This is a genomic window from Streptomyces sp. NPDC111606 (assembly GCF_055656945.1).
In genome coordinates, this window is sequence record NZ_JBVKBY010000002.1 from 395,005 (window position 1) to 452,675 (window position 57,671).

The window sequence follows — 57,671 nt, forward strand, 5'->3', positions numbered from 1 at the left end:
CACCTTGAGGAACGTCCGCCCGTCGGCCTCGAAGGTGGTGACACCCTCGGAGGTCACCAGCCGGTACGGGGTGGTGTCCTCTCCCATGGGGAGCAGATCGGTGTACGCGAACTCAGGCATGTCGCCCATTCCTCACTCGACAGACAGCGGCTGGCCTCCATTGGCAGCGTCCACCAGCGTAGAACCTGCCTCCGACAGCGAGCTTGTGAGGTAAGGCTCAGTTCGATGCCCGGTGACCGGGCATCGAACGGGGTCTATCGCGATCTATCGTGTTTGGGTACGCTGCTGCCGTGGACCTTCAGAAGCAGACCGCACCCGCTGCCGCCGGCGAGCTCCGTGCCTCCGACGCGGACCGCGACCGGATCGCCGACATCCTGCGCGACGCCCTGGCCGAGGGCCGACTCACCGCCGACGAGCACGCCGAGCGCGTCGAGGGCGTGCTGGCCGCCAAGACGGTCGGTGAACTGGACGTCTTCATCCGCGACCTGCCCGCCGCCCACCAGCGCCGCGCACCCAATGTGCCCGCCCCCGGCCGCCCCGCCCCGGGCGCGATCCCGGCCGAGCCCGACGACAACGTGGTCGCGGTGTTCAGCAGCGCCGTCCGCAAGGGCCGCTGGCGCGCGGGCCGCCGCATCCACGCGTACGCGATCTTCGGCAGCGTGGAGATAGACCTCAGCGAGGCCCTCTTCGAGTACCAGCAGGTGATGATCCGGGCGATCTCGGTCTTCGGCAACGTCGAGGTCCGCGTCCCGGAGAACGTCTCGCTGCGCGGCACCGGCGGCGGCGTCCTCGGCAACTTCGAGGTGGATCACCTCGACTCGGAGGACCCGCATGCGCCGGTCGTCCATGTCGACGGCTGGGCCGTGCTCGGCAACATCGAGGGCAGGGCGAAGCGGGGGAAGCTCGTCGCGGACATACTCGACCGCGTGCAGCGCAAGCTCGACAAGGGTTTGCGCAAGCATCTGGATCATTGACGGTTGTGAAGCGGACCGGTTCCTTCCTGGCTCCCGGGCCCTTCCGGGGGCCGCGCAACGCCGCGCAGGACCCCCCGAAATCCAGCGGTTCGGAACTGACTGCATAGGCGCGCGTACAGCGGGTAGACCTTGCTGCATCGTCTCTCGCTCGCGAAGCCGTCGTCAGGAGTAGACCGTGCTGCAACCGCCGCATTCGTCCCTGCAGGTAGCCGCCGTTCCGGCCCAGCGGGTGCCAGCGCGAGACAGGGATCAAGACGCCCCATGGCATACGGAGGCCGTGTGCCGGCGTGACGAGGCGGGCCTCTTCTTCGCCCCCTCCAAGGAGCCCACCGCGGCCCGCCTCTCCCGTGAAGAGGCCGCCAAGCGGGTCTGCGCCCGCTGTCCGGTCATGGTCGAGTGCCGCGAGCACGCCCTGCTCCAGCCAGAGCCGTACGGCGTCTGGGGCGGCCTCACCGCAGCCGAACGCCGAGTGGTCCTGGCAAGGCGCAGGCGCCGCGAGATGGAACTGCAGAAGACGGCGAGGACGACCAACCGCATAGCGCAGGCGGGCTGAGAAGCAAGAAACAGGGCGCCCCCTCCGCACCGGGGGCGCCCTGTTCGGCTGTGAGCTGGGCTCAGGGGGCGTGGCGCAGCCGCCGACGTTCCGCGGTCCCGAGCCCCTGGGCGCTACTTCGCGCGGTCGAAATCGATCGCGCTGTACGCCCGCAGCTTGCTGAGCCGGTGCTCGGAATCAATCCGCCGCACCGTGCCCGACTTCGACCGCATCACGATCGAGTCGGTCGTCGCGTTCTCCGACCGGTACCGCACACCCCGCAGCAGCTCACCGTCGGTGATCCCGGTGGCGACGAAGAACACGTTGTCCCCGGCGACCAGGTCATCGGTCATCAGGACGCGGTCCAGGTCGTGCCCGGCGTCGATCGCCCGCTGCCGCTCCTCGTCGTCCTTCGGCCACAGCTTGCCCTGGATGGTCCCGCCGAGACACTTCACGGCACAGGCCGAGATGATCCCCTCCGGCGTACCGCCGACGCCGAGCAGCATGTCGACGCCGGTGCCCTCGCGCAGCGCGTAGATCGACCCGGCGACATCGCCGTCGGAGATCAGCTTGATCCGCGCACCGGCGTCCCGGATCTCCTTGATGATGCCCTCGTGCCGGGGCCGGTCCAGGATGACGACGGTGACGTCCTCGGGCGTGGACCGCTTCGCCTTCGCGACCCGTCGGATGTTGACGGCCACGGGCGCGTCGATGTCGACGAAGTCGGCGGCCTCGGGGCCGGTGACCAGCTTGTCCATGTAGAAGACGGCGGACGGGTCGAACATGGACCCTCGGTCCGCCGCGGCGAGCACGGAGATCGCGTTGGGCATGCCCTTCGCGGTCAGCGTGGTCCCGTCGATCGGGTCGACGGCGATGTCGACCTCGGCTCCGGTGCCGTCGCCGACCCGCTCCCCGTTGAAGAGCATCGGCGCTTCGTCCTTCTCGCCCTCACCGATGACGACGACGCCGTTCATAGACACGGTGTGGACGAGGGTCCGCATGGCGCGCACCGCGGCGCCGTCGGCGCCGTTCTTGTCGCCCCGGCCGACCCAACGGCCCGCGGCCATCGCCGCTGCCTCGGTCACACGGACCAGTTCCAGGGCGAGGTTGCGGTCGGGGGCTTCGCTGGGTACTTCGAGCTCGGACGGCAGATGATGATGATTCTCGGTCATCGAGGCGCACCTTTCTGATACGACGACGGCCGGATGAGGGTGACCGCCCTGACTCTATCCTCGGGCGCGCAGGATGAGCAGGGGGCCCCACGGATGAGCAGCCGGGGCACCTGCGACGATAGGGGGCGTGGCAGGTTCGAACGGCAAGCAGAAGTCGGTCCGCAACATGGTGCTCTCGCTCGGAGTGACCGTGCTCGCGGCGGGAGTCATCTATCTCTTCGTCCCGCATGACGACGGCGATCCCGACCTCCCCCGGGTCGACTACCGCGTCGAGCTGCTCACCGCCCGCCGCGCGGCGTCGTACCCGGTGGTCGCGCCCCAGGGGCTGCCCGACACCTGGAAGGCGACGTCCGTCCGCTTCAAGGGCGACGACTACGACGCCTGGCATCTCGGCTTCCACCTCTCCGGCGGGCAGTACGTACAGGTCGAGCAGTCGACCGAGAAGCCGGCGACGTTCCTGGAGGAGGCCACCCAGGGCGGACAGGCGACCAAGGACACCGAGGAGATCGGCGACCGGACGTGGACGCGGTACTCGGGTGGCCGGTACGAGGCGCTGGTGCACCAGGACAAGGGCGCGACGACCGTGGTGGCGGGCACCGGCTCGTTCGAGCAGCTGACGCAGATGGCGAAGGCCCTGAAGGCGGAGTGACCGCGCGGGCGGAGTGACCACCCGAACATGACGAAGGCCCCCGGCGTTGCAGCCGGGGGCCTTCGTCATGCGCTTGGTTCAAGCGGCGCCAGGTCGGAGTCAGACCGTCGTGATGACCTGGTCGTACTCCAGGCGCGGGGAGCGCGGGTACCAGGCGTCGGCGCCCGGCTTGCCGATGTTCACGACCATCAGCGGGGTGTGGTCGTCGTCCAGGAACTCCTTGCGGACACCCTCGAAGTCGAAGCCGGTCATCGGGCCGGCGGCCAGCCCAGCGGCGCGGACGCCGACGATGAAGTACGCGGCCTGCAGGGCGGCGTTCAGCCCGGCGGCGTTCTCGCGGGCCGGGCGCTCGCTGAAGAAGACGTCCTTGGCCTGCGGGAACGCCGGGAAGAGGGCCGGCAGCTCCTCGTGGAACTCGTTGTCCGCGGACAGGATGGCGACCAGCGGGGCGGCGGCGGTCTTGGCCTGGTTGCCCTCGGCCATGTGCTGCACCAGGCGCTCACGGGCTTCGGCGGAGCGGACCAGGGTGATGCGCAGCGGGGTCTGGTTGAAGGCGGTGGGACCGTACTTGACCAGGTCGTAGATGGCCTGGACCTGCTCCTCGGTCACCGGCTCGTCGGCGAAGGTGTTCGCGGTGCGGGCCTCGCGGAAAAGCAGGTCCTGGGCGGCGGGGTCAAGAACGAGAGACATGCGTGAACCTTCTCGGGTAGTGCGTGCGTCGTGCGCGTAAACGGACCGGGGACCGGTTTCAGGATCGACGGTACGCGAGATAAGTTCAAGCTTCAACAAAGAGCGGGGTCTGGTGATCCGCTTCACAGCCCCGCTGATGCGTTACCGGTCGTCCGAGCCGTCCGCCCCGTCGCCGCCCTCCTGCTCGGCCTCGGCCTCCTCGGCGAGGGCCGCGTCCAGCCGTGCTCGCGCCCCGTCCAGCCAGCGCCGGCACACCTTGGCCAGCTCCTCGCCCCGCTCCCAGAGCGCGAGGGACTCCTCCAGCGTCGTGCCGCCCGCCTCCAGCCGCCGTACGACCTCGATCAGCTCGTCCCGGGCCTGCTCGTACCCGAGTGCCTCTTCCACCTTGCTGGTCATTCGCCCACCCTATGCATCGGTTCGTGCGTCGCTTCCTGCGTCGACCCGTACGGAGAACTCGCCCTCGGCGACCCGCGCCCGCAGCGCCTCGTCAGCCGTCACCTCGTCCGGGTCCCGGACCACATGCCCGTCGGCCTTCTGCAGCACCGCGTACCCCCGCTTCAGGGTCGCCGCGGGGGAGAGGGCCACCACGCGCGCGTGGGTGTGCGTCAGCTCGGAGGCGGCGCGGTCGAGGAGGTGGCCGACGCAGCGGCGGCTCCGGTCGAGGAGCGAGGCCACGTGGTCGGCGCGCTCGTCGATCATCCGGTGCGGATCCTCCATCGAGGGCCGCGCGAGCGCATGGGCGAGCCCCCGCTCCTCGCGCTCCACGAGCGCCTCGACACAACGCCGGGCCCGGCCGCGCAGCATCCGCACCCGCTCGTACTCCTCACCCACGTCCGGAACGACCTTCTTGGCGGCGTCGGTGGGGGTGGAGGCGCGCAGGTCGGCGACGTGGTCGAGGAGGGGGTTGTCGGGCTCGTGCCCGATGGCGGACACGACCGGCGTCCGGCATGAGGCGACCGCCCGCACCAGCTGCTCGTCGGAGAAGGGCAGCAGATCCTCGACGCTGCCACCGCCCCGGGCGACGATGATCACATCCACGTCGTCGATCGCGTCGAGCTCCTTGACCGCCTGTACGACCTGCGGCACGGCGTGCACGCCCTGCACGGGGACGTTGCGCACCTCGAAGCGGACCGCGGGCCAGCGGTGGCGGGCATTCTCCAATACGTCCCGCTCGGCCGCGGAGGCCCGGCCGCAGACCAGGCCGATCAGCTGGGGGAGGAAGGGCAGCGGCTTCTTGCGCTCCGGTGCGAACAGTCCCTCGGCGGCGAGGGACTTCTTCAGCATCTCCAACCGGGCGAGGAGCTCGCCGACACCGACGGGCTTTATCTCCGTGGCGCGCAGGGAGAGCTGGCCGCGGGGCGTGTACCACTCAGGCTTGGCGAGCACGACGACGCGGGCGCCCTCGCTCACCACGTCCGAGACGGCGTCGAACACCTGCCGGTACGCCGTCACGCTCACGGAGATGTCGTACGACGGGTCCCGCAACGTCAGGAACACGACGCCGGCGCCGGGGCGGCGCGACAGCTGGGTGATCTGGCCCTCGACCCAGATCGCCCCGAGCCGGTCGATCCAGCCCCCGATGAGCCGGGACACCTCGCCGACGGGCAGGGGGGACTCGGGAGTTGTGTTCACAGCCATGCGCCGAGCGTAACGGGGAGGGCTGACAACGCGGTCCAGTCGGTCGGAGCGGGGTCGACGGGGCGCAGCCCCTTCAAGGACGGCGGAGCCCCTTCAAGGACGGGACGGGTAGGGGCGGCGGGGGCGAAGAACCAGGACGACAACCCCCACCCCCAACCAAACGGCCCCCACCGCCTGCGCAACCCCCGCCGCCTCCACGATCACCGCAATGGTGATCGCCGCCCCCACCACCGGCACCACGCCATGCCGCCACCAACTCACCGACCCCCCGCTCTCAACCCCATCCCCACCCCCACGCCGCACCACGAAGCACCCCACCACGCTCGCGTGCAGCAACGTGAACGCCGTCAGCGCCCCGACGTTGACCACCGACGCCAAGTGATCCAACCCGTCGTCCCGCCGGGCCGCCCACACGGCAGCGACCAGCGTGACGGCGCCCGCGCACAGCAGAGCGACCCGCGGCACACCGGAGTCCGTCCTGGACAGCACCCGCGGCAGCCCCCGCGCCCGCCCCATCGCGAACAGCAACCGCCCCGCCGCGGCCTGCCCCGCCAGCGCGGCGAACGCCGCGCCGATCGCCTTGCTCACGGCCACAAGATCGTGCAGCCACGTCCCCACCGACGCGTCCACGGCGTCGTAGAACGCAGCCCCCTGCCGCTCCGGCTCGGCCGCCAGCTGAGCGGACGACACCGGCTCCAGCAGCGCCACCAGATAGGTCTGGGCGATGAACAGCACCCCGGCCAGGGCAAGGCAGAGGAGCACCGCCCGAGCCACCTTCTCCGACCCGCCGGTCACCTCCTCCGCGAAGGAGACGATCGCGTCGAAGCCCAGATACGACAGCACAGCGATCGACACCGCGCCGATCACAGCCGCCACCTCGAACGAACCCTGCGTACCGTCCCCCGACAGCGGCGACAGCCACCCCCGCTCGGCCCCGTCCCGCGCGAGCACGATCACCGCCGCCACCACGAACACCAGCAGGACCACGATCTCCATGGCGAGCACCAGGAAACCGACCCGGGCCGCCACCCGCACGCCCCACAGGTTCAGCAGCGTCGTGATCACCACCGCCAGCGCGGTCCACACCCATCGCGAGACCTCCGGAACCAGCGCGTTCATCGCGATGCCGGAGAAGAGATAGGCGACGGCGGGGATCAGGAGGTAGTCCAGCATCGCCATCCAGCCGGCGATGAATCCGGCCCGCTCACCGAGCCCCACGCGCGCGTAGGCGAACACCGACCCCGCCTGGGGGACCACCCGCACCATCTGCGCGTAGCTGAATGCCGTGAACGCCATGGCGACCGTCGCGACGAGGTACACCAGCGCGACCGCCCCGTGCGATCGCGCGTCCAGCGTGCCGAACACGCCGACGGGCGCCATGGGCGCGATGAACAGCAGCCCGTAGACGACCAGGTCACGGAAGCCGAGGCTCCGGCGTAGCTCGTGTCCCGCGTCGGGCGTACGTTCCGCCGTGCCGGTCCCGGACATCACGCCTCCGCCAGTGCCTCGTCCGTCGCTCGGTTTCCCACCCCTCACAGCCCACGGCCAGTGTCCCCACCAACCTGACACCCATGCGATCTTCGACCCGCCGAACGCACCCTTACGATGGGACGCATGACTGCTTCGCCTGGCCGCCGTGTCCTGCTCGCCGCCCCCCGTGGCTACTGCGCGGGTGTGGACCGCGCCGTGATCGCCGTCGAGAAAGCCCTGGAGCAGTACGGCGCTCCGGTGTACGTCCGGCACGAGATCGTCCACAACAAGTACGTCGTGCAGACCCTGGAGAAGAAGGGCGCCATCTTCGTCGAGCGCACGGAGGAGGTGCCGCCGGGGAACATCGTGATGTTCTCCGCGCACGGCGTCGCCCCCGTCGTCCACGAAGAGGCCAAGCGCGGCCAACTCGCCACCATCGACGCCACCTGCCCGCTGGTCACCAAGGTCCACAAGGAAGCCGTCCGCTTCGCGGGCGAGGACTACGACATCCTCCTGATCGGACACGAGGGCCACGAAGAGGTCATCGGTACGTCCGGCGAGGCCCCCGAGCACATCCAGCTCGTCGACGGCCCGGGCGACGTCGCCAAGGTCGAGGTCCGCGACGAGTCGAAGGTCGTCTGGCTCTCCCAGACCACCCTGTCCGTCGACGAGACCATGGAGACCGTCGACGCGCTGAAGGAGAAGTTCCCGCAGCTCATCTCCCCGCCCAGCGACGACATCTGCTACGCCACGCAGAACCGCCAGCTCGCCGTGAAGCAGATGGGCGCCGAGGCCGAGCTGGTCATCGTGGTCGGCTCCCGCAACTCCTCCAACTCCAAGCGGCTGGTCGAGGTCGCCAAGCTGGCCGGCTCCCGCGAGGCCTACCTCGTGGACTTCGCCAGCGAGATCGAGGAGGCCTGGCTGGAGGGTGTCACCACGGTGGGCGTCACCTCCGGCGCGTCCGTCCCGGAGGTGCTGGTCGAGGAGGTCCTGGAGTGGCTGGCCCAGCGTGGCTACGGCGACGTCGAGCTGGTCAGGGCGGCCGAGGAGTCGATCACCTTCTCGCTGCCGAAGGAACTGCGCCGCGACCTGCGCGATGAGGCGGCGGCGCTGATCGCCGAGCGCACGGGGGCCGGCGGTTCCGGCGACTCCGGGGAGTGACTGTCAGTCCTTCGTCGTAACGTAGGGCCATGCAGATCTTCGGCTTGGACATCGGCGGATCCGGGATCAAGGGTGCCCCGGTGGACCTGGACAGGGGCGACCTGGCGGAGGAGCGCTTCAAGGTGCTCACTCCGCACCCGGCCACGCCGGACGGGGTGGCGGACGGTGTGAAGCAGGTCGTCGAGCACTACGGCTGGACAGGGCCGGTCGGGCTCACCTTCCCCGGCGTGGTCACCGGCGGCTCCACGATCCGTACGGCGGCCAACGTCGACAAGAGCTGGATCGACACGGACGCGCGCGCGTTGTTCAGCGAGCGCCTCGGCGGCCACTCGGTGACGGTGGTCAACGACGCGGACGCGGCCGGCGTCGCCGAGATGCGTTTCGGGGCGGGCCGCGACCGCCGGGGCACCGTGATCCTCCTCACTTTCGGCACGGGCATCGGCAGCGCGCTGTTCACCGACGGCGCCCTGGTCCCCAACACCGAGCTGGGCCACCTCGAACTCCACGGCCACGACGCCGAGAAGCGTGCCTCCAGCAAGGCCAAGGAGGACGAGGACCTGTCCTGGGAGCACTGGGCCCACCGCGTCCAGAAGTACCTCGCCCATGTCGAGATGCTGTTCTCCCCGGAGCTGTTCATCATCGGCGGCGGGGTGAGCAGGAAGGCCCACAAGTTCCTGCCGCACATCGAGGGCATCAAGGCGGAGATCGTCCCGGCGCAGCTGCAGAACAACGCAGGCATCGTGGGTGCGGCGATGCACGCGGCGGAGCAGGCCCGCTAGCCGACCGTCCGACCGTGGGGTCGGCGCTCACGCCTGCCGGCGCCGGGCCGCCTCCCTGCGCGCCACCAGGCGCACTCTGCGTACGACCGCGATGAGACCGGCGATCAGCGTCCCCGCGTACAGCCACCCGGCCTGAGTGGCGAGGCCGGTGAAGAGGCCCATCAGGTGCCCGCTGATCCCTCCACCGTGGTCGGACACCGGAAGCAGCCCCACGGCGAACGCGATCGGCAGGACCACCGGCGGGGTCATCAGGTCGCCCCCGCGCACCCAGACCGCCGTCAGCACACACACCGGCACGAACAGCACGCCGTACAGCGTGAGCGACGTCCCGAACAGCAGCGAGTCGAGGTACCCGAGCACGACCATCACGGCACCGCAGAACAGACCGCTGCCCAGCCCGGTGAGCCGGGGGTTGGGGAACCGGCGCAGAGCCTGCGGCGCCGGGGGCGACACGGGTTGCGGTACCGCCGCTGCCGCCTGGACCGAACTCGGGCGGCGCTGGGAGACGGGGCGGGTGGCGCGCGGGGGCGAGGCGGGTTGCGCGGTCCGGGAGGGCCGGCCGGCACGGGCAGCCGCTGCGTCCCGTCTGGCCTCCGGGGTCCCCGCGGCCTCGGCCTCCGGTGCCTCTACGGCCCCTGCGGACCGGGCGGACCGAGCAGGCCAGGCTGACCGTGTGGGCCAGGCCGACCGAGCCGCGCCGCTCCCACCTCGCGAGAATCCGCCCTCGCCCCGCCTCATACGACCCTCACCCCGCACCACTCGGTCTTCACCCCGCGCCGGTCCCCTCGCGCCGTCTTCACTTCGCTGCCGCCCCGCACTGTTTCGCCCGCGCCCCGCACTGCGCCGTTCGCGCCGCGCTCCAAGCTGTCCTCTCCCCGCACTGCTCCGCCCACACCTCGCGCCAGTCCCTCCGCACCGCGCTTCACGGTGTCCGCACCCCGCATTGGTCCGCCCGAGGCCCGCGTCGGCCCGTCCCTTCCCCGTACCGCGCCGCCTGCGCCCCTCACCGGCCGGCCCCCGCTTCCCACGGCCCCGCCCCCTCCCCGCACCTTCTCGACCTTCCTTCGCGTGCCGCGTGGCGGTCCGTGCCCGGCAGGTCCCGCCCTGTATTGCTCCACTGCTCCAACCTAGGTCGGCTTATGTGGTGAATCGGGGATCGGACACGCCCAGGGGCGGACCTTGGCCAGGTGTTCGACAGGGCGCAGGGGCCCGGGCCGGTACGCCGTAGACTGGTGGATCGGCCCGTGCATCTGCATCGAAGATCGATCTGCATCGAAGATCGAAGAAGGACCGGGCCCCAGCCAAGCCCCTGAAGTCCTCTCACGTACGGGAAGTCGCAACGTGTCGCTCACGATCGGAATCGTCGGTCTGCCGAATGTCGGCAAGTCGACCCTGTTCAACGCCCTGACCAAGAACGACGTGCTGGCGGCCAACTACCCGTTCGCCACGATCGAGCCGAACGTCGGCGTGGTCGGCGTCCCGGACCCGCGCCTCACCAAGCTGGCCGAGATCTTCTCCTCCCAGCGTGTCCTGCCGGCCACCGTCGACTTCGTCGACATCGCGGGCATCGTGCGCGGCGCCTCCGAGGGCGAGGGCCTGGGCAACAAGTTCCTCGCGAACATCCGTGAGTCCGACGCCATCTGCCAGGTCATCCGCGCCTTCAAGGACGAGAACGTCGTACACGTCGACGGCAAGGTCTCGCCCAAGGACGACATCGAGACGATCAACACCGAGCTGATCCTCGCCGACCTCCAGACCATCGAGAAGGTCCTGCCCCGGCTCCAGAAGGAGTCGCGGATCAAGAAGGACATCGCGCCGAAGGTGAAGGCCGTCGAGGAGGCCCAGGAGATCCTGGAGAAGGGCGACACGCTCTTCGCGCACGGCATCGTCCAGGGCACCGAGCGCAACGAGCTCCTGCACGACCTGCACCTGCTGACCACGAAGCCCTTCCTGTACGTCTTCAACGTCGACGAGGACGAGCTGATCGACGAGGACTTCAAGAACGAGCAGCGCGCCCTCGTCGCCCCCGCCGAGGCGATCTTCCTCAACGCCAAGCTGGAGGCGGACCTCGCCGAGCTCGACGAGGACGAGGCCCTCGAACTCCTCCAGTCCGTCGGCCAGGAGGAGCCCGGCCTCGCCACCCTCGCCCACGTCGGTTTCAACACCCTCGGCCTGCAGACCTACCTGACGGCCGGCCCCAAGGAATCCCGCGCCTGGACCATCAAGAAGGGCGCCACCGCCCCCGAGGCCGCCGGGGTCATCCACACCGACTTCCAGAAGGGCTTCATCAAGGCCGAGGTCATCTCCTTCGCCGACCTGGTGGAAACCGGCTCGGTCGCCGAGGCCCGCGCCAAGGGCAAGGCGCGCATGGAGGGCAAGGACTACGTGATGCAGGACGGGGATGTCGTGGAGTTCCGCTTCAACGTGTAGCGGGTGCCATGCCACCACGTCGCTGATCTGGCAAACATGCAGATCGGAAGGGGTCCGACCTTGGAGGTCGGGCCCCTAGTTCTTTCCGTTCACGTGTAGGCCCCGTTCCGATCATTCGCAGGCCCCGATTCATACCGGTCTGGGGGCCTGAGGTGAGGGGAGCGCTGCGTGCCGCACCGTCCGAGGGGTGCGGGTTCGCGACTCGTGACCGTGAGAGATCACCGACTAGGTTTGATACTGATGTCAATGTTAGTAACATCGTCGTTAGTGACATGGGCGGAGGTCGGTAGACGTGGTGGATTTCGTAGGCCGTCACCAGGAGCTGGCGACGCTGGAGCGAGAGCTGCAGAAGGTGGCGGCAGGGGTTGGCGGGGAGCGGCCCGGTCGGTGCGTGATGCTGCGTGGGCGGCGCCGGGTGGGCAAGTCGCGATTGGTCGAGCGGTTTGCTGAGCGCTCCGGAGCTCCGTTCTTGTTCTACGCGGCGACCGGTGCGTCCCCCAGGGATGATCTGGCACGGCTGGCCCGGGACGCCCAAGCGTCGACGCTGCCGTTGGCGGGGCTGGTGGCCGCCGCGCGGCCGGAGAACTGGGATGCCGCGTTCGATGTGCTGGCCGCGGCACTGCCCTCCGACCGGGCGAGTGTGCTGGTCATCGACGAGGTGCCGTACCTCATGGATGTCGATGGCGCCTTTGAAGGGATGCTGCAGCGGGCCTGGGACCGGGTGCTGGAGACCAAGCCGGTGCTGCTGGTCCTCATCGGCTCCGATCTGTCGATGATGGAGGCTCTGAACAGCTACGGACGCCCCTTCCATCAGCGTGGCCGGGAGATGGTGCTGGGACCGCTCAACCCCGCCGAGGTGGGGCAGATGCTTGGGCTGGATCCGGCGGATGCATTCGACGCCGCGCTGGTCACCGGCGGGCTGCCGCTGATTTGCGCGGAGTGGTCGCGCGGCGCGGGGCTGTGGGATTTCCTCGGCGAGGCGCTGAGTGATCCGGTCTCAGCCCTGCTGGTGTCGGCCGAGCGCTCGCTGGCGGCCGAGTTCCCTCCGCAGGCCCAAGCCCGTACGGTGCTGGCGGCCATCGGAAGTGGCGAGCGGACCTTCACCAACATCGCCCGGGCCGCCGGCGGGATCGGCGCCACGCCGCTGCAGCGAGCTCTGGAACTGCTCACGGACAAACGGATCGTCGCTGGGGAGCTGCCTGTATCACTGCGCCCGTCGAAGGACCGTCGCTACCGGGTGACAGATCCCTACCTGCGGTTCTGGCTGCATCTGCTCGGCCCGTCCATGGAGGAGATCGAGCGAGGGCGGGGCGATCTGACCCTGGCGCGTATCCGGGAGAACTGGACCAGCTGGCGCGGCCGGGCCGTCGAGCCCCTTGTCCGTGAGGCCATGGCGCGGATACTGCCCGATGACCGGCTGCCCGCGGCCCCCGCAGTGGGCGGCTACTGGACCCGCACCAACGACGTCGAGATCGATATCGTCGGGGCGGATCGCGCCCCGATTGCCAAGGAGCTGCTCTTCGTCGGTTCCATCAAGTGGCTGGAGCAGTCGCCCTTCGACCGGCACGACCTGGCAGCTCTCCACCGCCACCGCGCCGCCCTCACCGACGAACCTGTTCCCGTCGTGGCGGTCTCGCGCAGCGGAGTCGACTGTCAGGGCCTCGATGCTGCCTACGGCCCCGACGAATTGCTGACCGCTTGGACGCTGTGAGCGGCGGATGGAAAGGTGAGGCACGGGAGTCGGTGAGATCTCGGCCCTTTGCCGGTGCCGGTGCCGTTGCGTGGCGTTGGCTCTTCCCGTGCCGGGCCGAGCGACCGTTCGTTTCAGCCCCGGCGGTTCAACCTGCTCCGCCGTCGAGCAGCCGGCTGTAGCGCAGCCGCAGTGCCCGCTCGGTGCTGGCTGCCACCGTGGCGAGGCCGAGCGCGGTGTTGCCCCATCTCGGCAGATCGATGGGCGAATTGAAGGTCCCGGTGTACTGGGCGATGCCCTCGGCCTGGGTGAGCTGTTCGGCGATCTGTGGGAGCAGGATGGCCAGGGTGGCGAACAGCACGCCCAGCGAGAGGAGACCGATCGCGCGGCTCAGCACGGGACGCTCGCGTTCGAGGCGCGCGCGACGCCCCTCAGCGGAGTGGGGGTCCGGGACGAGCTGGTACTCGGGTCCTTGGTCGGTCACGTAGTGGCAGCGCTTGAGCCCGAAGCCGCTCATCCTCACCTCGACGGTGCCGCCCGGGACGGGGAAGGCGGCGGGGAGTCCGGACATGGCGTGCTGCCTGCCGTCGCGGTACAGGTGAGCCCTGAGGTTGTCGGACGCGTGGTTCTGCCAGTGCCTGACGTCGACGGTGTAGACCGTGTGCCTGCCGTCGTCGCTCGCCAGCCGAAGATGGAACAGCGCGCGGAAAGGCAATTGCCACCAGCGGAAACGCTTCAGCGTCCGTCCGTCCCCGGGCTTGACCCGCTGCATCGCCCGACGCCGCCGCCACTCTTCGATCATGCTCCAGGTCCCCGTTCCTCGCTCGGCCCGGCCGCGCAAGCGAGATCCTGTGACAGGCTCTGTCCGGTGGTGAGCAACACTTTCGTGCCTCGCGGCTGTGGTCGCCACCCATCACATTCCGTGCCCCAAGGGCATGGTCAAGTCCGTCTCGCTGGGGTGCCGGTGACGTGGAGCACAAGTCAGCTGGCCGAACTCGCCGGTACGACACTGAAGACCGTCCGGCACTATCACAAGATCGGCTTGCTGGATGAGCCGGAACGAGCGGTCAACGGCTACAAGCGGTACGGCATCAGGCACCTGGTCCGCCTGCTGCGCATCCGCAGGCTGGTCGCCCTCGGCGTGCCGTTGTCGGACATCCCCTCGGTCGAAGCCGCCGATGAGAGCGCGCAGCAGATCCTGCGTGCCCTGGACGAGGAACTCGCGGCGAGCATCGAACGCCAGCAGCGGATGCGACGGGACCTGGCGGCGATCCTGGACAACCGGGGCTCGATCGATCTGCCGGCGGAGTTCAAGGCACTCCCCGACGATCTGCCGGAAGCGCAGCGATCCCTCCTGACGGCGTACTCCAGCATTCTCACCCCCGCGGCGATGTCCGCGATCCAGGAGCAGCTCTCCGCGCCTCGCAGCGACGTCGCGGCGCAGTTCGAGGCCCTGACCGCGGACGCGCCCGAGGACGTTCGCCGGCAGGTCGCGCAAGGTCTCGCGCCCGAAGCCCGCAAACAGCAGCAGGACCACCCGTTCCTCGCTGACCTGGAAGCCTCCTCCCGCCGGGCGGGAGCGACCGCCAAGTCCGTCGTCGCGCAGGCGTTGGTCGAGTTCTGCAACGAGGCTCAGCTCGACGTCCTGCGACGCGTGCACGCGTTGCTTTCGCAGGACGACTCTTCCGAGGGTTGACGACGAGGCGTGGTCGGGGTCAGGGGCCTGTGACCCCTGGTCTGCTCGCGTGGCTTGACCCGGCCCCAAGGGCATGGTTCGCAATGGTGCAAGTCAGTTTGACCGGCCGACGCGACCAGGCTCGAAGACCAGGAGATCCATGCGAACACCTCGACGACTGCGGGCAGTAGCTGTCGCCGCCGTCGTGCCCCTGACGTTGCTCGCCGCCTGTGGGCCGGGAGGAGAGGCGGAGGTCGGCGCCGCTCCTGCGCTCGACCGGTTCTACGACCAGAGGATGACGTTCGAAGCCTGCGAACCACCGCCAACGCCCGGCGTGGCGGAACCCAAGAAGCCTTGGCCCCGGGCCACGTACGAGTGCGCTCGCCTGGAAGTTCCGCTGAACTACGAAGAGCCCGACGGGAAGACGGCTCGGATTGCGGTGTTCCGCGTCGCCGCGCGGGGAGAGAAACCTGTTGGTTCGCTGGTGCTGAATCCGGGCGGGCCCGGCTTCCCGGGGACGAGTTTCGCGCCGCAGGCGGCACAGGCCTGGGCGTCGAGCCCGATCACGGAGTCGTTCGATCTCGTCGGGTTCGATCCGCGCGGTGTCGGTGACTCGACGCCGACGCTCGACTGCTACACCGACGCCGAACGCGAGAACGACGCCATGATCGCCTCGTTCGACGCCGGCCCGGACGACTGGACCGAGCAGGAGACGAGGCAGCTGTACGAGCAGTGTGCCGAGCGCTCCGGCGGGGAGGACACGCTTGCGCACGTCGGCACCCGGGATGTCGCACGGGACATGGATGTCCTGCGCGAGGTGCTCGGAGACGACGAACTCACGTTCGTCGGCACGAGCTACGGCACCCGGCTGGGTGCGGTCTATGCCGAGATGTTCCCGGCGAAGGTGCGGGCGCTCGTGCTCGACGCCGCCTTCGACCCCTTGAAGGGCAGCCGTGAACGACGCCTGGAGCAAGCCAGGGGCCTGCAGCGGGGGTTCGAAGAGTTGGCGGCCTTCTGCGCGACCACGCCTGGCTGCCCGCTCGGCACTGATCCGAAGCGGGCCACCGAGAGCTTCCAGAAACTCGCCCAGCCGCTGATCGACAACCCGATCCCGGCCGGTAAGGGGCGCGAACTGACCTTCGTCAAAGCGGTCAGTGGTGTCACCGCCGGCCTGTACACCAAGGTCACGTGGCCGACGATCATCGCAGGGATCGCCGAGCTGCGAGCCGGTCGCGGAGACAAACTGATCGCCCTGAGGGACATCATTCATGAGCGTGCGGCGGACGGGACGTACTCGAACTCCCTTGAGGCCACGATCGGGATCAACTGCCTCGACGAGGAACGGAACAACCCGGCCGCGGAGACGGCGTTGAAGCGCGACTTCATCAAGGCCGCACCGTACGCGGACACCGGACGGCCCCTCACCGAGGCCCGCGACGGCTGCGAGCACTGGCCCGTGCAGCCCACGCTCGGCCATCCGTACGCCACCGGCATCAAGGGCCTGCCGGACACGCTGACGGTCTCCACCACCGGCGATCCGGTGACGCCGTACGAGGGCGGCGTCAGCCTCGCCAAGACTCTCGGCGGCAGCCTGCTGACCGTCGAGGGAAACCAGCACGGCGCGGCCCTCGCCCAGAACCCCTGCATCAACGACGCCCTCTCCGACTACCTCATCCGCCTGAGAACACCCGGTGACGGGGCGCGCTGCACACTCTGAGCAAGTGGCTGCTGAACCGACGCTCTGCCACTGACCGCGCACTGCGCACGAAGGTCGTCATGGCTCACGCCCCTCCGTGGGTACCGGAGTCCGGCGTCCCGCCCGCGCCGCTGCCGTTGCCGTTCCAGCGGAGCGTGACGTCCAGGTGGGCGCCGGCCGTGGCGCTCGACAGGACTGCGCCCAGCTTGGCGTCCAGGACGACGCCGAAGGTGACCTCCACCTCGTCGGGCCGCTCGGCGAGGGACCGGAAGCCGCTGATCACGTCGGACGCGGCGGCGGTGACCGGTGCCAGGGCGTCCCGCAGGGAGGCCGCCGCGCTCTCCAGTCGTGTTCCGAGTCCCACGACGCCGGTGCCCGCGCGGGCGGGCGGGGCGACGAGGACGACGGTGCCGTCGGAGAGGGTGAACTGGACTGCGTCCGGCATGGGGGGCTCCTGGGGGGAGGGGGGAGAGTCGGGGCGCGTCAGGCGTGGTCCGGGGTGCCGCAGAGGGGAGTGGGCGGCGGCGAGTCCCGCATCGCCCGCTGGACCCTGTTGAGCGCCTCCAGCAGTGCGGGCAGTTCCCTGCCGTTCGCGTACTCCAGGACCGCTCGGTAGAAGGCGGCGGACACATCGGGATCCATCGCGTCGGCGGCGCTGAAGCAGAGCGTGTATCCGGAGCGGAGCATCCCGGCGATCCGCTCCTGGGTGTCATTGCCGTACGCCGTCACCTTCCTGTTGGCCGAGAGCGCGAATCCGGGTGCGTCCACCCAGGCCTGCTGGGCCTGTTCACTCGCCAGGTAGGAGATGAGCCGGTCGGCACCGGCGTTGTTCCCGGTGAACTTGCCGACGAAGTCCGCCGAGACCTCCAGCACGCGATCCGGGGACGGCGTCACATACGTGTACGTGCCGGGATTCACCCGGTCCGGCTCGAAGCCCATCGCGGACAGCGCGCCGTGGCCGAGGGCGCAGGAGTTGTCGGTCATGCCGTCGGCGGCCTCGCTGAACCTGCGCGTGGCCACGCCGTCGGGGGCGCTCTCGAGCAGATCGCCCCAGGCCCGCCACGCCTTGTCGACCGGCGCCGAGTCCCACTTCAGATCGCCCGACACCCAGGCCTCGTAGGTGTCCACGCCCGCCTCGGCGAGCAGGAGGTCCGCGATCCAGTCGGCACCGGGCCAGCCGGACGTCGGGCCCGACTCCAGCCCCAGGCACCAGGTTTCGGGCCGGGCGCGCAGTGCGGGCCAGGTGCGGGGAGGGGGCGGGGCGACCTTCGTCGCGTCGTACCAGACGAGGCTCTTGACGTCGGCCTTGACGGGGACCGCGTAGCCGTCGCCGTCCTCCATGGCCAGCTCGCGGAACGGCTCGACGTACGCAGTCGTGTCGACGGCGAGTGGCCTGAGCGCCCTGTCCTTGCGGTACTTGGAGATCGCGCCCACGCTCGGCAGCACCGCCAGGTCGGGCGCCGCCCCCGCGGCCACGGCGGCGTCGAGTTGCTGGGTGAGGGCGCGGGTGACCTGCGGTTCGACGTCGATGCCGGGATTGCGGTCCTCGAAGGCCTCGATGACCGAGTAGAACGCCTTGAACTCGGTGCCGGACCAGGGAACCATGATTGTCACCCGCTCCTTCTCCGGCCCGCCGCAGCCGGCCGCCGCCAGGAGCAGGCCGAGGGCCAGGGCACAGCGCACGAGTGGTGCCGTCGGCCGTCTCATGGGTGCGGGAACCGGTACTCGTCGATACGGGGGCGGTACGCGACGTATCCGAGTCCGCCGGCGGCGATGAGCAGGGGCAGCGCGATCGCCATGACCCACCCCTTGCCGGGGAGCAGCGGATCGCTGCACGCGGTGACGGCGACGGACGCGGTCGCCAGCAGGGCCAGGCCGAGCGCCGGGCTCGGGTACTGCCGGAAGTGACGGGCGACGACATAGCCGGTCGCGCAGGCCAGCAGCAGCATGACGACCACCGGCGTGAGGAACAGGGGCCACAGCAGGTGGGGGTTCAGCCAGCGCGACCGGAGCTGCTCGTCCAGGGCCAGGGTCTCGATCTCCCGGAGATCCTCGAGCGATTCGATGAGCCCGCCCGTGAACCGGACGTCACGGCCCCGGTCGTCCCGTTCCGGCCCGTCCTCCACGGCCGGGATGGCCGCCGTCGCCCCCTGCGGGCCATTGGCCAGCTGGAGGCAGGTCGTCAACTGGCCCTGGACGAACTGGATGTGGTGCAGCCCCTGCTCCCCGGCCGCGTTGCCCTCCGCAGCCGAGGTGAGGAGGGCGGTCACGCTGCTGGTGGCGTTGGCGAAGCCGGTGCCGGTGCCTATCAGGTCGACCTCGCCGGTGGCCGCCGCCGCCTTCTTCAGCTCGTCCTTCGCCCGTACGGCCTCCTCGCGCGCCTCCGTGAGGCTGTCGATGGCCTGACGTGTGCGGTCGGCGGCGGCCATCTGCTCGCCGGCCCGGTTGGCCACCAGCAGATACAGCAAGGCGGTCAGTGCCACCATGCTCAGCACGCCCACCCGGAGCCGGCGCAACACGACGACGGGATGGGGCCGCCGCCCCCGCACCACCCTCACGACGCGTCCACCGGACGGCCGCTCGCCGTGCCGTCCCCGAACCGATGCCCGCACTCCTCGCAGAACTTGGCCGAGGCGGACGTCGACGCCCTACGGCACCGCGGACACTCACGGGGCGGTAACGGGAGTTCGGGCAAGGGAAGTTCGACCGCGTCCACCCGTGGCGCCACCGTCTTCGTCGAGTCGACCCCGATCCGCTGGATCTCCGCACGGGAGACATCGCGCCGCACCCGCAGCCGCCCGTCCGGGCCGGTGGTCGCCAGCGCCCGCAGCAGCCGTAGCCGCAGAGTGTCCCGGAGGTCCTGCGCGAGGCCGGTCGCCAGGCGCAGTTCGTGATCGGCTCGTTCGAGGTCTCCGCGCAGGTGGGCGTCGGCGCAGGCGCGCATCGCCATGCCGAGTTCGCGTTCGTTCTCGACCCGGGTGAGATGGGCCGACCTGGGGATCCCGAAGCCGGGTGTCGAGCGGCGGCGAACCACCATGGCCGCCGTGTCGGAGCAGGGCTGCCGCGTGCCGTCGGGGCGCTCGGCGTGCAGGGTGATGCGGGCGGCGCGCAGGTCCTCGTCGACGGTGAGGGCGCGCGGGTCGAAGCGCAGGGAGACGTGGTACTGACGGGATTCCGGGGGCCAGGAGCCCAGCGGGACATGCGTCTCGCCGTCCTGCGGCTGGCGGGCCGTCAGTTCGGCCTCGACGGGGCGGGTCTGGCGTACGAAGGCGAGCTGGAACCGGTCGTTGAGGCGCAGGCCCAGGTAGACGCGGGGCACGACGAGGCGTTGTGCCTGGTGCATGAGCCGGGTGAAGTCCTCGGTGAGGTCGGACACGCTGACGACGGCCGCGGCGGTGCCGTGCAGGGCCTCGGTGATGCGCAGCAGCTCGGCGTAGTGCCAGTCGCCGCCCACCCCCCGGGCGTCGCACACGAACCGGTCGGTGCACGCGGTGAGTACGTTGCCGAGCTGCTCGGCCGTCTCGTGCTCGTCCTTGCCGTCCGTGTAGAGCACGGCGTGGCGCACGGTGCCGGGGGCGGCCACCGACGTGAACAGGTGCTGGGCGCAGGCCAGCCACTGCCCGATCGCCGTACCGCCCTCGGCGAACTGGCCGACGACCCGCAGCTTGGCGTCCTCCCGTGCCAAGGCGTCGACGCGGGCCAGGCCACCGGTCGCCGGGAAGATCACCTCGGCCTTGTGGTGGCCCGCGACGATCCCCAGGTAGGTGCCGTCCCGCAGGGTGTCGATGGCGGCGCACATCGCGCGTTTCGCCTCGTCCAGCTTCCGGCCGGACATGGACAACGACCGGTCCATGATGAGGATTTCGGCGCCGGGCCGTTCCGGCGCCGCGTTCGCTTCCGCATCCGCGGCGGAGCGTGCCGTGACGGTGACGAGGGCGTCCGCGCGCTGCTCGTCGTGAGCCAGGTCCGAGGGCGCGTCCACTTCCAGGGCAAAGCTGAGCCCCAAGGGCGACCTGTCCCCCACCGGCACCACCCGATCGCGTCGCTGCGTGTCCCTTACGGAGCGTGTAACCGTCCCTTACCCGGCGTATCAGGAGCTTAGCGTTCTGGGTGTTCCTCCGAAACGGGAATGACCGGATCTTCCACGCCGTCCGGCCCTTCTCCACCGCAGCGGGGGACGCAGCCGGTTCGCCAGGTCCACCAGTGCGACGTACTCCCGCTCGGTGGGCGCGTGCGGGCCGAGTTCACGGATGGCGTCGGACAGTTGCTCGCGGTCGCGATGGTGCAGGAAGTGCGCGTACCGGATCTCCGCACGCAGTCCCGCGGCCGCCGCCGCGTCGACGTCGAGGCCGTCCAGGCCCGCCCCCGCCCGTTCCAGGTCGTCCCCGGTGGGCTCCCGGTGGGCGGACCCGTCGGGGATCACGACGCTGAGGCGTACGGCCGCCACCCGCGCCTCGCGTTCGTAGCGGAACTCCTGCGCCAGCCGCACGGCCGTGCCCACCGCCTCGGTCCGCTCGCCGGACAGCAGATGGACGCGGGCCAGGCCGAAGCCGGCGGCGCCGAGTGCGGGGGTGGTGTCGAAGACCGCGCCGTAGTGCGAACGGGCGGCGGCGAGGTCGTCCCGGAGTTCGGCGCACAGGCCGAGGGCGAGCTGCGGTATCAACTCGCCGGGGACCGCCTCCCGCACGGTGGTGAACGCCCGGGCCGCCGACTGCGCGTCCTCGCGGGCCAGCGCGATCATGCCGGAGTACCAGGCGTGCAGCCAGTGCCAGTCGGGCAGGCCCGCCGCCGCGAGTGCCCGCTCCGCCAGTTCCGGGTCCCTTCTGCGCAGGGCGAGCCGGCTCTCCGCCAGGGCACGTCCGGCCGAGCCCGCCATGTCCGGGGCGTCGGGATCGGACAGCGGGGCCGGGAGCGCGGCCGCGATGTCGCCGGGCTCGGGGGAGGCGAACGGCGCGCGCATCGTCAGCGTCGCGTCCTCGCCGGGCCGCGCCTCGACCCAGTGGGCGAGCGGCCGGGCCGCCCCGAGGCCACCGTGCAGGGGCTCGGGCATCGAGCCGAACAGGGCCGACGGGCGCGCCACTTGACGATGGACCGGCGCCGCCGCGACGACCTGCCGGATGACACCGCTGAGCTGTTCCGCGAACTGCCGCGCCGACACGAACCGTCGCCAGGGCTGCTCGGTGTCCGTGGCGCGATCCAGCAGCAGCCGGAGCGAGTCGACGCCCGGCACCGAGCGGTCGGTCCAGCGGGAGTGGCACATCTCGCGCAGGGTCATGCCGAGGGAGTACAGGTCGAAGCCCGGGGTCGGACGCCGATGCTCCGGATCGCCCTCCGGGGGTGCGTACGGCGGGGTGTACGCCACGACCGGTCCCGCGTCCTTCTGGCTGCGCACCGCGCCGAAGTCGATGAGCCGCACCCGGTCCAGCGCGCCCGCCGGGCTCTGCTCCCGGAACCGGATGATGTTCAGGGGTTTGACGTCGCAGTGCAGCAGGCCCCGGGCGTGCAGATAGTCGAGCGCCTGGAGAATGCGGATCCCGTGCGCGAGTAGGGTCTCGAGACGGTCGCCGTCACCCGCCGAGAGCGGTACGCCCGGGACGTACTCCAGGACGAGATGCGGCCCCTCGTGCTCGTAGCCCAGGATGCGGACGATGCTGTCGTGCCGGAGCCCGACCAGGACGTCCCGTTCGTGCAGGGCGGTCCTTGCGACCGACTTGTTCAGGGCCTTGAGGACGACGTGGGTGGCGAGGTTGCGGTCGTGGACGAGGTAGGCCGCGCCGTACGCCCCCGAGCCGAGGACGCGTTCGACGTCGTAGCGGTCGGCGATGGTGAGGCCGCTGGGCTGGGCGAAGTCGAAGCGGGTGCCGCAGCGGGGGCAGAAGCCCTTCGTCCGGCCCGGTTCGCCGGCCGAGCCCCGGCCGACCGGCTCCCGGCAGGAGGGGTTCGCGCAGAAACGATGCTCCTCGGCGACGGGGTCCGCCGACCGGAGCGGTAGGTCCGGGACCTCGGGACCCCGGTCGGAGTCGACCAGGCCGAGCCCGTACCAGGGGTCCGGCCGCACCTGTGCCACGCCGACGCCCGCTCCCCGCACCGGCTCGGGAACACGGACCGGCGGCGCGGCGTGGTCCCGCGGCAGCGGGCGCCGGTCGCACGCGTCGCAGAAGCCCTGCTCGTCGATCTCGCCACGCCCGCAGTCGGGGCGATTGCACATCGGCACGGCGTCACCCTTCCTCGATACGGCGGTTGACCTCGTCCACGTACCGGCCGACCGACCGGCGGGCGGCCGCGAGGTCGATCGGCACGGTCTGCAGCGCGCGGGCGGCGGGGGCGTGCAGCTCGGCGAGACGGCGGTCCTCGTCGCCGAAGTACCGGGCCGCTCGCAGCCGGTGCAGTTCCAGGGTCGAGGAGAGGTCCTCGTGGGCCCCCGCCAGCCGGCGCACCTCGCGGTCGTAGCGGGCCACGGCGGCGCGCGCGGCGACGGCCCGGTCGTGCACCGCGGTGAGTTCGGGGCTGGGCTCCGTCACCCGGGCGACGGCCAGCCGGACCCGCAGCCGGGGCGCGGTGCGGGGCGGCAGCCGGGGCGGGGCGAAGAACCGCACACCCCACTCCTGTTCCAGCGCGGCAGCGGCGTCCTCCTCGGCGGCGAGCAGGCCGACGACCCCCTGGGCGTTCGCGGCGGTCACGGCGCCGACGGCGGGTCCGCGGATCGGTTCCGGGTCCAGGGACACGTCATGGGCGAGACCGTCCGGCGGCACGCCCTCGAAGCCGAGCACCAGACGGAGGCCACGCGACCGGGCCCGTCCGGCCAACTGCCCCAGCAGATCCCGTACGAGCGCCTCCGGGTCCTGCGCCCGGTCCACGCCGCCCACCACCAGACAGGCGGGCGGCCGGCGCCGCAGCAGTTGCCGGGCCACCGCACGGGCGTCGCCGCCGGGGAGCCCGAACCGGCGCGCGAGATAGCCGCACACGTCGGCGACCGACCTGCCGCGGGCGTCGAAGGCCGCGTCGATGACGCCCAGCCCGAGAACCGTGTCGCCTGGCGCCCCGGTGAGTTCGTCGTCGGAGACGGTGGCCCGGGTCGCCGGGTCGGCCGTGCGCACGAGGCGTACCAGCCAGGAGTCGCCGACCGCGGTCGTGCCGCCGGTGCCGACGACGACCGTGCCGGACCAGCCGCTGTCGAGCAGCCGGGTGAGCTCCTGCGTCAGGGCGAGCCGCAGCGGGTCGCCCAGCACGTCGTCCGTCAACTCGCCGCGGGTGCGGCCGAGTTCGTCGGTGGGGTCACCGTCGGAGAACCCCAGCTCACCGATGCGGGGCAGATACGACAGCACCGTCTCGGTGGGCAGCATCCAGGCCGCCTTCGCGTCGCCGTCGACGTAGTCGGCCACCACTATGCCGATGACGCGCCCGTCGAACTCGCCGCCCAGCGCCATCACTCCCGCGCCCGAATACCCGGGCTCGATCCACGGATCGCCCTCGCGCACCCGCTTCAGCAGCCCCCACTCGCCCTGCCGGCCACCGGACCCCGCGAGCCGCGCGTCCGTCCCCATGCCGATCGGGTCGGCATGGGGAAAGCCGTACACGCGCACCGAGCCGCCGGAAATGGGTGCCTTCCACAGGGTGGTTCGGGTGCCGCACCCGGCCGGTTCGTCGAGTTCGAGAAGGGCCACGTCGCCGCGCTGCGTGTCGTCCCTGTGCACCCAGGTGCCCGGGGCGACATGCGCGACACGGCTCCACTCCGGGCGGCACGCGACGCTGCTGATCCGCACGTGAGCCGTGGTGCCCCCAGGGCCCGCTCCGGCGTCCCGGACCACATGCGCGCAGGTCAGCACATGCCGGTCGTCGAGCAGTACTCCGGCGCCGCACGGCGTGCCGTCCTCGTCGTCCACCCTCACGCGCCATGGACCGTCACTGTGGTGATGCAGCGCCATATGCCCACGGTATGGCAACGGACGCCACATCGACCCGAGTTGTCCGGCCAGGCACGTCCCGCCCCTCAGCCGTCCGGGTTCGCGGCGGTGTCGGCTCCTTCCGCGTGCAGTTCCAGGCTCACCGTCAGCTGGATCTGGGCGTCGACCCAGGCGGGGACGGCCGCCGTCGCGCCGTCCCGGTGGAGGGTCGTGTCCAGGTCGCGTATCAGGCGGGCGGCCGTGTGCAGACCGGCGCGTCCGAGTGCCGCCGCGCTGTCGGTCAGGCGGGTGCGGGCGGGCGTCGTCAGTCGGCGCAGACCGCGGTGGGCCGCCTCGGCCAGGGCGGTGAGGGCCGATTCCAGTGCCGTGGTGATCGGGTCGGTGGCCCGGGCCCGGGCCATGGCGAGGGTGGTGTCGCCTTCCCCCGGGGCGAGGTCGGGGATGATCACGCCCTTGGAGGTCAGTACGGCCAACGGGTCCAGCACGATCCTGCCGTGGGCGCGGTTCAGCATGCCGCTGACGCCGTGGACCTCCTCGTCGCCGAGCGCGGCGGCGAGCGCGTCCAGGCCGCCCGGGCAGAGGGGGTTGTATGCGGCGCGGACCAGGATCTCGTTGCCCGCCGGGTCGCGTACGACCGCTTCCAGCCGCTGCGCGGCGGGGTCGTAGCCGACGGACTGCACGGCACTGACCTCCACCACCCGCACCGACTCCGCCTCGACCCGTGGGCGGATCAGACGGGGCGGCCGTTCGCCGGCGGCCCTCAGGTGCGCGGCGGTGTCCCGGAGCAACAGGCTGCCGGGCAGTTCCCGCCAGGCCGAGCCGAGCGGGGTGACGCTCGTGGCGGCGATGCGGCCCCGGGAGATGGAGACGGTCCGGTCGGCGGCGCGTGAGGTGTGCTCGCTGACCACGTTCGCGGCGGCGAGGGTGCGCAGGGGCGAGCCGAGCAGGCGGCGGGCGGCCAACTCGTGCCCGGTGATGGACTGGTCCTCCGCCAGGTCCCAGCGCTTGCGCAGCACCAGCGCGATGCCGGCTTCCGCGTGGGCGAAGTACGTCTCGGCGGTACGGTCGCGCGCCGTGCCGCCGATCCGGCAGCCGAGCGCCACCAGCCGCACCCGGCGCAGCGGTGTCTCCGGTGCCTCCTTGGTGCCGAGCACCCCCACCGGGTCATGTCCGGCGGCGCGGTGCCTGGCGTGCAGCTCGGCCAGCAGCAGGGCGAAGCGCTCCGCCTCGTAGTGGGTGCCGCGTGTGGCGTACGCGTCGATCTGCTCCCGCAGTTCGGCCACCGCACCGGCGGGCCAGTGCAGGGAGGCGGCGGTCAGTGACTCCTGGGCACGGGCGAGGGAGCCGGCGAAGACCGGGCCCGCCTCCTGGACGCCGTCCAGGAGGAGGTCGTCGGCGAGTGCCAGGGCGGTGCGGAGGGGGCCGTCGGTGAGGTGTTGGGGGGCGGCGGGGGCGCGGCCGCCGACGCTTACCTCGGTGGGGTGGGGGGTGTTGGGGGTGGCCGTGGTGGCGGGGGCTTTGGCAGCCGGCGCGGCGGGACCAGCTGCGGACTGTGCGGTGGCCGTGGCCTCTGCCGTCTTCGCGCCGTCCGTTCCGTCTGCGGCCCGGAACGCCCAGACCGCCAGGGCCACCACCTCGCCGCGCAGTGCGGCGGACGCGTCGGTGAGGGCGTAGCCCAGCTCGTGGGGGACCGGGAAACGGACGGTGCAGGTGGGCAGTTCGACGCGGGGTTCCGGGTCGGCGGCGGTGGGGCGGTGCAGTCTGGCGACGTAGCCACGGTCCTTGACGCGCTGAGCGGCGGAGAGGGCCGCCCGGCCCAGCGCGGCGGTCAGGGCGTCGTCGTCGAACTCGGCCGGCGTCCAGTCGACGAACTCGGCCTTTGCTGCGGGCGAGTCGTCCTCCGGGGCGGACCCGGCCGTGCGCTGATACGCGAGCACCAGTCCGATGCGGTGGCGGCACACCCCCGTCGCCGCGCAGCCGCAGTCCGCCGCGTCCAGGCCGAGGCCCGGCGGGAGAGCCGTGTCCGTCCCGTCCGGGAAGCGTCCGCGTACGGTGCCGTCGTCGGCGACGGTCACCTCCGGGCCGGAGCCCGCCGCCAGGTCCTTCTCCGCGCGCTTGACGAGGCCGCGGTTGGCGAGGGAGGCGAGCGTCCCGGGCGTCAGGGCCAGCAGATCGGTGCGGACGGCCGCTGGCTGTGTCATACGAGTCGTCCCACTCATCCGAGACCTCCCGGTCCGCCCTGACCGCCGGGCGCGCCCTGTCCTCCCCGGCCGACCTTCTCCGCCACGAACTCGGCCAGCCGGCCCGGCGTCATCGCGCCCACCGGGGCGCCGACCTGCGCCAGCCGCCCGGCCAGGGCGCGGTCGTAGACCGGGTCGGCGGCCTCGTCGAGGGCGGCCAGGCACAGCACGGTCGTGCCCTGCTCGACCAGTCGGCGCACGGTGCGCACCAGGCGATACGGGTCGCCTCCCTCGTAGAAGTCGGAGACCAGGGCGACGATGGTGCGGCGGGGGTTCTCGACCAGACAGGCGCCGTAGTCGACGGCCCGGGCGATGTCGGTGCCGCCGCCCAGCTGCACCCCCATCAGCAGCTCCACGGGGTCGGTCACCTCGGAGGTCAGGTCGACCACCTCGGTGTCGAAGGCGACCAGGTGGGTCTTCAGACCCGGCAAACTCCACAGGCAGGCGGCGGTGACGGCGGAGTGGATCACCGAGCCGGCCATGGAGCCCGACTGGTCCACCAGCAGCACGAGTTGCCACTGTTCCAGATGGCGGCGGGTGCGCGAGTGGAAGTGCGGGCGCTCGATGAGGATGCGGCGTTCCTCGGGCCGGTAGTGGGCGAGGTTGGCCCGGATGGTGGTCCGGAAGTCGAAGTCGCGGGCCAGGGGCAGCCGGCTTGGGCGGCGCGAGCGGGAGCCGGTGAACGCGCGGCGGACCTCCGGGCGCAGGCGCTCCATCAGCTGCCGTACGACGGTCTCGACGATCCGGCGTGCCGCGGCCAGCACTTGGGGGTTCATCAGGTGCTTGGTGCGCAGGACGGCGCGCAGCAGGGTCTGACTGGGCTCGACGCGGGCGAGGACGTCCGGGTCGGTGACGATCTCGTGGATCCCGTACTGCTCCACGGCGTCCCGCTCCAGCCGCTCCACCGTCTCCTTCGGGAACAGCCGGTGGATGTCGTCGAGCCAGTCGACGGCGGTGAGCCGGGACGGCCCGTTGCCGCCCTCGCGGGAGTCGGACCTCGACCCGCCCCGGCGCACCCCACGGCGACGCAGGTCCTCGTCACGGCCGTAGAGCCAGTCGAGCGCGGCGTCACGGGCCACGGCGGAACCGCGCAGCGGGCCGGTGCAGCGCTCGGCGGGGGAACCGAGGATCAGGCGCCAGCGTTCGAGGGTGGGGTCCGGGGACGTGAGGTCCGCGGCTGTGGGGTCCGGGGCTGTGGGGTCCGGAGTGCTCGGCGTCTCACCGGGAGCCGGGGAATTCATCGCGCCGCCCCCAACCCGTGCCGGTCCAGCAGCCGGGCCACGTTCTCCTCCAGAGCTCGGGCGCGGGCGAGTTGCAGCGGGTCGGCGGTCGTCCGCAGCAGGGAGCGGGCCGAGCCGTGCTTGCCGCGCCGCTGCAGCAGGCGTGCCGCGATGCGCTCGCGTTCGCGGGGCGGGAAGAAGGCGAAGGCCTGGCGGAGGGCGGGCAGGCCGGTGAGGAAGTCGTCCTCGGCCATCGCGGCGACGATGCCGTCCAGGACGTCGATCAGGGGCGCGCCGCGGGCATCCTCGCTGCGGGGATTCGCGCCGCCGGCATCCGCACCGCCGGCATCCGCACTCACCGGGACGTCGGCCGTCGCACCCGCGGCGACCTCCTCGCGTGCCAACGCGAACAGGCCGGCCAGCCAGTCGCCGAGCGTGTCCGCGGCGCCGGCCGAGAGCGCCTGCACGGCCGTCGCCGGGTCGTCGGGGACACCCAACGCCCAGCGCATTCCGAACGCGGCGCCCCGCAGGTCGGCCGGGGCACGCCGGTCGCGGCCGATGCGGGATGCGGCCTCGGCGGCGGCCTCGCGGGTGACCGACAGCAACTCCGGGGCGTGCAGCAGCGCGTCCCGGGCGGCGGCCATTGCGCGGAGCCGCGCGAAGTCCACGCCGGGGCCGCCGTGCAGCCCCTCCGCCAGCCAGAACACGCGGTCGGCGGCGCCCGCGACCACGCTGCCCAGCAGTCGGCCGCGGGCCACGCCGAACACCCGGTCGTGCCGCCACAGCCCCAGCGCGGCGGTCAGCACCTCGCCGAGCGGACCGAGTTCCGGGACCTGGCCGACCTGCTTCGCGAGCGCGTCCAGCAGTTCGTCGCAGAGCGGGCCGACGCCGCACAGCACTGCGTCGAACAGCAGCCCGGCCAGCGGTCCTGCCGCCGTGCCCGCGGCACGCGCCCGCTCACCGAGCATCACCGAGGCCGCCTCGTCCAGCCGCGCTCCGTACGCACCCGCCTCGATGAGCGCGGCCTCCCGTCCGCTCGCCAGGCCGGGCTCCCAGCGCTCGGTGAAGACCGGATCGGCGCCGTCGGACGGGCCCGAGACCCGGGTGAAGCCCGGGACGCCCAGTACGCGCAGGCGATGCAGGATCCGGCTGCGCGTCAGGCCGTCCGGGTCGGTGAGGTCGAAGGTGACCGGTGCTTCCGCGTCTGCCAGGCCCAGGCGGGCGAGCTGCTCTGCGACGTCGTGCACGAGCGGGGGCTGGGGTGTCTCGGGGTGCAGCCGGCCCTCGGTCTCACCGGCGCAGGCGGCGACCATCTCCACCACGACCGGATGACTGCCGGCGCCGAGCGTGCCCCTGCCGGTCCACGGCAGCGGCTGCTCCAGATCGTCGCTGATCAACGCACCGGCGAGACCGTCGAGGACATCCACCCGGGTCTCGTACGGATGCCCCCGCATCAGGGCCAGCCCCTGGGCCAGACCGCGTGCGGCGATCAGATCGGCCGTGGACACCGGGATCCTGCGGGCGCGCAGCCGCTCGGCGACGGAGCGCAACAGGCCCTGTGCCGCGGCGCCCGGACCGCCTTCCCACAGTTGCTGGTAGTAGCCGGGCGAGGGCATGCCGGACTGGTAGCCGGAGAAGGCGTCCAACTGCCGGAAGGAGTACGGCACCAGGAAGCTGCCGCCGAGCGCACCGTCGGGCGGGACGGGGACCTCCGGCCAGTCGTCGGCCCCGTCGGCCCCGCCGTCACCGTGGCCGCCGCCCGGGTACGACAGCGCCCGCAGCGCCGGCTGGTGGAAGCCGCCGGTCACCACCAGCACCGGCCGCCCGCCGGCACGGGCCACCGCGGCCCGTACCCAGGACGCCATGTACGCCTCGCGCGCCCGGTCGCCGGGGTCGGCCTCGGCGTCCCCGCGCACCAGCTCGAAGTAGGCGTCGAGGCGGGCCCCCAGGCCGTCCGGGTCGTGCGGTTCGGTCCTGTCGCCCGGTTCGGCGACCTCGAACAGCCCGTCCCACAGCGCGTCCACCGAGTCCACGGCGAAGTGCTCGCACAGCCGTCGCGTCGCCTCCGTGTACCTCGCCTCGGCGTCGGCGTAGCGGTTGGTCTGCCGGTCGGCGCGTTCCGCGAACGCCGGATGCCAGGCCGGCAGGTCGATGAACCGCACGTCCGCACCGGCGGCGCGACCGTCCCGCAGCGCGATCCACTCCGGGGAGTAGTCGCACAGCGGGGCCCACGAGGTCGCGACGCGTGTCTCGTCGCGGTAGTGGCTGAAGACGGCGACGGGCAGCCGGTGGCCGAGCAGCAACTCCTCCAGCCGGTCGTTCATGTCCGCCGGGCCCTCCACCAGGACGTACGCCGGCCGCAGTGACTCGATCGCGCGGCTGACCAGGCGGGCGCAGGCCGGCGAGTGGTGCCGTACGCCGAGGAAGACGGCGGAGCCGGAGTCGACGGTGTTCGTCATCAGTCCGCCAGGAGATGCCGCGCGTCGTGCAGCGCCTGCCACTGCGCCCCCTTGCGCCGGGGCACGTCCTGTTCCAGGAACCGCCGGAGCCGGGCGAAGTCCTCGGGGCTGTCCTTCGCCGCCGTGCCCGCCAGGCTCGTCACCACGTCGGCCGCGCTGCCGGGCTCGCCGCGCAGGAACCAGGCCCGCACGCCCACCGCGTGCGCGACGGACACGGCCTCGGCGGTACTCATCACCGTCGACATCCGCTCGCCCCGCTCCGCCGGGCCGCGCAGTTCCCGGAAGGTGCCCACCAGGACCTCCAGCACGTCCCGGCGCGGTGCCGCCTCCACGCCCGACTGCCGCAGCAACGCGGTGGCCTCGGCCTCGACCAGCGCCAGCTCGGTGTCGAAGTCGGGAATGGGGAAGACGGTCTCGAAGTTGAAGCGGCGCTTGAGCGCGGCGCTCATCTCGTTGACGCCCCGGTCGCGGGTGTTGGCGGTGGCGATGACGTTGAATCCCTGCCGGGCGAAGACCATGCCCTGCGGGCCGTCCAGCTCGGGGATCGCGATGACCCGGTCGGAGAGCAGCGACAGCAGGCAGTCCTGCACCTCCAGCGGGCAGCGGGTGATCTCCTCGAAGCGCACGATCCGGCCCTCGGCCATGCCGTTCAGCATGGGCGCGGGGACGAGGGAGCGGGGCGAAGGGCCCTCGGAGACCAACAGGGCGTAGTTCCACGAGTACTTGATCTGGTCCTCGGTGGTGGCCGCGCCGCCCTGCACGGTGAGCGCGGAGCTGCCGCTGACGGCCGCCGCGATCAGCTCGGACAGCAGCGACTTCGCCGTGCCCGGCTCTCCCACCAGCATCAGGCCGCGGTTGGTCGCCAGGGTGACCAGGGCCCGCTCCACCAGGGAGACGTTGCCGACGAACTTGCGGCTGATGCCGGCCCGTTCGTCGCCCACGATGAAGCGGCGGGCGGCCCGCAGGCTGAGCTGCCAGCCCGGCGGGCGCGGATCGCCGTCGGCGGCGCGCAGGGCGGCGAGTTCGCCGGCGTGGCGGACCTCGGCGGGCGGGCGCTGGAGCTGCTCGTCGGCCTCTTCGGCAGTCACGGGCGCGGTCACTTCGCGGTCACCTCGGTGAGGTCGGCCAGGATTTCGGAGGCGATGACGGGGCTGAGGTCGCCGAAGCGCAGCGGGTACGGGCGGCTGCTCCAGTAGTCGCCGGGGCTGTTGTCGAGCCAGACGTTCTCGAAGGTCTGGTCGGGGAACGTGTCGACCATGCCGACGGCGATCCCCTCGTCCAGGCCGATGACCACGTAGTGGTCGTCGTCGATACGGCGGTGGAACCAGCGCTCCACGCCGTTGTCCTCCGGATTGCCCCGCTCCCAGCCCCGCTTGGTGAGGCCGAGCAGCTTGCCCACCGGTACCGTCGCGCCCTCGAACCGGGTCAGCCGGTGGCCCGCGGACTCCTCCTCGGTGAGCGCGTGCACGGCCCGGCCGAGCTGCGCGAAGGGCTGCAGGATCTCGTAGTCGGCGAACAGCTCCGACCAGGCGCCGAGATCCTCACCCAGGTGCAGCGGATGCGCCAGCCGGACGCTCGCCTCCTCGGACAGCGTCAGCTCGTCGTCCTCGACGTCGGCGAATGTACGGTCCTCGGCCACCCGGAACGCCGTCACCTCGCCGTCCGCCTCACTGAGCCAGACCAGGCGCCGCACCAGATGCCACAGCAGGGGATGCGTCACGAACAGGTCCCGGAACTCCGCGGCCTGCCAGGAACGCTGGGCGACCATGGCCGCCTCCAGCCGCCGCACCTGGTCGCCGGCGACCGTACGGACGTCCTTCTTCAGCGCGGCGAACCGCTTGCGCTCGGCCGGGGCGAGCTCCGGGTCGTCCTTGGCGGCGGGCGCGGGCAGGGCCTTGCGGGGCTTGCCGTCGGCGTCGCGGACGTACGGCCGCAGCTGCTCGTCGAAGCCGACGGTGAACTGCCGGGTGCCGTAGTCGATGACCGTGCTGCCGTCGGCGTCGAGCCCGAAGTCGGGGACGAGCCGGTCGCCCAGCTGCTCGGCGGTCAGGCCCAGCCCCTCCGCGACCTCGGCGATCTTCTCCTGGGCGCGGACCTTCAGGGCCTTGAACGGCACCCGTTGAGCGATGCCGTGCAGATGCAGCAGTGCCACGTCGGAGCCGATGGTCGCGAGGACGTTCAGCCCCTCCACGGCACGGTGGTGCGCCCCCTCGCCGGGCCACGCGCGCAGCACGGGAGTCAGGCGCCGGACGGTCTCGTCGTCCCCGAGCCAACCCAGGGCGTGCAGCGCCCAGCTCTCCTTCGGCGGCATCCCGGCGAGCCGCCACTGCTCGAACAGGCCCCAGGCGAACACGGCGAGGGAGTCGGCGGCGCAGTGCTCGGTCAGCACGTCGAAGCCGGGGTAGACCTCGCCGGGCTTGGACACCGCCAGCACGGTCAGCGCGTGCCGTACCGCGTCGGCAGGCAGCGCGCCGCCCTCCTTCAGCAGGATCTGCGGCAGCAGCGCCGGGTCGGCCCAGGCGCCCACGGCCGGTATACGTGCCGGAAGCGCGCTCTCCAGCGGATCGGCGGCCAGCAGCTCCTCGACGATGTCCGCGGCCTCCTGACCGCACTCGGCGACGGCCTTCAGCACCGCCTCCCCGCCCTGGGCGTCCGCCACCAGCCGCAGCGCCTGCTCCGCGCCCCGGCGCACCACCCCGGGCTTGCCCACCGCGTGGGGGACGAGGAACGGGACGGCGGCCAGACCGTGCCGCACCAGCCACGCGCGGGCCGTCGCGTCGGCCGACTTCAGGCGGGCCAGCCAGTCGCACACCAGCTCGGCGACCTCGACACTCAGATACGGCAGGACCGGCGTGCCCAGGGTGGAGGGATGCCGCGCGGCGGCGTGCAGCAGCAACGGCAGGGCGTGCACCTCGTGCTTGGCCGCGACCGGCTTGAGAGAGGACTCGCCGTCCCAGTAGTCCTTGGGGGCACAGACGGCCAGCAGCGGTCGTACGACGTCCTCGGGCCCGTCGACGAACAGCCGGACGTCGCGGACGTCCTGCAACTGCTCGCCCCGCTGGAGGATTTCGATCTCCCTGCTCCAGGCGTACTTATCGCGCCACCGGCCGTACCAGGACTTGGTGCCGGCCCACTCCTCCCGCTCACCCGGCAGCCAGGCCACCCGGGGCTCCGGGACGACCGGCGTCTCGTCCGCCACGCGCGCCTTGCGGGCCGTACGCTTCTTCGCCCAGGGTGGGCTGACCAGCAGCGCGGGCAGCGCCTGCGGCGGGGCGTCGGCCACTCGGTCGCTGTTGGTGAGCATCGGTTCGACGAGGTCGGCGACGGCGGCGGGCAGGTCGGGCAGTACGGCGGTCGTCAGCTTCCGGTGCGTATGGACGTGCGCGGCCAGCAACTGCCGGGCCATCGACGCGTACTTGGCGGAGCCGAGCGCCGCCGTGCCCAGCAGGCGCAGGGCGCGGACCGGGTAACGTCGCATCGCCTCCAGCAGATGCGGGCGGACGTGCTTGTCCTCGACGCGGGCGAGAAGGATGCCGAACGCGTCGTCCGAGGGCAGCTCGACCAGGGCGCCGGCGAGGACCTTGGTCCGGTCGGAGCCGTACGCGACATCCAGCCCCTCATCCAGCATCGGCGCGAACGCGGTGCCGGTGCCCTCGGCGAGCGTGGCGACGAACGCCATCGACCAGCCGCCCCAGTGCAGATGCAGCCTGCTGCCGAAGTGGCCGAGCTGCTCGGGGGAGCCGATCGAGCACAGCAGCATCTCCCGGAGCAGCGGGTCGTCCACGACCTCGCCCGTGCAGCACTCGGCGACCCACTCCCGCTCTCCGGGCACCAGATAGGACACGACGATGCGGCCGCGCTCCGCGTCCCGGCACCCCGCGAGCGCGGCGACGGCCTCCCTGTAGGAGTCCTCGTCGGCCGCGGCGAGCAAGGCCCGCATCCGGTCCGCGAAGTGGGGGCGCGCCCACTGGCCCTCGACATGGCCGCCGACGGGCCGGTAGCGCAGCCGGGGATCCTGCCGGTTCATGCCGTACTGCAGCCAGTGGGCCTCGATGTCGAAGTACTCCACGACAGCCCGCGCGGCGAAGGCCAGGCCGTGGTCATGGACCCAGGTGTCCACGAAGACCCCGCTCGGGAGCCGGTAGTGCATGGTCATCGAGGCCAGCGCGGCCGCGCCGAGCGGACTGGGACTCCCGCTCAGATGCCCGCGGGCCGCCTCGACGATCCGGGCGTCGCTCAGCGAGGAGGAGAGCATCTGCTCGATCCAGGCCGCCTCCTCCTTCAGCCGGCCGGCCACCTTTTCCCCGGCGTCCTGGTGCGGCGCGACGGCACCACGCCTGATCCCGCCCCGCCTGGGGTGGACCAACCGCCGCCAGGCGGCCGGTACTTCGAAGCTCTCCTCATCGGGCAGGACGATCTCATCGGGCAGGACGCTCTCATCGGGCAGGGCGACCTCGTCCGGCGAGACCGGCGCCGACTCCACGGCCTGCGCCGCAGCCCCGACGGCGACCTCGGCCGAGACCTCCCGATACCCCTTGCGCTCCTTCTCCGCGATCACCTTCGTCAGATGAAGCTCGGCCGCCTCAACCGAGTCCAGCTCCTTCACCTGCGTACGGCCCTCCGCGCCAACTCGCCCGTAGCGCACGGTGACAGCGGCACCCTCGGCCTCCGCCTCCCAGAACTTCGCCGAACCGTCCCCGACAAACTCCCAGCGCCGCACGGCCCCTCCCCTTCGCCGACCCCCCGGTCGGTGATCGTTCGATCAAGTGGCCGCCACAGTAACGGGGGCCACTGACAACGGGACGGCGGTGTGAGCACGGGGCAGCATCGGCCCGGCGGCGATGTCAGTGCCGGCTGCCATGATCCCCGCATGGACTACGAGAGGGACGCTCCGCACCCCGACTTTTCGCAGGTCTCCGCCGAGGAGCTCGGCGGCCTGCTCGTGGAGACGTACCAGGTGGACGTCTCGGAACAGCATGCGACGACGAGACTTCGCGGCGCGATCGAGGAGGCGGCCAGGGAGCGGCAGCCGCGCTACACGCCGGACGTCTGCCGCCGGCTGTTCGAGATGCTCGTCGAGACGGCCGAGCAGCGCGGCTGGGCGGACCTCACCTTCGGCCTGGCCACGCTGGAGTGCTGCACCGGTCCGCTGCCCGACGTGTCCGAACCGGCCCGCCGACTGGTCGAGTTGCTGCTGGCGAAGGAGACCGTGCGACAGCCGTACGCGCTGCTCGCGGTCGCGGGGCTCGCGGACGCCGCGACCCTGCGGGTGGCAAAGGCGCGGCTCTCGCAGGACGTCGGCCCCGTCGTCGCCGAGGAGATCGCCGTCATCGCCGCCCTCGGCCCGGCCGAGCGGGCGCGGCTGTCCGGGATCGACCGGAGCGACAGATTCAGCTCGCCGTCGCCGTCACTCACCGGCGTTTGGCGCAGTGCGGCCGACACCCCGGCGTACGTCGCGTTCGCCCGCCGTGCCCTGGAAGCCGCGGCCGACCGCACCGACGCGATCCGGGCGGGGGAGATCCCTTACCGGGCGGACAAGGCGTTCACGGACCGTGAGGTCGTCTCGCTCGGGCAGGCCGCCCGGGTGGCGCTGCTGCGCGACGAGCCATGGCTGCCCGAGCTGTTCGACCGGCTGCTGCCCGGCGTCGCCATCGCCCCGGCGCCGGCCAGGACGGTGCCGTCACAGGCGCTCCTGTACGAACTCGTCCGTGCCGCACAGGACTTCCCCACACCCGAGCTGGTGACCGCGATACGGACCGTGCGCGGGAACGTCCGGCACGCCGGAGTCCCCAAGCAGCTCGACAAGATGCTCAAGAAGGTCGAGGCGGCCCTCGCCGAGCGCACCGAGGTGGCGCTGCGGCTGCCGAGGCTGGGGTTCGGTGATGACGGTGTGCTGCGCAGGAAGGCCGGCGACTACGAGGCCGTCGTCACCGTCGCCGAGAACGCCACGCTGAGCTGGGAGAAGGACGGCCGCCCGCTGCGCAGCCTCCCCGCGCCGGTCCGCCGCGACCACGCCGCCCTCGTCAAGGAGCTGCGCGAGCTGGTGAAGCGGGTGAACGCCCAACTCGTGACCCTCGCCCGCGCGCTGGAGGGCGGCTTCACGGTCGACGCCGTGCACCCGTACGGCTGGTGGCGCACCGAGCTGGCCGGACATCCGCAGGCCCGGCCCCTCGTTCGCCGCCTGATCTGGGAGATCGAGGTCGCGCCGGGGGAGTGGCAGGCAGTGCTGCCCGAGGCGGGCGACCTGCCCGACGCACCCGACGACGCCTCCGTACGCCTCTGGCACCCGCTGCGCTCCGCCCCGGACACCGTGCGGGCCTGGCGGGACCTGCTCACCGAGCGGCGGATCCGGCAGCCGTTCAAGCAGGCATTCCGGGAGATCTACCTCCTCACCCCGGCCGAGGAGGAGACCCGCGTCCACTCCAACCGCTTCGCCGCACACCTCGTCCACTACCGCAGGATGTTCGCCCTGTTCCGCGCCCGGGGCTGGACGAGCGGCCGGCTCGGCCCCTGGGACGACGGGGACGGGGACGCGGCCGAGCGCACCCTGGCGGCGGGGGAGTGGCAGGTGCGCTTCTTCCACACCTGGTACGACTGGGCCGACGGCGACGAACTGGCCTCGACCGACCAGGTCCGCTTCGCCCGCCGGGCCGAGGGTGCCTGGCGTGAGGCGCCGCTCGCGGACGTGCCCCCGCTGGTGTTCAGCGAGGCGATGCGGGACGTCGACCTGTTCGTCGGCGTGACCTCGATCGCCGCCGATCCCGACTGGACCGACGCCGGCCCCGGGCGCGCCTACTGGGAGAGGGCCGGCTTCGCCGAACTGACCGAGAGCGCCGCATCCCGGCGCGACGCCCTGGAGCGGATCCTGCCCCGGCTGACGATCGCCGACCGGTGCTCGCTCGACGGCCGCTTCCTGGTCGTCCGCGGCGACCTGCGCACGTACCGGATCCACCTCGGCTCGGCCAACATCCTGATGGAACCGGACGGCAGCTACCTGTGCGTCGTCCCGGCACGGGACAAGCGGGACAAGGACGGCGGCAGAGTGTTCCTGCCGTTCGAGGACGACCGGCTCTCGCTGATCCTCAGCAAGGCGTTCCTGCTGGCCGCCGACACACAGATCACGGACGGATCGATCCTCGCGCAGATCACGAGAAGCTAGGCCGTGTCCGCAAAGTCCCGCCTGCCCCGCGACGCCTGGCACGCGCTCTCGCCCCGCCCGGCGGACGACGGGACTTTGCGGACACGACCTGGCGCGCCGTGGATGGCAGGATGCCAAGGACGCGACGAGAGGGGCGGGAAGGGGCCGGGGCGCGATGGGGCGGAATGAGCGGGAGGCGGTGGCCCGGGGCGGGCGGCTGAACGAGGCGGCACAGGCGGTGGCCGATGACCACGCGCGGGCCGTCGCGGCCGTACGGCAGGCCCTGGAGCCGATGCATGACGACCTGGCGCGGCGCGAGCTGGACGTCATCCCGGTCGCCCGGCTCAAGGACGTCACCGAGGGCAGGCTGCGGCTGGGCGAGGTGGAGAAGGGCGGGTTCCGGACGGTCGGGCAGGTCCTCGACGCCGGGCCGTACCGGTTGCGCCAGCTCCCCGGGGTCGGACAGCAGACCGCCGACCAGACCGTGGCCGCCGCCCGGCGGATCGCCGACGCCGTACGGGACACCATCGCCGTACACATCGACGTGGACCGGCCCGAGCCCCGCACCACCGCACTGGTGATGGCGCTCGGCGTGCTGGTGGAGGCGGGCGACGAGGCGCGCCGGGCCGTCGACGCGGCCAAGGCGCTGACCGAGCGGCTGGGCCCGCTGCTGGCCGAGGCCGGGCCGGCGGCCGGGCGGCTGCGCATGCTGTTCGCCGGGCAGGCCAGGCGGGACCGGGCGCTGACGGCCGTCGCCGAGATCCGCGCCCTGACCGAGCAGGCCGAACAGGACGGCGTGCCCGAGCTGCTCGCCCAGGCCTCGGTCGACCTGCTGCGCCGCCCGGAGTCCGAAGTGGCCGCCCTGGTCGACTTCGAGCTGCGCTCCGCCGACTACTACGGCCTGCTCGCCGAGCTCTCCGGCCGCGCCCCCGACCCGGCGGCGGCCGAGGGGTTCCTGCCGGACGAGGTGGCCGAGCGGGTCAGGAACCAGACGCTCGACGACACCCACCGCCGGGTCTCGCTGCGTGGCTACCAGGCTTTCGGTACCCGCTTCGCCCTCGCCCAGCGCCGGACGATCCTCGGCGACGAGATGGGGCTCGGCAAGACGATCCAGGCCATCGCCGCGCTGGCCCACCTCGCCGCCGAGGGACAGAGCCACTTCATGGTGGTCTGCCCGGCCAGCGTGCTCATCAACTGGACCCGGGAGATCGAGAAGCGCAGCGCACTGACCGTGACACCGCTGCACGGGCCCGATCGGCAGGAGGCGTTCGCGGACTGGAAGGGCCGGGGCGGCGTCGCGGTCACCACCTTCGACGCCCTGCGCGGCTTTCCGGTGCCGGGCGGTGGCGAGCTGGGCATGTTCGTCGTCGACGAGGCGCACTACGTCAAGAACCCCGCGACCCGTCGCTCCAGGACCGTCTCCGAGTGGGCCGAGCACTGCGACCGCGTGCTGTTCATGACCGGTACGCCCATGGAGAACCGCGTCGAGGAGTTCCGCAGCCTGGTCCGGATCCTGCAGCCGGGTCTGGCCGAGACCGTCGACGAGCACGACTCGGTTGCCGGTTCCAAGGCGTTCCGGAAGGCGGTCGCACCGGTCTATCTGCGCCGTAACCAGCAGGACGTCCTCACCGAACTCCCCGCGCTCCAGCACACGGACGAGTGGGAGGAGCCCAGCGCGGCGGACGAGGAGGCCTACCGCGAGGCCGTGCGGGCCGGCAACTTCATGGCGATGCGCAGGGCGGCGTACGCCCGCCCGAAGCACTCGGCGAAGCTGGACCGGCTGCGCGAGATCGCCGCGGAGGCCGCCGAGAACGGGCTGAAGGTCGTGGTGTTCTCCGCGTTCCGGGACGTGCTGGCGGTCGTGCGGGAGGCGTTGGCGCTCGCGGACGCCACGGGAGCGACGGAGCCGTCGGATCCGGCGGAAGACGGACCGGGCAGGGGACGGCTCAGCGGGCGGGTCTTCGGACCGATTTCGGGCAGCGTGCCGCCCGCTCGCAGGCAGCAGCTCGTCGACGACTTCGCGGCCGCGCCGGGCCATGCCGTACTGCTGTCGCAGATCGAGGCGGGTGGAGTGGGCCTCAACATGCAGGCCGCGTCCGTCGTCATCCTCTGCGAGCCGCAGCTCAAGCCGACGGTCGAGCATCAGGCGGTCGCCCGCGCCCACCGCATGGGCCAGGTCCGCTCGGTGCGTGTGCACCGCCTGCTGTGCACGGGCGGCGTGGACGAACGGCTGGTGCGGATGCTGGAGAACAAGACCCGCCTGTTCGACGCGTACGCCCGCCGCAGCGCGGTAGCCGAGTCGACACCGGACGCCGTCGACATCTCGGACATCGCCCTCGCCCGCCGCATCGTCGAGGAGGAGCAGGCCCGGCTGGGCACGACCCCGGTAAAGCCCGCAACGGAAGGGGCGTGCGCCCCGGGCGACGAGGGAGTTATGACCGCCCCGTCATGACCGCCCCGTCATGCCCGCCCCGTCATGCCCGCCCCGTCATGACCGTCCGTCATGCCCGCCCCGCCGCCCGGCGACAAGCCTCCGCGTACGCCCGTACGAGTGGCCGCCCGGCATCCTCGCGCCGCCAGGCCAGCGCATACCGGCTCGCCGACAGCCCCCGCACCGGACGCGTCACCACTGAGCCCAGTGTGACCAGCGGGGCGTTGCCTGCGGCCACCAGGCAGACCCCGAGCCCCGCGACCAGCGCCTCGTACGTCTCCTCGGTGCTCGCGATCTCCGCCCCGATACGCGGCAGGCGCCCGCCCCGCTCCTCCAGCGCCAGCCAGTGGTCACGCAACGGCCCCGCGCTCGCCGGCAGGGCGAGGAACGGCTCCTCGAGCAGGTCCGTGAAGTCGACCTCCGCGCGGGCGGCCAGCGGATGGGCCTCGGGCAGGGCGACCAGTCGGGGCTCCTGAGCGACGACGGTCCAGCCGTAACGTCCGGCGTCCGGCAGCGGCAGCCACACGAAGGCCACGTCGGCCCCACCGTCCGCGAGGCCCGCCGTCGGGTCCTCCCAGCTCACCTGCCGCAGCCGCAGGACGGTCTCCGGGTGCGCGGCGGTGAAACGGGAGCGGATCGCGGGCAGCAGCCCACCGCGTCCCGGACTGGTGCTCATGCCCACCACCAGCGTGCCGCGTGCCGCCGCCCGCGCGGCCTCCAGCGCCGCCGCTCCGTCCGACCAGGCGTCCAGCACCCGCCGGGCGTGCGGCAGCAGTGCCGTGCCGGCCTCGGTGAGCGTCACGCCCTGCGGCTCGCGGCGCAGCAGCTCCACGCCCAGCTGCCGTTCCAGTGCCCGGACCTGCTTGCTGAGCGCGGGCTGGGAGACGTACAGCCGCTCGGCCGCGCGCGTGAAGTGCAGTTCCTCGGCCACCGTCACGAAGTAGCGCAGGTCCCGTACATGAACGTCCATAGCCATAACCATCGGTTATCAGCGTGGGTCTTGGACGGGCAACCCCAGGGCGCAGCAGGCTGGTCCACATCACGGCGATACGAGGAGCTGTCATGAACAAGGTGTGGCTGATTACCGGCGCGAGCAGCGGCTTCGGGCGGGCCATCGCGGACGCGGCGCTCGCCGAGGGCGATGTGGTGGTGGGTGCGGTACGGCGCCCCGAGGGCCTGGACGACCTTGTCGCGGCGCACCCCGACCAGGTGGAGGCGCTGCGGCTGGACGTGGCCGAGACGGGTGCCGCGGAGGCGGCCGTACGGGATGTGATCGACCGGCACGGCCGGATCGACGTCCTGGTCAACAACGCGGGCCGCACCCACGTCGGCGCCTTCGAGGAGACGACCGAGCAGGAGTTGCGTGAGCTCTTCGACGTGCACGTCTTCGGTCCGGTCGCCCTCACCCGGGCCGTGCTCCCGCACATGCGCGAGCGGCGCTCCGGGGCGATCGTGCAGATGAGCAGCATGGGCGGGCAGATGTCGTTCGCGGGCTTCTCGGCGTACAGCGGAACGAAGTTCGCGCTGGAGGGGCTGTCCGAGGGGCTCGCGGACGAGGTCGCCGAGTTCGGCATCAAGGTCCTGATCGTCGAGCCGGGCTCCTTCCGCACCGCGCTGTTCCAGGCGGGCCGGGCCGGGGCCAGCGCGGACAGCGGTCTGTACGCCAAGGTGAGCGGGACCCGCGGCATGGTCGCCGGCGGCGACGGCACCCAGCAGGGCGACCCGGCGAAGGCGGCGGCGCTGATTCAGGCGGCGCTGGAGGCCGAGGACGCCCCGCTGCGGCTGCCGTTGGGCGACGACGGGGTCAGTGCCGTGCTCGGCCACCTCGACCAGGTCCGCGACGACGTCCTGACCTGGGAGAAGCGCACGCGCGCCACGGCGTTCGACAACTGACCGGGCGCGCCGGGGAGCAGAGTTCGAGGACGGCCGGTCCGTTGACCGGCCGTCCTCGCCTGCCCCGGTGCGTCCGGCCGAGTTGGCCGTGCACGGCCCTTGTGTAATTCCTGTGGAGCCCTCAATCTTTCGGCTGACGCACAGGTGCGGCGACGCCCGGAATTGACATGTGCCTGTCTCTCTCGTCACTTCCATGCACCTGTGCACCCCCCACCAGCGCACCACCGATCGAGGAGGACCCCTCAGATGGCAGTGATGCGTAATTCCCGCAGAGACACCCGGCGAAGACTGTCCGCGCTCAGCATGGCGGCCACCGCGGCCCTCGCCGCGGGCCTCGTCTCCGCACTCCCCGCAGCGGCCGCTCCCGAGGGCCGTATCCAGTACGCGGGCGCGGCGAACGCCGTCGCCGACAGCTACATCGTGACCCTCAAGGCGGACCACGCCCGCTCCAGCTCCAAGGCGGGGCGGACCCTCGTCGAGGGGTACGGCGCCGGCATCGAGCGGACGTACAAGAAGGCCCTCAACGGCTACGCCGTCGAGGCCTCGGAGGCGGAGGCCAAGGCGCTCGCCGCCGACCCGGCGGTCGCCTCGGTCGTCCAGAACCGCACGTTCAGCATCAACGCCACCCAGACCAACCCGCCCTCCTGGGGCCTGGACCGCATCGACCAGAAGAACCTGCCGCTCAACAGCTCGTACACCTACCCGGACTCGGCCGGACAGGGTGTGACCGCGTACGTCATCGACACCGGCGTCCGCATCACCCACAGCGACTTCGGCGGCCGTGCCTCCTACGGCTACGACGCCATCGACAACGACAACACCGCCCAGGACGGCCACGGTCACGGCACGCACGTCGCCGGCACCGTCGCGGGCAACGCCTACGGTGTCGCCAAGAAGGCCAAGGTCGTCGGCGTCCGCGTGCTGAACAACTCCGGTTCCGGTACGACCGCCCAGGTCGTCGCCGGCATCGACTGGGTCGCCCAGAACGCGGTCAAGCCGGCCGTCGCCAACATGTCCCTCGGCGGCGGCGCCGACTCCGCCCTCGACACGGCAGTACGCAACGCCATCGCCTCCGGCATCACCTTCGCCGTCGCGGCCGGCAACGAGTCGACCGACGCCTCCACCAGGTCGCCCGCCCGCGTCACCGAGGCCATCACGGTCGGCGCGACGACCTCGACGGACGCCAGGGCGAGCTACTCCAACTACGGTTCGGTCCTGGACCTGTTCGCGCCGGGCTCGTCCATCACCTCGGCCTGGAACTCCAGCGACTCGGCGACCAACACCATCTCCGGTACGTCGATGGCGAGCCCGCACGTGGCGGGCGCGGTCGCGCTCCACCTCGCCGACAACCCCTCGGCCACCCCGGCCCAGGTCGCCTCGGCGCTGACGGCCGCCGCCACGACCGGCGTCGTCACCAGCCCCGGCACGGGCTCGCCCAACCGGCTGCTCCACGTCGGCGGCGGTGGGACCACCCCGCCCGGCCCGCGCTTCGAGAACACCGGTGACTACGCGATCAGCGACAACGCCACGGCCGAGTCCCCGCTGACGGTCTCCGGCGTCTCGGGCAACGCGCCCTCGGCCCTTCCCGTCGAGGTCCACATCGTCCACACGTACATCGGCGATCTCCAGGTCCAGCTGATCGCCCCCGACGGCACGGCGTACACGCTGAAGTCGTACGGCACGGGCGGCAGTTCGGACAACATCAACACCACGTACTCGGTGAACGCCTCCTCGGAGGCCGCGGCCGGCACGTGGAAGCTGCGCGTGAGCGACAACGCGCGCTACGACACCGGGCGCATCGACGCCTGGGCGCTTCAGTTCTGATCCCGGATCAGTAGTCCTTCTCGTCCTCGCGGTACGGCTCCGGGTCCGTGACCCAGCCGGCCGCGAGGACGAGCCGTGAGTGGCGGTGCAGGGCGAGGAAGCCGAAGGGGCGGTCGTAGGTGGCCCGGACGGTGGTGGTCACCCAGCGGTCCGGGAGCGGGGCGCTGCCTGCCACCACGTCGAAGGCCGTCACCGCGGCCGCACGGAAGCCCAGCTCGCCGAACCGCGCCATCGTGGACTGCCGGGCCGATCCGATGGCCAGGGGAAAGCCGGCGATACCGGGAAAGTGGCCACGGCTCGTGTCCAGGGCCGACGTCAGGCCGAACACCCGGTGCAACTCCAGCAGATCGTGGTGCGCGTCCAGGTCGAACGCCACCGTCTCCACCTCCAGCGTCGGCGGTACGGGGCGGGTGTTCCGCTGCTTCACCACCGACAGTCCCGGCCCCGCGTCCCCGTAGGGCAGTCGGGACCCCGGCACCACCGCGTGCCTGTGCTCCAGGATGCCGACTCCCGCCCCCAGCACCGCCCCTGCCGTCATCCCCTCCTCGCCGAGCAGCAGATGGACGTCGATCGCGTTGTCGCACAGGACCTTCAGTTCCGTGACGTGACCCGCCGGTGTGTCCGCGACCCCGACCCGGTCAAGCAGCGTGCTCCTGCGGTACAGGCCCAGCAGCGTACGGTCACTCCAGGGACCGGCCTCCGGCAACGTCGGCCGGTCCCTGAAGCGCCGCAGCCACTCCGTTCGCAACGCCAGCGCACTCGCCAACACCATCTCGGTGCCCCGGTCCAGCTGCACGGGCATCCCGTCGATCAACCCACCCGTCCGCTTCACCGCCCACGCGTCCAGCGCCGCCTTGTCGGCCTCCGCATTCCCCGTCAGCACCCCGTGCGCCTGCGCGGGAAGCCCCGCCTCCCACCGCTCCCGCAGCTCCAGCGTCCGCCTGGTCCACAGCCCGAGCGCCGAGCCGAGTCCCCGCATCGCCCCCATCGCGCCCAGCAACTCCCGCGCAGCGCCCGCCGCTTCGTCCGCCGGCAACCCCACCGCCTCGGCCAGCTCCTCGCGCGCCGGACCGCCCGCCCCGTCCGCCAGGAAGGCGAGCAGCGGCCACACACCGGCAGCCGAGAACACCGTGCCGCCCTCGGAAGCCGACGCCCACCGCGCCGTCAGCCCGTTGACCGCCCGGATCGTCGCATTCGTGACCCGCATGACGTCCCCCATCGCCCACCCCGCGCTTACGATTCGCCCAGTCGTACGCCAGTTCCCACCACCCGGCACCGCCGCCCGAACGCAGGAGCACGGTACTCGTGTCCATACCTCCGCCTCCCGGACCCCACCAGCCACCGGGGCCCCCGGGGCAGCCCCAAGGGCCGTACGCGCAGGGCCAGTACCCGTCGCCGTACCCCTACGGCGCACCCGCTGCCCAGGGGCCGTACCCGTACCACCCCTACGGCGCCTACGGCCGCTCCGTGCCCGTCAACGGCGTGGCCATCGGGGCCCTCGTCCTCGGCATCCTCTGCTTCGTGCCGGCCGTGGGACTGGTGCTGGGGCTGATCGCGCTGGTGCAGATCAGGAAGAACGGCGAACGCGGCAGGGGCATGGCGGTCGCCGGCTCCGTGCTGTCCTGCGTCGGGCTCGTGCTGTGGTCCCTGCTGCTGTCCACGGGCGCCGCCTCCGACTTCTGGGGCGGCTTCAAGGGCGCCGCGAGCGGCGAGGGCACCGCTTTCGCGCTCGCCAAGGGCGACTGCTTCAACTCCTCGACCGGCAGCCTGCAGGGCCGGACCTACGACGTCGACGAGGTGCCCTGCGTCGGCCGGCACGACGCCGAGGTCGTGGCCGTCGTGAAGGTGCCGGACGGCTCCTTTCCCGGTGACGACGAGCTGGCGGATGTCGCGGACGACAAGTGCTACGAGCAGGCGGGCCTCTACGCCTTGGACGCCTGGGCCCTCCCGGACGGTGTGGAGGTGTACTACCTCGTGCCGACCCGGCAGAGCTGGCGCTTCGGCGACCGCGCGATCACCTGCATGTTCGGCAGCACGGACGGCAAGCCCCTGGCCGAGTCGCTGCGCCGTGACTACATGACCCTCGACGGGTACCAGGTGAGGTTCCTGTCGGCGTCCAACCACATCGACAACGTCCTGTACGAGGAGCCCGAGGCCTACCCCGAGGAGGACCTGGCGGCGAACCGGGCCTGGGCGAAGGACGTCCACCGCGTCCTCGGCGAGCAGATCGAGAACCTGCGCACGCCACCCTGGCCGGAGGATGCCAAGGCGCCCGTCACCGAGTTCCTCGCGGAGATGGAGGACTCCCGCAAGGAGTGGGCCAAGGCGGCGGCGGCCGACGACGCGGACACGTTCTACACGCACTACGAAAAGGCGTACGGCTACGTCGACGGCGCCGCGACCGTCACCGCGCGCAAAGCTCTGGGCCTGGACACGACCGTGCCGACGTACGAGGACGACTCCGAAAGCGGCGACGAGGGTGGAAGTGGGGGCGGCCTCGATGTGTGAGAGCGCCCTATACGGAAAGAAAGTGCCTGGGTAAAGCCCACCCCCGGCACAAGTCATCACATCGAGTGATTCTCTGGCCTTTGCTTGCACCGGACAACCCACGGTTGCCACGCTGTTGCTGTCTGTACAACCTGATGGGAGCGGCCAGTGACTTTCGGTGAGCAGCCGGCGTACCTGCGCGTCGCGGGTGATCTCCGCAAGAAGATCGTCGACGGTTCGCTGCCACCGCACACCCGGCTCCCGTCCCAGGCCCGGATCCGCGAGGAGTACGGCGTCTCGGACACCGTCGCCCTCGAGGCGCGCAAGGTGCTGATGGCCGAGGGGCTGGTCGAGGGCCGCTCCGGTTCCGGGACGTACGTCCGTGAGCGTCCCGTGCCCAGGCGGATCTCCCGCTCCGGCTTCCGTCCGCCGACCGGCGCCACGCCCTTCCGTCAGGAGCAGGCCGACGGCGAGACGCGCGGCACCTGGGAGTCCAGCAGCGCACAGGCCGAGGCCAGCGTCGCCGTCGCCGACCGGCTCGGCATCCGCCCCGGCGACCGCGTGATGTGCACGAGGTACCTCTTCCGGGACGCCGGTGAGGCGATGATGCTCTCCACCTCCTGGGAGCCGCTCGCCGTCACCGGCCGTACGCCCGTGATGCTGCCCGAGGAGGGCCCGCTCGGCGGCATGGGCGTCGTCGAGCGCATGGCGGCCATCGACGTCGTCGTGGACAACGTGACGGAGGAGGTGGGCGCCCGCCCCGGTCTCGCGGAGGAGCTGCTGACGCTGGGCGGCGTCCCCGGTCATGTCGTCGTGGTCATCCAGCGCACCTACTACGCGTCCGGCCGTCCGGTGGAGACGGCGGACGTGGTCATTCCGGCGGACCGCTACCGCGTCGCCTATCACCTACCGGTGAAGTAGCGCACATGTTCGTGAAGTAGCGCACACTTTCACGGCAGTTGCCCCCGGCAAAGCCTCAACTCCCGCCCCCTCATCCGCCGTTGCAATCTGGCCGTTTTCGCAGGTCGTTGCAGGCGTGTCCATCATGCCCGCGACCGGATGCATCGACGTCTCCACACGGCGCACTCGACGCCGTGCGCCCCCTGCGACTTGGCTGGTTGCGTACCTCTTTGTGAAAAGGCGTATTCGCTGCGTAAAGGTTAGGCGTAGGCTCGGGCATATGCGGATTGCGGTTTCCTTAGCGGGCGGGGCACAGCACAGGCCGCGAGCGAAGCGAGATGGGGGTCCCCCCGGCCGAAGGCTGGGGGAGGGACTCGGGCGGTCGTGGGCGGGAAGGAGCAGTGGAGCGCGATGAACGACAGCACGATCACTCTTCCTTGGCTCGTGGTTCGGCAGGACGACAACGGCAATCGCTACCGCGTGGGCCGGTATGCGACGCGGGCGGAAGCCCAGAAGATCGCGGACAGCCTCGACAGCCGGGGGCACAAACAGCTGTATTGGGTCGAGCGCATCGATCGGAACGGCGACGGCGGGGACCGCTGAACTGCCTCTGCGCTCCCGTAGGCTCCGGCGCATGACGGAACGGATCGTGGTCGGCGCCGCGTTGTTGGAGGCGGGCCGTCTGCTCGCCGCGCGCCGCAGTGCGCCCGAGGAACTGGCCGGGCGCTGGGAGTTGCCCGGCGGCAAGGTCGAGCCCGGCGAGGCGCCCGAGGCGGCGCTCGTGCGCGAGCTGCGGGAGGAACTCGGCGTGGCCGCCGAGGTGCTCGAGCGGGTGCCGGGGGCGTGGCCCCTGAAACCCCCCTACGTCCTGCATGTGTGGACCGCCCGCCTGCTCCCCGGCTCCGGGCACCCCGAGCCCCTCGAGGATCACGACGCGCTGCGCTGGCTGGGCGCCGGGGAACTCTGGGACGTGGACTGGCTGGACCAGGACGTGCCGGCGGTCCGGGAGGTCGCCACGCGGCTGGACGACGGAACGTCCGAGTCGCAGCTCTGAGTCACGGGCCGAACGGCCGACCCGAGGTCCCGGAACGGACCTGACAGGCTGACAGGCCGGATCACGACCGCCGTTGAGCGGCGTTGAGAACTCCCCGATGGTCTACCCGCTCGCACGGTACTGCCCTGTGAATATCGGGTATGTGCCAATCAAACCTATGAAACCGGACATGGGTGAGCTCGCTGGCCTGGGAAGTGATCGGCGTGATCGACTCCGATGGCGACTGCGCCGAGTGGACCTTCCCCGCGGAGGCGGGTGCCGTCCGCGCGGCCCGTGCCGCCGTACGCGGCCGACTGCGCGAGTGGGGCCTGGGCAGTCTCGCCGACGTCACGTCACTGCTGGTCAGCGAGCTGGTCACCAATTCCCTGCGGCACGCCACCGGGCCCATCGGCGTACGCCTGGTGCGCCCCGTCGGCCTCGATGGCGTCCTCAGGGTCGAGGTCTCCGACCCCCTTCCGGACCCGCCCCGCGAACGGGTCGCCGACCTCGAGGACGAGAGCGGCCGCGGACTTCAGCTCGTGGCGCACTCCTCGCGCCGATGGGGAACCCGCCCCGGACGGAACACGGGCAAGACGGTGTGGTTCGAGCTCGCGGTGCCGGACTGACCCCCCGTCTCCCTCGGCCGTCTGCACCCCTGCCCTTTCGAACGAATGGTTCAGGCCAGTGGCAGTTGTCGCGATGCGTGATTCGACTGCGTGTCCGCTGGTTAGAAGACTGGAAGTGTTTCCGCTGCCGGGACCGAAAACCATCGGGAACGTGCTGTGATCGTGAACACCGTGTTGTGCGGGGCCGTAGTGCTGGATACTGCGGGCAGCCGCCACCCGGTGACCGGTGCCGGGCGCGGTGAGCTGGAGGGGACGGTTCGCGTGAGCGAGATACCAGCGAGGGCCTCGGGGTCCGACGACCCGTCGGACGGCGCGAGGGCGAAGGCCGCGGGAGAGGGGGCCCACGAGACAAGGGCCTCCCACAGGACAGGCGTCTCCCGCGACACACAGGGCTCGCAAGCCTCGCAGGACACACAGGCATCCCGCGACACGTTCGCCTCGGACGAGGCCCGCCCCGGTGACCCCGTCTGGCAGAGCAGCCCGCCCGGCTCGATCTACGACTACATCAAGGTCGCGTCCTTCTCCATCGGCCCCGACGGCCTGGTCGACCAGTGGAGCCTGCGCGCCGAGCAGCTCTTCGGCATACCGGCCGAGCGGGCCGTCGGCATGGACCCCATCGAGGCGTTCATCGACCCCGACCTGCGCGAGCAGGGTCAGCGCAAGATGGCGGAGATCCTTGACGGACGGGAGTGGACCGGTGTGGTCCCCTTCCGGATGCCGCAGGACGCCGAGGACCGGCCCGGTCAGGACGGCCTCGCCGAGGTGTACGTCATGCCGACGCGGACCGAGGACGGCGAGAAGGCCGCCGTCTGCATCGTCGTCGACGTCCGCACCCTGCGTCGGATGGAAACCGACCTCGCCGCCTCGCAGGCGATATTCGGTCAATCTCCGTTCGGCTTCCTGCTGATCGACCCCGACCTGCGGGTGCGCCGAGCCAACCAGCGGTTCGCCTCCCTGTTCGGCGGCACACCCGACGACCATCGCGGCAAGGGCGTCCACGACTATCTGCCGCGTCCCGAGGCCGAACGCGTCTCGGCGACCCTGCGCCGCGTCCTGGAGAGCGGCGACGCCATCACGGACATGCACGTCACCGGCTTTCTGCCCGGATCGGACGAGCGCCGCCACTGGTCCGTCAACCTCTACCGCGTGCGCAGCGGCAGCGGGCGCCCCATCGGTATCGCCTGGCTCGGAACCGACATCACCGCCCGCCGCGCCGCCGCCCGCGAGGCCGCCGCCGCCCGGCGGAATCTGGCCCTTCTGAACGAGGCCGGTGCCCGCATAGGCAACTCCCTCGACCTGGAGACGACAGCCCGCGAACTCCTCGACGTCGTGGTCCCCGGCTTCTGCGACCTGGCCACCGTCGACCTCTACCAGGGGCTGCTGGCCGGCGACGAGACCCCGCCCGGCCTCGCCGACGGCAGCGCGGAGCTGCGCCGGGTCGCCTTCGCCAGCGCGGTCTCCGACGCGCCCTTCGTCGGTGGCGGCACTCCCGTCGCGGTCGGCGCCGTCCACCACTACCCCTTCAACTCGCCCTGTGCGGACGCCCTGCGCACCGCCCGGCCGCAGTACGTGCCCGGCGAGGAGGGCGGCCTCGTGCAGTCCACGCTCGCGGTGCCGATGGTCGCCCACGACACGGTCGTGGGACTGGCGCAGTTCGCCCGTACGAAGGGCAGTGAGCCGTTCGGCGACCGGGACCGTGATCTGGCGGTCGAGCTGGCCGCGCGTGCTGCCGTGTGCATCGACAACGCGCGGCTGTACCGGCGCGAGCACGAGCGGGCGCTGATACTGCAGCGGTCCCTGCTCCCGCCGGGCGACCCGGTCGCCTCCGGTCTGGACATCGCGTGCCGTTACCTGCCGGGCAACTCGTCCGCCGACCGGCCCAGCGAGGTCGGCGGCGACTGGTTCGACGTGATCGAACTCCCCGGGCATCGCACGGCGTTGGTCGTGGGGGACGTGATGGGCCGCGGGCTGCGTGCGGCCGTCGCGATGGGTGAACTGCGCTCCGCCGTACGGACGCTGGCGTTGCTGGATCTCGAACCGGCCGAGGTGCTCTCGGCGCTGGACGAGATCGCGCGGGGCCTCGGAGCGCCCGGCGGCGTCCAGCAGGCGACCCGCGCGGCCCGCCGCCCCCGGGAGGCGGACCTGTCCGAGGTGTACCTCGCGACCTGCGTCTACGCGGTCTACGACTCCGTCACGCGCCGCTGCACCTTCGCCAACGCCGGCCATCTGCCGCCGGTCCTCGTCGAGCCGGGCGAGGACGCGCTGATGCTGGACGTGCCGCCGGGGATGCCGCTCGGTGTGGGCGGGGAGCCGTTCGAGGAGGTGGAGGTCGAGCTGCCTGAGGGCGCGCTGCTGGCGCTCTACACGGATGGACTCGTGGAGTCCCGTGACCATCCGCTGGACGAGGGCCTGCAGGCCTTCGTGGGCGCGCTCACCGACCCCGCCCGCCCGTCGCCCGACCACCACCCCTCAACGACGGCGCTACGCGCCGACGCCCCGCCGAACCTTGAGGACGTCTGCGACCACGTCCTCAACACCCTCGACACCCACCACGGCGAGGACGACATCGCGTTGCTGATGGCGCGTGTCCAGGGACTTCCGGCCGACTCGGTCGGCGACTGGACCCTGCCACGTGAGCCGCGCAGCGTGGGCCGCGCCCGCGAGTACGCTCGCGGCCGGCTCCTGTCGTGGGACCTGGAACCCCTCGTCGACACGACGGAACTTCTGGTCAGCGAACTGGTCACCAACGCGCTGCGCTACGGCGAGGGCGAGATCCGACTCCGCCTCCTCCTCGACCGCACCCTGGTCTGCGAGGTCTGGGACTCCGGCCTGGTCCAACCCCGCCGCCGCCGCGCCCGCGACACCGACGAGGGCGGCCGGGGCCTCCAACTGGTCGGCCTCCTCAGCGCCGCCTGGGGCTCCCGCCGCACACCGCGCGGCAAGACGGTCTGGTTCGAACTGCCCCTACCGGACGGCGAGAACGGCCTCACGGATCCCGCGGAGGCATTGCTGAGTCTGTTCTGAGGGCGCGGAGTCTCCTGCGTTCACGGGCGGTCAGTCGGCCTCGGGGTGCGCTCGGCGACCTGGCTGAGCCTGCTCGGGGGCGGGTGGGTTGTGCGGCAATGGCGGCCTGGGGCGTGCAGTCCGCGGTGGCGGGGCAGGGGCCGGTGTCCGGTTCGCTGTCCGGCGCTGCGCCGCGTGGGAGGCCCGGTCGAGTCCCTGGACGTGCGCGCCGGGGCCGGGCGCGGCCTGCGGTGAGCCTGCCCTGCGCCCGCTCGGGCTCAGCCCGTGTCACCCCCGGCGCCCCCGCGTGCGTGGGCCGCCGAAGGTGGCGGGTGGGGCGGTGTTCGGGTCCGCGCCCAGGAGGACGCCGCCCAGGAGTGCGCCGGCGAGGCCGGTGATGTCGTCGGTGGGGCCCTCGATGGGGTTGCCGTGGAGGCGGATGTCCTGTTCGGCGAGGGCGTGGGCCTGTTGGGCCAGGGTGTCGGACGTCAGGAGGTCGGCCGGGGAGGGCGGCGATGTCCGGCCGGTAGGGGTGGACAGTGGGGGAGTGAGCAGTCGCCGGGCCTCCGCCAGGCGGGTGCGGGCCTCGCTGCCGACCGCTGCCCGATGCGTCGCGACGACGTCGTCCGCGTCCGCGACGGCACTGCGCGCGCAGAGCAGGGCGCCGGCCGCGATCACCCCGGCCCGCCCCGCGGCGACCGGCACGACGGCCTGCACGATCCGGCGCAGCACGTCGAGGGGGTCGTACGGCCCGGAGGTCAGCTGTTCTCGTACGAGAGCCAGGACGATGTCGGCGTGGGTGACGCGGGCGCGCAGCTCACCGGGAGGAACGTCCAGGTACGGGTCTCGCGCCCCCGTCAGCGACTCCCGCGCCCCGGCGATCTCCACCTCGCCGCCGGTCAGCGCGGCCGGCACCGTGGCCGCGGCCATGGCGAGGTTCGCGGCGAGCCGTTCCACGCCGTCGATGAAGACGGCGGCCTGGGCGATGGCGCCCTCGGCGGCCCGCAGCCGGCCCGCGGCCCGCTCGTTGTCGCCCGAGTCGGCGGCCTGGCGGGCGAGGTTGAGACGCGTGGTCGCGAACACCAACCGGTCCTTGGCCTGCTCGACATGCCCCGCGACGGCGTCCGTGGCGGACGGGGCGTACCGCTCGCCCAGCTCGCGCAGGGTCGCGTCGGCACCCCCGGTACGCCCGGTCAGCTCCCGGAACCGGCCCTCGGCGACGACCAGGGCATACCCCAGCCCTCCGCCCAGGCCCTGCTCCAACCCCCGTACCTGATCGAGCGCGGCGGCCTGCGCGTCCAGCAACCGCCCCGCCTCCTCACACCGCCCGACCATCCCCGCGAGCGCATGCCGCCGAGCCGCGGCCTCCTCCGGAACCCCGCCCTCGTACTGCCACCGCATGCGAACGGCCACCGCCAGCTCGGCCCCGGCGTCCCGAAGGGCCCGAGCGAAGGGCTCGCCCCGTCCGGCCTCGTCGACGCCCTCGACGCCCCCGGCGTGCGCGAGATCCTCCAGCTCGAACCGCCCCTCGACGAACCCCAGCTCCTCCCAGCCCACCCGCACCCAGTCGTCGGCCGCCACGAGCAGCGCCCGAGCCCGCTCATCGAGCTCCCCGACCGGCTGCTCGGCCTCGCCCCGACCCGCCGCCCCACCGGGTGTCGTACGCTCCCGCGTCCGCCGTCTGCGCCGCAGGAACCCGTAGCCCGCGAGCGCCGTCGCGGCGACGACGGCCAGCATCGGCACCACCAGATCCGTGCCCGACGTCCCCTCGTCCTCCCCCTGGGCCACCGCACCGGCGACCGGCCGGTCCGTCCCGCCCGCGACCGGCCCCCCGGCACCGACCGTCATCCCGGGCAGCACCAGCCACACCACCCCGACCAGCCCGCCCACCAGCGCATGCGCGACCCGCACCGATATGTGCGAACCACCGCGCCGCGCCCGGCCCCGGATCGAAGATGACGTCACATTTCGGAGCGTATGAGCAGGAATGCAGGGGCGCGACCGGGGTGCGTCAGGGGTGGGGTGGAGTGACGTGCGAGTTCCCCGGCGGAGCCGAGGGCGGGCGCCCTACGAGGACCGCCTCCCGATCTTCGAACCCAGCCACACCAACGGGTCGTACTTGCGGTCGACGGCCCGTTCCTTCAGCGGGATCAGCGCATTGTCCGTGATCTTGATGCCCTCGGGGCAGACCTCCGTGCAGCACTTGGTGATGTTGCAGTAGCCGAGGCCGTGCTCGTCCTGAGCCGTGGCCTTGCGGTCCAGGCCCGACTCCGCGGCCGCGTCGAGCGGGTGCATGTCGAGTTCCGCGACCCGCATCAGGAACCGCGGGCCCGCGAACGCCGGCTTGTTCTCCTCGTGGTCGCGGACGACATGGCAGGTGTCCTGGCACAGGAAGCACTCGATGCACTTGCGGAACTCCTGCGAGCGGTCCACGTCCTCCTGCATCATCCGGTACTCACCGGGGCCCACACCCTCGGGCGGAACGAAGGCCGGAACCTCGCGCGCCTTGGTGTAGTTGAAGCCGACGTCCGTGACGAGGTCCCGCACCACCGGGAACGCCCGCAGCGGCGTCACCGTGATCGTCTCCTCCTGGGTGAACACCGACATCCGCGTCATGCACATCAGCCGCGGCCGCCCGTTGATCTCCGCGGAGCACGAACCGCACTTGCCTGCCTTGCAGTTCCAGCGGACGGCGAGATCGGGGGCCTGGGTGGCCTGGAGGCGGTGGATGATGTCCAGGACCACCTCGCCTTCGTTCACCTCGACCTCGAAGTCCTCCAGGCCGCCGCCCTGCACATCGCCGCGCCACACCTTGAAGCGGGCCTCGTAGCTGCTCACTGGTAGAGCTCCTCCTCGGCGAGGTACTTGACCAGCTCTTCCTTGTCGAAGAGAGCCAGCAGGTCCGGGCGGACGGGGTCGGTGGTCTCCCGCAGCAGGTTGATCTGGCCGCGTTCCGGGTCCGTGGCGGCCAAGCCGCCCGTCGGATCGGCCAGTTGGCACAGCAGGTTGATGTTGCGCCACTTGCGGTCCATCGTCGGGTGGTCCTCGCGGGTGTGCCCGCCGCGCGACTCCGTGCGTTCCAGCGCCGCCCGCGCCACGCACTCGCTGACCAGCAGCATGTTGCGCAGGTCCAGCGCGAGGTGCCAGCCGGGATTGAACTGGCGGTGGCCCTCGACACCGGCCCGGCGGGCCCGTACGCGCAGGTCCGCCAGCTTCTCGAGGGCCTGCTCCATCTCGGCCTCGCGGCGGATGATCCCGACGAGGTCGTTCATGGTCTGCTGGAGTTCCTGGTGGAGGGTGTACGGGTTCTCCGGTGGGCGCCCGTCGTCCGCACCCCCGGCCGGTCCCTCCGCCGAGAACGGCCGCAGCGCCTCCGCGGCCGCCGTGTCGACCTGGAGGTCGCTGACCTCAGGGCGTTCGAAGGCCTGTGCCGCCGCGTACTCGGCGGCGTGCCAGCCGGCCCGGCGGCCGAACACCAGCAGGTCGGACAGCGAGTTGCCGCCGAGACGGTTCGAGCCGTGCATGCCGCCGGCCACCTCACCGGCCGCGAACAGCCCCGGCACCCCGCGCGCCGCCGCCGTGTCCGACTCGACCGCGATGCCGCCCATGACGTAGTGGCAGGTCGGCCCGACCTCCATCGCCTCCGCGGTGATGTCCACGTCCGCCAGCTCCTTGAACTGGTGGTACATGGAGGGAAGGCGACGGCGGATGACCTCCGCCGGCATACGGGTGGACACGTCCAGGAAGACCCCGCCGTGCGGGGAGCCCCGCCCCGCCTTCACCTCGGAGTTGATCGCCCGTGCCACCTCGTCGCGAGGCAGCAGCTCAGGAGGCCGCCGGTTGTTGTCCGGGTCCTCGTACCAGCGGTCGCCCTCCTCCTCCGACTGGGCGTACTTCTCCTTGAAGACGTCGGGGATGTAGTCGAACATGAACCGCTTGCCCTCGGAGTTGCGCAGCACCCCTCCGTCGCCGCGCACCGACTCCGTGACGAGGATGCCCTTCACCGACGGCGGCCAGACCATGCCCGTCGGGTGGAACTGCACGAACTCCATGTTGAGCAGCGGCGCGCCCGCCAGCAGCGCCAGCGCGTGGCCGTCGCCGGTGTACTCCCAGGAGTTCGACGTCACCTTGAAGGACTTGCCGATCCCGCCCGTCGCGACGACGACGGCGGGGGCGTCCAGGACGAAGAAGCGGCCCGTCTCGCGGTCGTAGGCGAAGACCCCGGAGACCCGGCTGCCGTCCTTGAGGATCCGGGTGACCGTGCACTCCTGGTAGACCTTGAGCCGGGACTCGTAGTCCCCGGTCTCCTTCTCGTCCTGCTGCTGAAGCGAGACGATCTTCTGCTGGAGCGTGCGGATCAGTTCCAGTCCGGTGCGGTCGCCGACGTGCGCGAGGCGCGGGTACTCGTGGCCGCCGAAGTTGCGCTGGGAGATACGGCCGTCCTTCGTGCGGTCGAAGAGCGCGCCCCAGGTCTCCAGCTCCCACACCCGCTCCGGCGCCTCCTGCGCGTGCAGCTCGGCCATCCGCCACTGGTTGAGGAACTTGCCGCCGCGCATGGTGTCGCGGAAGTGGACCTGCCAGTTGTCGTGCTCGTTGGCGTTGGCCATGGCCGCCGCGATGCCGCCCTCGGCCATCACGGTGTGCGCCTTGCCGAACAGCGACTTGCAGATCACGGCGGTACGGGCGCCTCGCTCACGTGCCTCGATCGCCGCACGCAGGCCCGCGCCCCCGGCGCCGACCACGACGACGTCCCACTCCTGCCGTTCGACCACGGACATCTGTTCAGTCCCCACTCAATCTAGAAGAAGCGCGGATCGTCGAAGACCCCGGACGCGACGAGATAGACGTAGAAGTCGGCGAGCGCCACGCTCACCAGCGACGCCCACGCCAGCTGCATGTGGCGGGCGTTGAGCTTCCCGATCCACTGCCACATCCGGTAGCGCACGGGGTGCTTGGAGAAGTGCTTGAGCTTGCCACCCACGATGTGCCGGCACGAGTGACAGGACAGGGTGTACGCCCAGATCAGCACGATGTTGGCGAGGAAGACGAGGGTGCCGAGGCCCATGTGGCCCCACTCGTAGTTCTCGTCGCGGAAGGCGAGCACCGTGTCGTACGACAGGATCCCGGCGACCAGGAGCGCGGCGTAGAAGAAGTACCGGTGGATGTTCTGCAGGATCAGCGGGAAACGGGTCTCACCGGAGTACTTCTTGTGCGGTTCCGCCACCGCGCAGGCCGGGGGCGACATCCAGAAGCCGCGGTAGTAGGCCTTGCGGTAGTAGTAGCAGGTCAGGCGGAAGCCGAGCGGGAAGATCAGGATGATGATCGCGGGGGAGATGCCCCACCAGCTCCCGAAGAGGTCCCAGTTCGGCCCGGCGCGCATGGGCTCGCAGTTCTCCGCCAGACACGGCGAGTAGAACGGGGAGACGTACGGCGCCGCGTAGTAGTGCTCGTTGGCGAAGGCCCGCCAGGTGGAGTACACGATGAACGCCAGCAGACCGGCCGCGGTGGCGGCCGGGGCCAGCCACCAGCGGTCGGTCCGCAGGTGCGGGGCGGAGATCGCGGCGCGCGTCTTGGTTCGAACGCCGCCGCTGTTCAGATGGGGTTCCGTACCAGTGGCCAATGCATGACTCCGGTCGGGTCAGGGGGTGGGATCAGGGGGCGCGGCGGTCCCGGGCGCCGAGACCCTCGTCATCCGTGTCGATCCACAGAGAGTCGTCGTACGGCGTGTCGGGGATGGTGACGAGCTCCGGTTTGCGCTGCGTGGCGGGCGTCGCGGCCGCGTCCCGCAGCAGCGCGACGCTCTCGCGCAGATGGTTGGCGTCGGCGCGGACGCGACGCATTTCCAGCCCACCGGTGCCCAGCTGCTTCTCCAGCCGGCCCACGGACCGGGACAGGTCCTCGAGGCACCGCTGGACCGCTGTCAGTTCGTCTTGCACGGACATGACGTGACCTCACTT

The 57,671-nt window shown here is 71.8% G+C and carries 45 protein-coding genes (1 of these 45 running past the window's edge); 19 read left to right on the forward strand and 26 right to left on the reverse strand.

The window, feature by feature from the left end; all coding sequences use genetic code 11:
• Nucleotides 1-120 carry the beginning of a fumarate hydratase gene (locus ACZ7M7_RS09685; protein WP_470948416.1) on the reverse strand. Its footprint begins 1,548 nt before the window's first position, so the window shows 120 of its 1,668 coding nt (coding positions 1-120); the start codon lies at nt 118-120; its stop codon lies off the left edge, out of view.
• A 170-nt stretch (nt 121-290) separates the two neighbouring features.
• Here ACZ7M7_RS09685 and ACZ7M7_RS09690 point away from each other — a divergent pair, with 170 nt between their 5' ends.
• Nucleotides 291-974 carry a DUF1707 SHOCT-like domain-containing protein gene (locus ACZ7M7_RS09690; RefSeq protein ID WP_472114537.1) on the forward strand — a complete coding sequence of 228 codons (684 nt, stop codon included), beginning with the start codon at nt 291-293 and terminating at the stop codon, nt 972-974.
• Between the two features lie 175 nt (nt 975-1,149).
• Nucleotides 1,150-1,527, forward strand: coding sequence for a WhiB family transcriptional regulator (locus tag ACZ7M7_RS09695; protein WP_383603400.1), 378 nt, complete (start codon nt 1,150-1,152; stop codon nt 1,525-1,527).
• A gap of 113 nt (nt 1,528-1,640) precedes the next feature.
• Here the strand turns inward: ACZ7M7_RS09695 and glpX are convergent, their stop codons facing one another.
• The gene (glpX, locus tag ACZ7M7_RS09700; RefSeq protein ID WP_328423943.1) at nt 1,641-2,678 is read right to left on the reverse strand and encodes a class II fructose-bisphosphatase; all 1,038 of its coding nucleotides are present in this window, start codon (nt 2,676-2,678) and stop codon (nt 1,641-1,643) included.
• 127 nt (nt 2,679-2,805) lie between these two features.
• Here glpX and ACZ7M7_RS09705 point away from each other — a divergent pair, with 127 nt between their 5' ends.
• The gene (locus ACZ7M7_RS09705; RefSeq protein WP_383603397.1) at nt 2,806-3,327 is read left to right on the forward strand and encodes a DUF4245 domain-containing protein; all 522 of its coding nucleotides are present in this window, start codon (nt 2,806-2,808) and stop codon (nt 3,325-3,327) included.
• A 99-nt stretch (nt 3,328-3,426) separates the two neighbouring features.
• On the opposite strand, the gene ACZ7M7_RS09710 is transcribed toward ACZ7M7_RS09705, so the two are convergent.
• The 4 genes from ACZ7M7_RS09710 to ACZ7M7_RS09725 form a co-directional block, all read right to left on the reverse strand.
• Nucleotides 3,427-4,017 (reverse strand): malonic semialdehyde reductase, encoded by a 591-nt coding sequence (locus tag ACZ7M7_RS09710; RefSeq protein ID WP_383603394.1) that lies wholly within the window; start codon nt 4,015-4,017, stop codon nt 3,427-3,429.
• A 141-nt stretch (nt 4,018-4,158) separates the two neighbouring features.
• On the reverse strand, nt 4,159-4,413 hold the full coding sequence (locus ACZ7M7_RS09715; protein WP_383603391.1) for an exodeoxyribonuclease VII small subunit: 255 nt from the start codon (nt 4,411-4,413) through the stop codon (nt 4,159-4,161).
• Between the two features lie 9 nt (nt 4,414-4,422).
• Nucleotides 4,423-5,655, reverse strand: coding sequence for an exodeoxyribonuclease VII large subunit (gene xseA, locus ACZ7M7_RS09720; protein WP_383603389.1), 1,233 nt, complete (start codon nt 5,653-5,655; stop codon nt 4,423-4,425).
• A gap of 93 nt (nt 5,656-5,748) precedes the next feature.
• Nucleotides 5,749-7,143: an APC family permease gene (locus tag ACZ7M7_RS09725; protein WP_472114542.1), complete on the reverse strand. Its 1,395-nt coding sequence runs from the start codon at nt 7,141-7,143 to the stop codon at nt 5,749-5,751.
• Between the two features lie 126 nt (nt 7,144-7,269).
• On the opposite strand from ACZ7M7_RS09725, the gene ACZ7M7_RS09730 reads away from it, so the two are divergent.
• Both ACZ7M7_RS09730 and ppgK read left to right on the forward strand, forming a co-directional pair.
• Complete coding sequence (locus ACZ7M7_RS09730; RefSeq protein WP_383628094.1) at nt 7,270-8,286, forward strand: 4-hydroxy-3-methylbut-2-enyl diphosphate reductase; 1,017 nt, start codon at nt 7,270-7,272, stop codon at nt 8,284-8,286.
• A 29-nt stretch (nt 8,287-8,315) separates the two neighbouring features.
• Nucleotides 8,316-9,065, forward strand: a complete 750-nt coding sequence (gene ppgK, locus ACZ7M7_RS09735; RefSeq protein WP_383603381.1) for a polyphosphate--glucose phosphotransferase — start codon at nt 8,316-8,318, stop codon at nt 9,063-9,065.
• 27 nt (nt 9,066-9,092) lie between these two features.
• Here ppgK and ACZ7M7_RS09740 read toward each other — a convergent pair whose 3' ends face one another.
• Entirely contained in the window at nt 9,093-9,518 is a 426-nt protein-coding gene (locus ACZ7M7_RS09740) for a DUF6542 domain-containing protein (protein WP_472114545.1), read from the reverse strand.
• Between the two features lie 888 nt (nt 9,519-10,406).
• Here ACZ7M7_RS09740 and ychF point away from each other — a divergent pair.
• Entirely contained in the window at nt 10,407-11,495 is a 1,089-nt protein-coding gene (ychF, locus tag ACZ7M7_RS09745) for a redox-regulated ATPase YchF (protein WP_383603375.1), read from the forward strand.
• Nucleotides 11,496-11,787: 292 nt separating this feature from the next.
• Nucleotides 11,788-13,206 (forward strand): ATP-binding protein, encoded by a 1,419-nt coding sequence (locus ACZ7M7_RS09750; protein WP_472114548.1) that lies wholly within the window; start codon nt 11,788-11,790, stop codon nt 13,204-13,206.
• A 127-nt stretch (nt 13,207-13,333) separates the two neighbouring features.
• On the opposite strand, the gene ACZ7M7_RS09755 is transcribed toward ACZ7M7_RS09750, so the two are convergent.
• Nucleotides 13,334-13,987 (reverse strand): hypothetical protein, encoded by a 654-nt coding sequence (locus tag ACZ7M7_RS09755; protein WP_472114551.1) that lies wholly within the window; start codon nt 13,985-13,987, stop codon nt 13,334-13,336.
• 162 nt (nt 13,988-14,149) lie between these two features.
• Here ACZ7M7_RS09755 and ACZ7M7_RS09760 point away from each other — a divergent pair, with 162 nt between their 5' ends.
• Nucleotides 14,150-14,881, forward strand: a complete 732-nt coding sequence (locus ACZ7M7_RS09760) for a MerR family transcriptional regulator (RefSeq protein WP_472114554.1) — start codon at nt 14,150-14,152, stop codon at nt 14,879-14,881.
• 139 nt (nt 14,882-15,020) lie between these two features.
• Nucleotides 15,021-16,577, forward strand: coding sequence for an alpha/beta hydrolase (locus tag ACZ7M7_RS09765; protein ID WP_472114557.1), 1,557 nt, complete (start codon nt 15,021-15,023; stop codon nt 16,575-16,577).
• Nucleotides 16,578-16,641: 64 nt separating this feature from the next.
• Here the strand turns inward: ACZ7M7_RS09765 and ACZ7M7_RS09770 are convergent, their stop codons facing one another.
• The 11 genes from ACZ7M7_RS09770 to ACZ7M7_RS09820 form a co-directional block, all read right to left on the reverse strand.
• On the reverse strand, nt 16,642-17,001 hold the full coding sequence (locus ACZ7M7_RS09770; protein WP_472114560.1) for a CU044_2847 family protein: 360 nt from the start codon (nt 16,999-17,001) through the stop codon (nt 16,642-16,644).
• Nucleotides 17,002-17,039: 38 nt separating this feature from the next.
• A complete protein-coding gene (locus ACZ7M7_RS09775) occupies nt 17,040-18,263 on the reverse strand; it encodes an extracellular solute-binding protein (protein WP_472114562.1) in 1,224 nt (407 codons plus the stop codon).
• Nucleotides 18,260-19,075: a hypothetical protein gene (locus tag ACZ7M7_RS09780; protein WP_472114564.1), complete on the reverse strand. Its 816-nt coding sequence runs from the start codon at nt 19,073-19,075 to the stop codon at nt 18,260-18,262. The genes ACZ7M7_RS09775 and ACZ7M7_RS09780 overlap by 4 nt, the downstream gene beginning before the upstream one ends.
• Nucleotides 19,076-19,110: 35 nt before the next feature.
• Nucleotides 19,111-20,562 (reverse strand): VWA domain-containing protein, encoded by a 1,452-nt coding sequence (locus tag ACZ7M7_RS09785; RefSeq protein WP_472114567.1) that lies wholly within the window; start codon nt 20,560-20,562, stop codon nt 19,111-19,113.
• An 84-nt stretch (nt 20,563-20,646) separates the two neighbouring features.
• A complete protein-coding gene (locus ACZ7M7_RS09790) occupies nt 20,647-22,764 on the reverse strand; it encodes a tetratricopeptide repeat protein (RefSeq protein ID WP_472114570.1) in 2,118 nt (705 codons plus the stop codon).
• Between the two features lie 10 nt (nt 22,765-22,774).
• Nucleotides 22,775-24,481 carry a S1 family peptidase gene (locus ACZ7M7_RS09795; protein ID WP_472114573.1) on the reverse strand — a complete coding sequence of 569 codons (1,707 nt, stop codon included), beginning with the start codon at nt 24,479-24,481 and terminating at the stop codon, nt 22,775-22,777.
• 65 nt (nt 24,482-24,546) lie between these two features.
• Nucleotides 24,547-26,661: a hypothetical protein gene (locus tag ACZ7M7_RS09800; RefSeq protein WP_472114576.1), complete on the reverse strand. Its 2,115-nt coding sequence runs from the start codon at nt 26,659-26,661 to the stop codon at nt 24,547-24,549.
• Nucleotides 26,662-26,675: 14 nt separating this feature from the next.
• Nucleotides 26,676-27,941 (reverse strand): VWA domain-containing protein, encoded by a 1,266-nt coding sequence (locus ACZ7M7_RS09805; protein ID WP_472114579.1) that lies wholly within the window; start codon nt 27,939-27,941, stop codon nt 26,676-26,678.
• On the reverse strand, nt 27,938-30,379 hold the full coding sequence (locus tag ACZ7M7_RS09810) for a DUF5682 family protein (RefSeq protein WP_472114582.1): 2,442 nt from the start codon (nt 30,377-30,379) through the stop codon (nt 27,938-27,940). The genes ACZ7M7_RS09805 and ACZ7M7_RS09810 overlap by 4 nt, the downstream gene beginning before the upstream one ends.
• Nucleotides 30,379-31,479 (reverse strand): ATP-binding protein, encoded by a 1,101-nt coding sequence (locus ACZ7M7_RS09815; RefSeq protein WP_472114585.1) that lies wholly within the window; start codon nt 31,477-31,479, stop codon nt 30,379-30,381. Before ACZ7M7_RS09815 ends, ACZ7M7_RS09810 begins: the two co-directional genes overlap by 1 nt.
• Complete coding sequence (locus tag ACZ7M7_RS09820; protein ID WP_472114587.1) at nt 31,476-35,099, reverse strand: DUF4132 domain-containing protein; 3,624 nt, start codon at nt 35,097-35,099, stop codon at nt 31,476-31,478. The genes ACZ7M7_RS09815 and ACZ7M7_RS09820 overlap by 4 nt, the downstream gene beginning before the upstream one ends.
• A 150-nt stretch (nt 35,100-35,249) precedes the next feature.
• Here ACZ7M7_RS09820 and ACZ7M7_RS09825 point away from each other — a divergent pair, with 150 nt between their 5' ends.
• Both ACZ7M7_RS09825 and ACZ7M7_RS09830 read left to right on the forward strand, forming a co-directional pair.
• Entirely contained in the window at nt 35,250-37,538 is a 2,289-nt protein-coding gene (locus tag ACZ7M7_RS09825) for a DUF4132 domain-containing protein (RefSeq protein WP_472114590.1), read from the forward strand.
• Between the two features lie 154 nt (nt 37,539-37,692).
• Nucleotides 37,693-39,969, forward strand: a complete 2,277-nt coding sequence (locus ACZ7M7_RS09830) for a DEAD/DEAH box helicase (RefSeq protein WP_472114593.1) — start codon at nt 37,693-37,695, stop codon at nt 39,967-39,969.
• 49 nt (nt 39,970-40,018) lie between these two features.
• Here ACZ7M7_RS09830 and ACZ7M7_RS09835 read toward each other — a convergent pair whose 3' ends face one another.
• The gene (locus tag ACZ7M7_RS09835; protein ID WP_383603334.1) at nt 40,019-40,924 is read right to left on the reverse strand and encodes a LysR family transcriptional regulator; all 906 of its coding nucleotides are present in this window, start codon (nt 40,922-40,924) and stop codon (nt 40,019-40,021) included.
• 86 nt (nt 40,925-41,010) lie between these two features.
• On the opposite strand from ACZ7M7_RS09835, the gene ACZ7M7_RS09840 reads away from it, so the two are divergent.
• On the forward strand, nt 41,011-41,841 hold the full coding sequence (locus ACZ7M7_RS09840) for an oxidoreductase (protein ID WP_472114596.1): 831 nt from the start codon (nt 41,011-41,013) through the stop codon (nt 41,839-41,841).
• Between the two features lie 246 nt (nt 41,842-42,087).
• On the forward strand, nt 42,088-43,665 hold the full coding sequence (locus ACZ7M7_RS09845) for a S8 family peptidase (protein WP_472114599.1): 1,578 nt from the start codon (nt 42,088-42,090) through the stop codon (nt 43,663-43,665).
• A gap of 7 nt (nt 43,666-43,672) precedes the next feature.
• Here the strand turns inward: ACZ7M7_RS09845 and ACZ7M7_RS09850 are convergent, their stop codons facing one another.
• A complete protein-coding gene (locus ACZ7M7_RS09850) occupies nt 43,673-44,872 on the reverse strand; it encodes a serpin family protein (protein ID WP_472114602.1) in 1,200 nt (399 codons plus the stop codon).
• Nucleotides 44,873-44,970: 98 nt separating this feature from the next.
• On the opposite strand from ACZ7M7_RS09850, the gene ACZ7M7_RS09855 reads away from it, so the two are divergent.
• The 6 genes from ACZ7M7_RS09855 to ACZ7M7_RS09880 all read left to right on the forward strand — a co-directional run bounded on the left by ACZ7M7_RS09855 (nt 44,971) and on the right by ACZ7M7_RS09880 (nt 51,735).
• The gene (locus ACZ7M7_RS09855) at nt 44,971-46,173 is read left to right on the forward strand and encodes a DUF4190 domain-containing protein (RefSeq protein ID WP_472114605.1); all 1,203 of its coding nucleotides are present in this window, start codon (nt 44,971-44,973) and stop codon (nt 46,171-46,173) included.
• 147 nt (nt 46,174-46,320) lie between these two features.
• Nucleotides 46,321-47,073: a GntR family transcriptional regulator gene (locus ACZ7M7_RS09860; protein WP_383603321.1), complete on the forward strand. Its 753-nt coding sequence runs from the start codon at nt 46,321-46,323 to the stop codon at nt 47,071-47,073.
• Nucleotides 47,074-47,463: 390 nt separating this feature from the next.
• Nucleotides 47,464-47,655, forward strand: coding sequence for an SPOR domain-containing protein (locus ACZ7M7_RS09865; RefSeq protein WP_383603319.1), 192 nt, complete (start codon nt 47,464-47,466; stop codon nt 47,653-47,655).
• A 31-nt stretch (nt 47,656-47,686) separates the two neighbouring features.
• Complete coding sequence (locus ACZ7M7_RS09870; protein ID WP_383628126.1) at nt 47,687-48,106, forward strand: (deoxy)nucleoside triphosphate pyrophosphohydrolase; 420 nt, start codon at nt 47,687-47,689, stop codon at nt 48,104-48,106.
• 173 nt (nt 48,107-48,279) lie between these two features.
• Nucleotides 48,280-48,711, forward strand: coding sequence for an ATP-binding protein (locus ACZ7M7_RS09875; RefSeq protein ID WP_383603314.1), 432 nt, complete (start codon nt 48,280-48,282; stop codon nt 48,709-48,711).
• A gap of 261 nt (nt 48,712-48,972) precedes the next feature.
• On the forward strand, nt 48,973-51,735 hold the full coding sequence (locus tag ACZ7M7_RS09880; RefSeq protein ID WP_472114609.1) for a SpoIIE family protein phosphatase: 2,763 nt from the start codon (nt 48,973-48,975) through the stop codon (nt 51,733-51,735).
• Between the two features lie 267 nt (nt 51,736-52,002).
• Here the strand turns inward: ACZ7M7_RS09880 and ACZ7M7_RS09885 are convergent, their stop codons facing one another.
• From ACZ7M7_RS09885 to ACZ7M7_RS09905, 5 genes are all read right to left on the reverse strand, one after another.
• Nucleotides 52,003-53,679: a hypothetical protein gene (locus ACZ7M7_RS09885; RefSeq protein WP_472114612.1), complete on the reverse strand. Its 1,677-nt coding sequence runs from the start codon at nt 53,677-53,679 to the stop codon at nt 52,003-52,005.
• 102 nt (nt 53,680-53,781) lie between these two features.
• Nucleotides 53,782-54,552 (reverse strand): succinate dehydrogenase/fumarate reductase iron-sulfur subunit, encoded by a 771-nt coding sequence (locus ACZ7M7_RS09890; protein ID WP_472114615.1) that lies wholly within the window; start codon nt 54,550-54,552, stop codon nt 53,782-53,784.
• Nucleotides 54,549-56,492, reverse strand: a complete 1,944-nt coding sequence (locus ACZ7M7_RS09895; RefSeq protein WP_383628131.1) for a fumarate reductase/succinate dehydrogenase flavoprotein subunit — start codon at nt 56,490-56,492, stop codon at nt 54,549-54,551. The genes ACZ7M7_RS09890 and ACZ7M7_RS09895 overlap by 4 nt, the downstream gene beginning before the upstream one ends.
• Before the next feature lie 20 nt (nt 56,493-56,512).
• Nucleotides 56,513-57,334 carry a hypothetical protein gene (locus ACZ7M7_RS09900; protein ID WP_383603300.1) on the reverse strand — a complete coding sequence of 274 codons (822 nt, stop codon included), beginning with the start codon at nt 57,332-57,334 and terminating at the stop codon, nt 56,513-56,515.
• Nucleotides 57,335-57,365: 31 nt separating this feature from the next.
• Nucleotides 57,366-57,656 carry a hypothetical protein gene (locus tag ACZ7M7_RS09905; protein WP_383603298.1) on the reverse strand — a complete coding sequence of 97 codons (291 nt, stop codon included), beginning with the start codon at nt 57,654-57,656 and terminating at the stop codon, nt 57,366-57,368.
• Between the last annotated feature and the right edge of the window lie 15 nt (nt 57,657-57,671).

Excerpts from the sequence above, each read along its gene's own strand:
- ppgK (WP_383603381.1), top strand. The coding sequence starts at position 8,316 with ATGCAGATCTTCGGCTTGGACATCGGCGGATCCGGGATCAAGGGTGCC.
- ACZ7M7_RS09840 (WP_472114596.1), top strand. The coding sequence starts at position 41,011 with ATGAACAAGGTGTGGCTGATTACCGGCGCGAGCAGCGGCTTCGGGCGG.
- ACZ7M7_RS09810 (WP_472114582.1), bottom strand. The coding sequence starts at position 30,379 with ATGACGAACACCGTCGACTCCGGCTCCGCCGTCTTCCTCGGCGTACGG.
- ACZ7M7_RS09790 (WP_472114570.1), bottom strand. The coding sequence starts at position 22,764 with ATGTGCAATCGCCCCGACTGCGGGCGTGGCGAGATCGACGAGCAGGGC.
- ACZ7M7_RS09795 (WP_472114573.1), bottom strand. The coding sequence starts at position 24,481 with ATGGCGCTGCATCACCACAGTGACGGTCCATGGCGCGTGAGGGTGGAC.
- ACZ7M7_RS09825 (WP_472114590.1), top strand. The coding sequence starts at position 35,250 with ATGGACTACGAGAGGGACGCTCCGCACCCCGACTTTTCGCAGGTCTCC.
- ACZ7M7_RS09800 (WP_472114576.1), bottom strand. The coding sequence starts at position 26,661 with ATGACACAGCCAGCGGCCGTCCGCACCGATCTGCTGGCCCTGACGCCC.
- glpX (WP_328423943.1), bottom strand. The coding sequence starts at position 2,678 with ATGACCGAGAATCATCATCATCTGCCGTCCGAGCTCGAAGTACCCAGC.
- ACZ7M7_RS09830 (WP_472114593.1), top strand. The coding sequence starts at position 37,693 with ATGGGGCGGAATGAGCGGGAGGCGGTGGCCCGGGGCGGGCGGCTGAAC.
- ACZ7M7_RS09710 (WP_383603394.1), bottom strand. The coding sequence starts at position 4,017 with ATGTCTCTCGTTCTTGACCCCGCCGCCCAGGACCTGCTTTTCCGCGAG.
- ACZ7M7_RS09835 (WP_383603334.1), bottom strand. The coding sequence starts at position 40,924 with ATGGCTATGGACGTTCATGTACGGGACCTGCGCTACTTCGTGACGGTG.
- ACZ7M7_RS09865 (WP_383603319.1), top strand. The coding sequence starts at position 47,464 with ATGAACGACAGCACGATCACTCTTCCTTGGCTCGTGGTTCGGCAGGAC.
- ACZ7M7_RS09725 (WP_472114542.1), bottom strand. The coding sequence starts at position 7,143 with ATGTCCGGGACCGGCACGGCGGAACGTACGCCCGACGCGGGACACGAG.
- ACZ7M7_RS09805 (WP_472114579.1), bottom strand. The coding sequence starts at position 27,941 with ATGAATTCCCCGGCTCCCGGTGAGACGCCGAGCACTCCGGACCCCACA.
- ACZ7M7_RS09755 (WP_472114551.1), bottom strand. The coding sequence starts at position 13,987 with ATGATCGAAGAGTGGCGGCGGCGTCGGGCGATGCAGCGGGTCAAGCCC.
- ACZ7M7_RS09775 (WP_472114562.1), bottom strand. The coding sequence starts at position 18,263 with ATGAGACGGCCGACGGCACCACTCGTGCGCTGTGCCCTGGCCCTCGGC.
- ACZ7M7_RS09770 (WP_472114560.1), bottom strand. The coding sequence starts at position 17,001 with ATGCCGGACGCAGTCCAGTTCACCCTCTCCGACGGCACCGTCGTCCTC.
- ACZ7M7_RS09730 (WP_383628094.1), top strand. The coding sequence starts at position 7,270 with ATGACTGCTTCGCCTGGCCGCCGTGTCCTGCTCGCCGCCCCCCGTGGC.
- ACZ7M7_RS09845 (WP_472114599.1), top strand. The coding sequence starts at position 42,088 with ATGGCAGTGATGCGTAATTCCCGCAGAGACACCCGGCGAAGACTGTCC.
- ACZ7M7_RS09870 (WP_383628126.1), top strand. The coding sequence starts at position 47,687 with ATGACGGAACGGATCGTGGTCGGCGCCGCGTTGTTGGAGGCGGGCCGT.
- ACZ7M7_RS09765 (WP_472114557.1), top strand. The coding sequence starts at position 15,021 with ATGCGAACACCTCGACGACTGCGGGCAGTAGCTGTCGCCGCCGTCGTG.
- ACZ7M7_RS09715 (WP_383603391.1), bottom strand. The coding sequence starts at position 4,413 with ATGACCAGCAAGGTGGAAGAGGCACTCGGGTACGAGCAGGCCCGGGAC.
- ACZ7M7_RS09905 (WP_383603298.1), bottom strand. The coding sequence starts at position 57,656 with ATGTCCGTGCAAGACGAACTGACAGCGGTCCAGCGGTGCCTCGAGGAC.
- ACZ7M7_RS09895 (WP_383628131.1), bottom strand. The coding sequence starts at position 56,492 with ATGTCCGTGGTCGAACGGCAGGAGTGGGACGTCGTCGTGGTCGGCGCC.
- xseA (WP_383603389.1), bottom strand. The coding sequence starts at position 5,655 with ATGGCTGTGAACACAACTCCCGAGTCCCCCCTGCCCGTCGGCGAGGTG.
- ACZ7M7_RS09850 (WP_472114602.1), bottom strand. The coding sequence starts at position 44,872 with ATGCGGGTCACGAATGCGACGATCCGGGCGGTCAACGGGCTGACGGCG.